Source organism: Pelomonas sp. CA6, assembly GCF_022549225.1.
In the GTDB taxonomy this organism is placed as follows: domain Bacteria; phylum Pseudomonadota; class Gammaproteobacteria; order Burkholderiales; family Burkholderiaceae_C; genus Roseateles.
Window position 1 is genome coordinate 226,199 of sequence record NZ_JAKZFD010000009.1, and the last position, 41,385, is coordinate 267,583.

Annotated in this window: 36 protein-coding genes (1 of these 36 running past the window's edge); 24 read left to right on the forward strand and 12 right to left on the reverse strand. The window is 71.3% G+C overall.

What is annotated here, in order from left to right; genetic code table 11:
* The 9 genes from LZ017_RS16190 to LZ017_RS16230 all read left to right on the forward strand — a co-directional run.
* Nucleotides 1–614, forward strand: partial view of a TolC family protein gene (locus tag LZ017_RS16190; RefSeq protein ID WP_241397925.1) — the final stretch only. Its footprint begins 703 nt before the window's first position; 614 of the gene's 1,317 nt are visible here — the last part of the coding sequence; its start codon lies beyond the left edge, outside the window; it ends in the stop codon at nucleotides 612–614.
* Nucleotides 611–1,858, forward strand: coding sequence for an efflux RND transporter periplasmic adaptor subunit (locus tag LZ017_RS16195; RefSeq protein ID WP_241397926.1), 1,248 nt, complete (start codon nucleotides 611–613; stop codon nucleotides 1,856–1,858). The genes LZ017_RS16190 and LZ017_RS16195 overlap by 4 nt, the downstream gene beginning before the upstream one ends.
* Nucleotides 1,855–4,956 (forward strand): efflux RND transporter permease subunit, encoded by a 3,102-nt coding sequence (locus tag LZ017_RS16200; protein WP_241397927.1) that lies wholly within the window; start codon nucleotides 1,855–1,857, stop codon nucleotides 4,954–4,956. Before LZ017_RS16195 ends, LZ017_RS16200 begins: the two co-directional genes overlap by 4 nt.
* Entirely contained in the window at nucleotides 4,949–6,526 is a 1,578-nt protein-coding gene (locus LZ017_RS16205) for a glycosyltransferase family 39 protein (protein ID WP_241397928.1), read from the forward strand. Before LZ017_RS16200 ends, LZ017_RS16205 begins: the two co-directional genes overlap by 8 nt.
* 23 nt (nucleotides 6,527–6,549) lie before the next feature.
* Nucleotides 6,550–6,921: a GtrA family protein gene (locus LZ017_RS16210; RefSeq protein WP_241397929.1), complete on the forward strand. Its 372-nt coding sequence runs from the start codon at nucleotides 6,550–6,552 to the stop codon at nucleotides 6,919–6,921.
* A complete protein-coding gene (locus tag LZ017_RS16215) occupies nucleotides 6,918–7,946 on the forward strand; it encodes a glycosyltransferase family 2 protein (RefSeq protein ID WP_241397930.1) in 1,029 nt (342 codons plus the stop codon). The genes LZ017_RS16210 and LZ017_RS16215 overlap by 4 nt, the downstream gene beginning before the upstream one ends.
* Nucleotides 7,943–9,463, forward strand: coding sequence for a glycosyltransferase family 39 protein (locus LZ017_RS16220; protein WP_241397931.1), 1,521 nt, complete (start codon nucleotides 7,943–7,945; stop codon nucleotides 9,461–9,463). The genes LZ017_RS16215 and LZ017_RS16220 overlap by 4 nt, the downstream gene beginning before the upstream one ends.
* Nucleotides 9,460–10,311 carry a ChbG/HpnK family deacetylase gene (locus tag LZ017_RS16225; protein ID WP_241397932.1) on the forward strand — a complete coding sequence of 284 codons (852 nt, stop codon included), beginning with the start codon at nucleotides 9,460–9,462 and terminating at the stop codon, nucleotides 10,309–10,311. The genes LZ017_RS16220 and LZ017_RS16225 overlap by 4 nt, the downstream gene beginning before the upstream one ends.
* Before the next feature lie 81 nt (nucleotides 10,312–10,392).
* A complete protein-coding gene (locus LZ017_RS16230) occupies nucleotides 10,393–12,114 on the forward strand; it encodes a bifunctional UDP-sugar hydrolase/5'-nucleotidase (RefSeq protein ID WP_241397933.1) in 1,722 nt (573 codons plus the stop codon).
* Between the two features lie 9 nt (nucleotides 12,115–12,123).
* Here LZ017_RS16230 and LZ017_RS16235 read toward each other — a convergent pair whose 3' ends face one another.
* Nucleotides 12,124–13,074, reverse strand: a complete 951-nt coding sequence (locus LZ017_RS16235; protein WP_241397934.1) for an Hsp33 family molecular chaperone HslO — start codon at nucleotides 13,072–13,074, stop codon at nucleotides 12,124–12,126.
* 27 nt (nucleotides 13,075–13,101) lie between these two features.
* The gene (locus tag LZ017_RS16240) at nucleotides 13,102–13,638 is read right to left on the reverse strand and encodes a gamma carbonic anhydrase family protein (protein ID WP_241397935.1); all 537 of its coding nucleotides are present in this window, start codon (nucleotides 13,636–13,638) and stop codon (nucleotides 13,102–13,104) included.
* A 325-nt stretch (nucleotides 13,639–13,963) separates the two neighbouring features.
* Here LZ017_RS16240 and LZ017_RS16245 point away from each other — a divergent pair, with 325 nt between their 5' ends.
* The 4 genes from LZ017_RS16245 (at nucleotide 13,964) to LZ017_RS16260 (ending at nucleotide 17,009) form a co-directional block, all read left to right on the forward strand.
* Nucleotides 13,964–14,929, forward strand: a complete 966-nt coding sequence (locus LZ017_RS16245) for a PEP-CTERM sorting domain-containing protein (protein WP_241397936.1) — start codon at nucleotides 13,964–13,966, stop codon at nucleotides 14,927–14,929.
* 111 nt (nucleotides 14,930–15,040) lie between these two features.
* Complete coding sequence (locus LZ017_RS16250) at nucleotides 15,041–15,838, forward strand: ferritin-like domain-containing protein (RefSeq protein WP_241397937.1); 798 nt, start codon at nucleotides 15,041–15,043, stop codon at nucleotides 15,836–15,838.
* Nucleotides 15,835–16,746 carry a DMT family transporter gene (locus tag LZ017_RS16255; RefSeq protein ID WP_241397938.1) on the forward strand — a complete coding sequence of 304 codons (912 nt, stop codon included), beginning with the start codon at nucleotides 15,835–15,837 and terminating at the stop codon, nucleotides 16,744–16,746. Before LZ017_RS16250 ends, LZ017_RS16255 begins: the two co-directional genes overlap by 4 nt.
* Nucleotides 16,747–16,847: 101 nt before the next feature.
* A complete protein-coding gene (locus LZ017_RS16260; RefSeq protein WP_241397939.1) occupies nucleotides 16,848–17,009 on the forward strand; it encodes a hypothetical protein in 162 nt (53 codons plus the stop codon).
* A gap of 23 nt (nucleotides 17,010–17,032) precedes the next feature.
* Here LZ017_RS16260 and LZ017_RS16265 read toward each other — a convergent pair whose 3' ends face one another.
* Entirely contained in the window at nucleotides 17,033–17,509 is a 477-nt protein-coding gene (locus tag LZ017_RS16265; RefSeq protein ID WP_241397940.1) for an Lrp/AsnC family transcriptional regulator, read from the reverse strand.
* Between the two features lie 137 nt (nucleotides 17,510–17,646).
* Here LZ017_RS16265 and LZ017_RS16270 point away from each other — a divergent pair, with 137 nt between their 5' ends.
* The 5 genes from LZ017_RS16270 to LZ017_RS16290 all read left to right on the forward strand — a co-directional run bounded on the left by LZ017_RS16270 (nucleotide 17,647) and on the right by LZ017_RS16290 (nucleotide 22,981).
* On the forward strand, nucleotides 17,647–18,966 hold the full coding sequence (locus LZ017_RS16270; RefSeq protein WP_241397941.1) for an aspartate aminotransferase family protein: 1,320 nt from the start codon (nucleotides 17,647–17,649) through the stop codon (nucleotides 18,964–18,966).
* 73 nt (nucleotides 18,967–19,039) lie between these two features.
* Complete coding sequence (locus tag LZ017_RS16275) at nucleotides 19,040–19,987, forward strand: DMT family transporter (protein WP_241397942.1); 948 nt, start codon at nucleotides 19,040–19,042, stop codon at nucleotides 19,985–19,987.
* Nucleotides 19,988–20,055: 68 nt separating this feature from the next.
* Entirely contained in the window at nucleotides 20,056–21,048 is a 993-nt protein-coding gene (locus LZ017_RS16280) for a succinylglutamate desuccinylase/aspartoacylase family protein (RefSeq protein ID WP_241397943.1), read from the forward strand.
* A gap of 22 nt (nucleotides 21,049–21,070) precedes the next feature.
* The gene (locus tag LZ017_RS16285; protein ID WP_241397944.1) at nucleotides 21,071–21,745 is read left to right on the forward strand and encodes a DsbA family protein; all 675 of its coding nucleotides are present in this window, start codon (nucleotides 21,071–21,073) and stop codon (nucleotides 21,743–21,745) included.
* A 198-nt stretch (nucleotides 21,746–21,943) separates the two neighbouring features.
* Nucleotides 21,944–22,981 (forward strand): recombination-associated protein RdgC, encoded by a 1,038-nt coding sequence (locus LZ017_RS16290; protein ID WP_241397945.1) that lies wholly within the window; start codon nucleotides 21,944–21,946, stop codon nucleotides 22,979–22,981.
* Between the two features lie 27 nt (nucleotides 22,982–23,008).
* Here the strand turns inward: LZ017_RS16290 and LZ017_RS16295 are convergent, their stop codons facing one another.
* Together LZ017_RS16295 and dusA are read right to left on the reverse strand one after the other, a co-directional pair.
* Entirely contained in the window at nucleotides 23,009–23,656 is a 648-nt protein-coding gene (locus LZ017_RS16295; protein ID WP_241397946.1) for a methylated-DNA--[protein]-cysteine S-methyltransferase, read from the reverse strand.
* Nucleotides 23,653–24,675: a tRNA dihydrouridine(20/20a) synthase DusA gene (gene dusA / locus LZ017_RS16300; RefSeq protein WP_308194081.1), complete on the reverse strand. Its 1,023-nt coding sequence runs from the start codon at nucleotides 24,673–24,675 to the stop codon at nucleotides 23,653–23,655. The genes LZ017_RS16295 and dusA overlap by 4 nt, the downstream gene beginning before the upstream one ends.
* A gap of 274 nt (nucleotides 24,676–24,949) precedes the next feature.
* Between dusA and LZ017_RS16305 the strand changes: the two genes are divergently transcribed.
* From LZ017_RS16305 to LZ017_RS16330, 6 genes are all read left to right on the forward strand, one after another.
* Complete coding sequence (locus tag LZ017_RS16305; protein WP_241397947.1) at nucleotides 24,950–26,242, forward strand: cytochrome-c peroxidase; 1,293 nt, start codon at nucleotides 24,950–24,952, stop codon at nucleotides 26,240–26,242.
* Between the two features lie 34 nt (nucleotides 26,243–26,276).
* Nucleotides 26,277–27,590 carry a porin gene (locus LZ017_RS16310; RefSeq protein WP_241397948.1) on the forward strand — a complete coding sequence of 438 codons (1,314 nt, stop codon included), beginning with the start codon at nucleotides 26,277–26,279 and terminating at the stop codon, nucleotides 27,588–27,590.
* Nucleotides 27,590–28,132: an FMN-binding protein gene (locus LZ017_RS16315; RefSeq protein ID WP_241397949.1), complete on the forward strand. Its 543-nt coding sequence runs from the start codon at nucleotides 27,590–27,592 to the stop codon at nucleotides 28,130–28,132. Before LZ017_RS16310 ends, LZ017_RS16315 begins: the two co-directional genes overlap by 1 nt.
* A 4-nt stretch (nucleotides 28,133–28,136) precedes the next feature.
* A complete protein-coding gene (locus LZ017_RS16320; protein WP_241397950.1) occupies nucleotides 28,137–28,901 on the forward strand; it encodes an FAD:protein FMN transferase in 765 nt (254 codons plus the stop codon).
* Nucleotides 28,902–28,917: 16 nt separating this feature from the next.
* On the forward strand, nucleotides 28,918–29,349 hold the full coding sequence (locus LZ017_RS16325) for a hypothetical protein (protein ID WP_241397951.1): 432 nt from the start codon (nucleotides 28,918–28,920) through the stop codon (nucleotides 29,347–29,349).
* A gap of 101 nt (nucleotides 29,350–29,450) precedes the next feature.
* On the forward strand, nucleotides 29,451–30,407 hold the full coding sequence (locus LZ017_RS16330) for a S9 family peptidase (RefSeq protein ID WP_241397952.1): 957 nt from the start codon (nucleotides 29,451–29,453) through the stop codon (nucleotides 30,405–30,407).
* Nucleotides 30,408–30,466: 59 nt separating this feature from the next.
* Here LZ017_RS16330 and LZ017_RS16335 read toward each other — a convergent pair whose 3' ends face one another.
* From LZ017_RS16335 to LZ017_RS16365, 7 genes are all read right to left on the reverse strand, one after another.
* Nucleotides 30,467–31,795 carry an ABC transporter permease gene (locus LZ017_RS16335; protein ID WP_241397953.1) on the reverse strand — a complete coding sequence of 443 codons (1,329 nt, stop codon included), beginning with the start codon at nucleotides 31,793–31,795 and terminating at the stop codon, nucleotides 30,467–30,469.
* A complete protein-coding gene (locus tag LZ017_RS16340) occupies nucleotides 31,792–32,532 on the reverse strand; it encodes an ABC transporter ATP-binding protein (protein WP_241397954.1) in 741 nt (246 codons plus the stop codon). The genes LZ017_RS16335 and LZ017_RS16340 overlap by 4 nt, the downstream gene beginning before the upstream one ends.
* A complete protein-coding gene (locus LZ017_RS16345) occupies nucleotides 32,529–33,740 on the reverse strand; it encodes an efflux RND transporter periplasmic adaptor subunit (RefSeq protein WP_241397955.1) in 1,212 nt (403 codons plus the stop codon). Before LZ017_RS16345 ends, LZ017_RS16340 begins: the two co-directional genes overlap by 4 nt.
* Before the next feature lies 1 nt (nucleotide 33,741).
* Entirely contained in the window at nucleotides 33,742–34,416 is a 675-nt protein-coding gene (locus LZ017_RS16350) for a YIP1 family protein (RefSeq protein WP_241397956.1), read from the reverse strand.
* A gap of 34 nt (nucleotides 34,417–34,450) precedes the next feature.
* Nucleotides 34,451–35,755: an MFS transporter gene (locus LZ017_RS16355; protein ID WP_241397957.1), complete on the reverse strand. Its 1,305-nt coding sequence runs from the start codon at nucleotides 35,753–35,755 to the stop codon at nucleotides 34,451–34,453.
* Nucleotides 35,752–37,251 (reverse strand): thioesterase domain-containing protein, encoded by a 1,500-nt coding sequence (locus LZ017_RS16360; RefSeq protein WP_241397958.1) that lies wholly within the window; start codon nucleotides 37,249–37,251, stop codon nucleotides 35,752–35,754. The genes LZ017_RS16355 and LZ017_RS16360 overlap by 4 nt, the downstream gene beginning before the upstream one ends.
* The coding region (locus LZ017_RS16365) for an amino acid adenylation domain-containing protein (RefSeq protein WP_241397959.1) at nucleotides 37,248–41,385 on the reverse strand (4,138 nt) is incomplete at its 5' end. The genes LZ017_RS16360 and LZ017_RS16365, both read right to left, overlap by 4 nt.

Here is a 41,385-nt window from a genome sequence, read left to right on the forward strand (position 1 = left end):
CCGAGGAGGACTGGCCTCGGGCCCACGCGCCGGCCGAGCTGCAGCCAACGCTGCAGCCCTGGATCGACGCCCGCCCCGAGGTGCGCGCCGCGCAGGCCCGCGAGGACGCGGCGCAGGCGGCGTTGGACCTGGCCCGGGCCGGCCGCAAGAGCGATGTGACCTGGGGCGTCTCGCTGGATCACTTCCCCGGCACCTCCACGCGCCAGCTGGAGCTGCGCCTGCAGATGCCGCTGCAGCTGGGCTACCAGCAGCAGGGCGAGATCGGCCGCGCGCAGGCTCAGCTGAATCAGGCCCGCGAGCTGAACGCCAAGGCCCGCGCCGACGCCGAGCTGGACCTGCAGCAGGCCTGGACGACCCTGCAGACCCAGGCCGCGCTGCTGCATGCGCAGCAGGACGAATTGCTGCCGCGCGCACGCGCACTGATGGCCCAGGCCGAGCTGGCCTACCGCAAGGGTGCCAGCAGTCTGACCGATCTGATCGAAGCCCGCCGCACCTTGCGCGCCGCTGTGCTGGACGCGCTGGACGCGCGCCGCAACCATGCCAGCGCCCTCGTGCAATGGCGATTGCTCACCGAAACCAACGGCGCCGCCCCCGAGGCCGCCGCGCAGCCATGATGTCCGATCTCCTCGTCCACCGCCCGGCGCGGCCGCCGCGCCGCCACCGCCTCGCCCTGCTGGGCCTGTGCCTCAGTCTGCCGCTGCTGCTTGCCGGCTGCGGCCGCAACGAATCCAGCGCGCAGGCGGCCGAGCCCTCGGCGGCCGAACCCGTGCTGCAGGGCCAGCAGTTGCGCTACCCCGAGCGCCATCCGCAGCTGCAGCTGCTCAAGACCGCGCCCGCGCGCGCCGGCCAGGCCGTGGACCAAACCCTGCCGGCCAAGCTGGTGTGGGACGAGTCGCGCACCCAGCGCATCGTGCCGCCTCTGGCCGGGCGCGTGGAGCAGTTGGTCGCCGACATCGGCCAGACCGTGCGCCCCGGCAGCCTGCTGGCTCGCATCAGCTCGCCCGACCTGGGCCAGGCCCAGGCCGACGCGGCACGCGCGCTGGCCGACCAGCGCCAGGCCCAGCAGCAACTGCGCCGCCAGCGCGAGCTGGCCGAGGCCGGCATCACGGCGCGCCGTGACCTGGAGCAGGCCGAGGGCGATGCCGCCCGCGCCGACGCCGAGGCCGCCCGCGCGCAAAGCCGGCTGCGCCTGTACGGCGGCGGCCAGGGCGTGGACCAGCAGCTGGGCCTGCGCGCCGGCATTGCCGGCCGCATCGTCGAGCGCAACCTGAACCCGGGCGCCGAACTGCGCCTCGACCAGTCCGGCCCCGGCACGCCGGCGCTGTTCGTCATCAGCGACCCCAGCCGCCTGTGGGTGCTGATCGATGCGCGCGAAGCGGACCTGGCCACGCTGCGCCCGGGCACCGAGTTCGAACTCTCGGTGCCGGCCTGGCCCGAACGGCGCTTCAGCGCCCGCGTGACCGCCAGCGCCGACGCGATCGACCCGGCGACGCGAACGATCAAGGTGCGCGCCGAGGTCGACAACCGCGAGGGCCTGCTCAAGGCCGAAATGCTGGGCACGGCCCACCTCAAGCGCCAGCTGGGCAGCGGCGTCGTGGTGCCGGCCGCGGCCGTGCTGCTGAACAAGGACCGCCACCGCGTCTTCGTGCAGAGCGCGCCGGGCGTGTTCGAGCCGCGCGACGTGGAGCTGGGCCACATGGGTTCGCAGGAGATCGTCGTCACGCGCGGGCTGGAGGTCGGCGAGCAGGTCGTCGTCGAGAACAGCCTGCTGCTGGCGCGCCAGTTCCGCATCGCCGAGGATGACGCGGCGCCAGCCGGCGCGGCGTCCGGCGCGGCCAGCGGAGCGCGCCGCCCATGAAGCGCCTGATCGCATTCGCGCTGCGCCAGCCCGTGCTCATCGTGCTGGCGGTGGCGCTGTTCGCCGGCGCCGGCCTGATCGCGTTCCAGAACCTGTCGGTCGAGGCCTTCCCCGACGTCACCGACACCCAGGTCACGGTGATCGCGCTCTATCCCGGCCATGCCGCCGAGGAAGTCGAGAAGCAGGTCACGCTGCCCATCGAGGTCGCGCTGTCGGGGCTGCCGCATTCCATCCGCGTGTTCTCGCACACACAGTTCGGCCTCTCCTACACCGTGGTCACCTATGACGACGCGGCCACCGTGGCGCAGGTGCGCCAGGAGGTCAACGAGCGGCTGCGTGGCGTGGACCTGCCGCCCGGCGTGGAAGCCGACGTGGCACCCAACGCCACGCCGGTCGGCGAGATCCTGCGCTACCGGCTGCGCGGCGACGGCAAGAACACGACCGAGCTGCGCGCCATCGAGGACTGGACCGTCGAGCGCGCGTTGCGCCAGGTGCCCGGCGTGGCCGATGTTGTCGCGATGGGCGGCTACATCAAACAGTACGAGGTGCAGCCCGACCTGGACAAGCTGCGCGCCTTCGGCCTGAGCTTCCAGAACCTGCTCGACGCGCTGGGCCGCGGCAACGCCAACGCCGGCGGTTCCTATGTCGCGCAGGGCGCGCAGCAGTACGCCATCCGCGGGCTGGGACTGCTGCGCTCGGCGGACGACATCGGCCAGATCGTGGTCACCGCGCGCAACGGCACGCCCATCCTGATCCGCGACGTCGCGCAGGTGGTGGTCGGCGCGGTACCGCGGCTGGGCGTGGTCGGCCAGGACGACGACGACGATGTGGTCACCGGCATCGTGGTGATGCGCAAGGGCGAGAACGCGGCGCAGGTGCTGGCCGGCGTGAAGGAGCGCATCGCGCAGCTCAACGCCCGCGGCCTGCCGCCGGGCGTGCGCATCGTGCCCTTCTACGACCGCACCTGGCTGATGGGCAAGACCCTGTCCACCGTGTTCCGCAACCTGGTCGAAGGCGCGCTGCTCGTGTCGCTGGTGCTCTACCTCTTCCTGAGCAACCTGCGCGCCAGCCTGGCGGTGGTGGCGGTGATTCCGCTGGCCCTGCTGTCGACCTTCCTCGGACTGAAGATCCTGGGCGTGCCGGCCAACCTGCTGTCGCTGGGCGCGATGGACTTCGGCATCATCGTCGACGGCGCGGTGATCGTGGTGGAGAACATCATGCACCGGCTGGCCGAACGCGGCGAGAACCTGGACGGCCGCAAGCGCCTGCAGCTGATCACCGAGGCCACCGACGAGGTGGGGCGGCCGACGCTGTTCTCCATGCTCATCATCATCGCGGCGCATGTGCCCATCTTCGCGCTGCAGCGCCACGAGGGCCGCATCTTCCAGCCCATGGCGCTGTCGGTGAGCATGGCGCTGGTCGGCTCGCTGGTGTTTTCGCTGACCCTGGTGCCGCTGCTGGCCTACTGGATGCTGCGCCACCGGCTGCCGCATGGCGACAACCGCGTCGTCTCGCTGGCCAAGCGCGTCTATGCCCCCGTGCTGGAATGGGCGCTGACCCACCGGCGCCGGCTCTTCGTCATCGCCGGGCTGTGCTTCGCGCTCGCGCTGGGCGTGCTCACGCGGCTGGGCTCGGAGTTCCTGCCCGAGCTGGACGAAGGCAGCCTGTGGGTCAACCTGCGCCTGCCCTCGTCCACCTCCACCGACGAGGCCTCGCGCGTGCTGCGCACCGTGCGCCAGGCGCTGCACACCGTGCCCGAGGTCAACACCGTGGTGTCCAAGACCGGCCAGCCCGAGGACGGCACCGACCCCAAGACCATCAGCATGGCCGAGATCTACGTGGACCTGAAGCCGGCCGAGCAATGGCGCGCGGGCCAAACCAAGGAGGCGCTGATCCAGCAGATGGAGCGCGCGGTCGAGGCGGTGCCCGGCATGGAGCCCAACTTCTCGCAGCCCATCCGCGACAACGTGCTGGAGTCCATCTCCCAGGTCGACGGGCAGATCGTGCTCAAGATCTCCGGCGAGGACCTGGTCGAGCTGCGCCGGCTGGCCGAGGCGCTGGAACGCCAGGTCAAGCAGGTGAGCGGCGTCTACCGCGCCGAGATCGACCGCCTGGGCGACCTGCCGCAACTGCAGATCGAGATCGACCGCGACCGCGCGGCGCGCCTGGGCCTCAACGTCAGCGATGTGCAGGATGTGATCGAGGCGGCCTTGGGCGGCAAGGTCGCGACCTCGCTGTGGGAAGGCGAGCGCAAGTTCGCCGTCGCCGTGCGCCTGCCCGAGGCGCGCCGCGCGCTGGACGCGCTGAGCGCCACGCCCGTCTCGCTGCCCGGTGGCGGCACGGTGGCGCTGGGCGCGGTCAGCCGCATGCGCGAAACCAGCGGCGCGATGGACATCGCGCGCGAGAACGGTCGCCGCACCATGGCCATCGGCGTCTTCATTCGCGACCGCGACATGGGCTCCATCGTGGCCGACATGAAGGCCGCGGTCGCCGCCCATGTGAGCATCCCGGCCGGCTATGAGCTGACCTGGTCGGGCGAGTTCGAAAACCAGGAACGCGCAATGCGTCGGCTGACCATCGTCGTGCCGATCTCGCTGCTGCTGATCTTCGTGCTGCTGTTCAACGCCTTCAACTCCTTCAAGCTCGCGGCGCTGATCCTGATCAACGTGCCGCTGGCGCTGATCGGCGGCATCGTCGCGCTGTGGGTCTGCGGCATCCCGCTGTCGGTGTCGGCCGCGATCGGCTTCATCGCGCTGTCCGGCCAGGCGGTGCTCAACGGCGTCGTGATGCTCAGCGTGTTCGAGCAGCTGCGCCAGCGCGGCATGCAGGTACTGGAAGCTGTACGCGAAGGCTCGATGCAGCGCCTGCGCACCGTGCTGATGACGGCGCTGCTGGCCGCGCTGGGCATGCTGCCGATGGCGCTGTCGCACGAGATCGGCGCCGAGACGCAGCGCCCGCTGGCGATCGTCATCATCGGCGGCCTGGTCAGCGCCACGGTGCTGACGCTGCTGGTGCTGCCGGCGCTGTACGCCGCCTGGTGCTCCCCGCCCGGGCCGGCGCCCGCGGAGCTGCCGCCCACCAAGGACGGCCATGACTGACGGGACCGCGCTGACGCTGCCGACGCCACCCCATCTGCCGCCGTCGGCCAGACTCGCGCGCCAGGTCGGCCTCGCGCTGCTGGGCCTGGTGCTGCTGTGGACCCTGGCCATGGGTCTGCTGCACACCACGCCGCCGTGGGACAACGTGGAAGAGCTGGTCTGGTCGGGCAGCTTCGAGTGGGGCTACTACAAGCACCCGCCGCTGCCCACCTGGCTGCTCGGCGTGCTGACGCGGCTGCTGGGCCGCCAGGCCTGGGTCACCTATGCGGCCGGCATCGGCTGCGCGGCGCTGGCGCTGTACTTCGTCTGGCGCTGGGCGTTGGACATCGTCTCGCCGCAGCGCGCAGCGGTGGCCGTGCTGTTGGGCACGGCGGTGGCCTACCACTCGCTGCGCGCCGTCATCTACAACCACAACAGCGTGCAGCTGGCCCCGCTGGCGGCCTACTGGTGGCTGCTGTACCGCGTGCTGCGGCCGCAGGCCCAGGCGCCCCGGCTGTGGGAAAGCCTGGGGCTGGGGCTGGCGGTGGGCCTGGCGGTGCTGACCAAGTACAGCGCCGTGTTCCAGCTCCTCGCGGGCCTGGGCGTGCTGGTCTACAGCCAGGCCTGGCGGCGTGCCCAGGTCCGCCAGGCCCTGCTGCTGGCCGCGCTGGTGGCGGCCGTGCTGCTGGCACCGCACCTGTGGTGGGTCTGGCAGCACCCGGAGCAGAGCCTGGGCTATGCGCGCCATTCGATGCACAAGTTCGGCAACGGGCGCTCGCCGGAGCTCAAGCTGGTGCAGGTGATGCTGGTGCAACTGGTCCGCGTGCTGCCGCTGCTGGCCCTGTGGGGATTGGTGGCCTGGTGGCGCCGCCGCGAGGCACGGCCGGAGATGGCCACCCCGCCCGCGCGCGACGGCGCCGACTTCGCCTCGCTCTTTCTGAGCTGGGCTCTGTGGGCGCCGCTGGCGCTGCTGTTCGGGTTGTCCGCGCTGATGCGCTGGCCGCTGTCCTCGTCGTGGCCGACCACCTTCTTCCTGCCGCTGAGCCTGTGGCTGGTCATGCACCGGCCCGCGCTCGCGGCCGAACGCTGGACAGCGCGCACCTGGCGCGTCTTCGTCGCCGCGGCGGTCGCGCTGCAGCTGGTGGCGGCGCTGGGCCAGGGCGTGGGCGGCGGCTGGCTGGCCCAGCGGGCCCGCCATGCGCACCGCGCCAGCTTCCCGGCGCCGCAGGTGGCCGAGCAGCTGCAGGCGATCTGGCAGCAGCACAGCAGCCGTCCGCTGACGCTCATCGCCGGCGAAACCTGGCTGAGCGGCGCGGTCGCGCTGGCCACCGGGCCGCAGGTGCAGGTGCTGATCGACGGCAATCCGGCCTACTCGCCCTGGGTGGGCGCCGACGCGCTGCACGAGGATGGCGTGCTGGTGCTCAAACTGGAAGATCCGCGGCAGCCGCTGGAGCCGGCCGCCGACCCGATGCTGGACGCGCTGATGGCGCGCGCCAGCGCCCGCGGCCTGCTCACGCTGCCCTGGACCCAGCACCGCTCGGCGCCGCAGGTGCGCCTGCACTGGGCCATCGTGCCGCCTCACGCGCCATGACGACCCTGGGCAGCAGGCCGGCCGTGCCCGGATCGAACCGTTGGTGGCGCTATGTCGCGGTGGGCGGCGCGGCCACCGCGGTGCACTACGCCTGGCTGATGGGCTGGGTGCAGCTGGCGCACGGCGAAGCCGCCTGGGGCGCCGCCACCGGGGCCGCATTGGGCGCTGCCGTGGCCTATCTGGCCAACCGCCGCTACACCTTCGCGGCGCGCGCGGCGCATCGCCGCGCGCTGCCGCGCTTCGCCAGCGTCGCGCTGCTCACCACCGGGCTCAGCGCGGCCCTGGTCGCCGGCGCGCAGCAGCTGGGGCTGCACTACCTGATCGGGCAGATCCTCGCCACCGGCAGCGGGCTGGTGCTGGGCTATCTGCTGAACCGCCATTGGAGTTTCCAATGATCGAACCCGTCGTCCCCGCGGCCAGCGCCACGGCACCGTCCGGCGCCACGCAGCCCTGCGGCGCCTGCGCCCTCAGCGTCGTCGTGCCGGTGTTCAACGAGGAGCAGGCGCTGCCGCTGATGCACCAGCGCCTGCTGGCCGCGCTGCGGGCCCTGCCCGCCCCCTTCGGCGAGCGCTTCGAGATCGTCTATGTGGACGATGGCAGCCGCGACGGCTCGGCCGCGCTGATCGCCGCGCTGCAGCGCGGCTGCCGCTGGGTCAGCCGGCTGCATTTCAGCCGCAACTTCGGCAAGGAGGTCGCGCTGACCGCGGGCCTGGCCCACGCGCGGGGCCAGGTGGTCATCGTGATGGACGCCGACCTGCAGCACCCGCCCGAAAGCATCGCCGAGATGCTGCACGCCTACGAGGCCGGGGCGGACGTGGTCAACATGCGCCGCCGCAGCCGCGCCGACGAGACCTGGCTCAAGCGCCGTGCCGCCGGCGGCTTCTACCGCCTGATCAACCGGCTCAGCGACGTGCCCATCCCGGCCGACGTCGGGGATTTCCGCCTGCTCAGCCGCCGCGCGGTGGACACGCTGAACCAGATGCCCGAGCGCAACCGCTTCATGAAGGGGCTGTTCGCCTGGATCGGCTTCCGCCAGGTGACGCTGGAATACGACTGCGCCGAGCGCGTGGCCGGCGAGACCAAATGGCATTTCCGCCAGCTCTGGCGCTTCGCGATCGAGGGCATCACCGCGTTCTCGGTGGCGCCGCTGCGCCTGGCCTCCAAGCTGGGCATGATCAGCGCCGTGCTGGCCTTCGCCGCCGGCGCCTACTTCATCGCCCGCACGCTGGTGTTCGGCGACCCGGTGCAGGGCTTTCCGACGCTGATCGTCGCGATGCTGATGCTGGGCGGCCTGCAGCTGATGGCCATCGGGCTGCTGGGGGAATACCTCGGCCGGCTCAGCGTCGAGAGCAAGGCGCGCCCGCTGTTCATCATCGACACCTACGAGCCGGCCCACGCCGTGCAGGTGCCCGGCCGATGAGCCCGCCCCCGCCGCCCGTGGTCCCCCTGCCGCAGACAAGACCTGGCACCCGGTCGCGCGCGGCGCGCACCCTGCTGCCGCTGTTGCTGTTGTTGCTGGTGTTGCGCCTGGTGCTGGCCGGCACGCTGCCGCTAATGGACACCACCGAGGCCCGCTACGCCGAGATCGCGCGCAAGATGGCCGAGATGTGTGACTGGATCACGCCCTGGCACGAGCCGGGCGTGCCCTTCTGGGCCAAGCCGCCGCTGTCCTTCTGGCTCACCGCCTGGAGCTTCAAGCTCTTCGGGGTCAGCGAATTCAGCGCCCGGCTGCCGCATCTACTGTGCTCGCTGGCGGTGGCCGCGCTGACCGGCGATCTCGCCCGCCGCGTGCTCGGTGCGACGGCGGCGCGGCGCGCGCTGGCGCTGCTGGGCGGCTCGCTGATGTTCGTCGTCGCCTCGGGCGCGGTGATGACGGACGAGGTGCTGCTGCTGTGCATCACGGCGGCCCTGCATGCCTTCTGGTGCGCGTTGCATGCCCCGGGCCGCGCCGCGACGTATGGCCGCTGGGGCTTCTTCGTGGCGCTGGGCTTGGGCCTTCTGGCCAAGGGGCCGCTGGCGCCGGTGCTGGTGCTGATCCAGGTCTTGCCCTGGGCGGCGCTGAGCGGCCGGCTGCGGGACGCCGTCGCGCGCCTGCCCTGGCTGCGCGGGCTGGCGCTGATGCTGCTGCTGGCCGCGCCCTGGTACCTGGCCGCGGAGGCGCGCACGCCGGGCTTTCTGCAGTACTTCATCGTCGGCGAACACTGGCATCGTTTCGTCACGCCGGGCTGGGGTGGCGACCGCTACGGCCGCGCGCACCAGATGGCGGTGGGCACGATCTGGTTGTTCGCAGGGCTGGCCTGCCTGCCCTGGCCGCTGCTGCTGCCCTGGGCACGCCGGCGTGGCACCGGATCGCGGTCCGGCCCGCCCGCGGCGCGGGGTTGGACGGCCTTCGTCGTGCTCTGGTCGCTGGCGCCACTGCTGTTCTTCACGCCGGCGCGCAACATCATCGCGCCCTATGTGCTGCCGGCGCTGCCCGGGCTGGCGCTGTGGGGCGCCACCTGGCTGCAGCGCCAGCCGCCCGCGCGCGCCGACGCGTTGCTGGCCGGGGGGCTAGGACTGATGGCGCTGGTGCTGGCCGCGGCCTGCCTGCTGCCGACCGCGCGCTGGACCGATGCGCACAGCGCACGGCAGTTGATCCGCGCCGACCAGCAGGCCCGGCGCGCCGACCCCATGGATGCAACGGCCGCGGCGCCGCTGGTCTTTGTCGGCGAACGGCCCTTCTCCGCGTCGTTCTACAGCGGCGGCCAAGCGCGCGAGATGGCCTCGCTGGACGCCCTCGCGGCCGTCGCGGCGGCGCCGACGCGGGTGGCCCTGCCGGCGGACGAGGTGCAGGCGCTGCCCGCCCACGGCCTGCGCGTCGTGCGCGACCTGGGCCGCCACGGCCGCTGGGCGCTGTTGCTGGTACAAGCCGGGGACCGAGAATCCATGCGTCCATGAACCCGGCCATCTCCCCCCCGACCTCGACCCTGACCCCGAGCTTGACCCTGTGTGCCGACGACTTCGGCATGAGCGACGGGGTCGACGACGCCATCCTGCGCCTGGTCGAGCGCGGCCTGCTGACGGCCGTGTCCTGCATGAGCCTGGGCCCGTGCTGGGCCCGCGATGCGCGCGCGCTGGCCGATTTGGCGCGGGGCCGCTGCGACCTGGGCCTGCACCTGGACCTGACCGAGTTCGCCGCCGACACGGTGCGCCACCCGCTGGGGCGGCTGATCGCGCGCGCCTATCTGGGCCGGCTCGACCGCGCGGCGCTGGCCGCCAGCATCGAACAGCAGCTGGACGCCTTCGAGGCCGCGGCCGGACTGCCGCCCGCCTTCGTCGACGGGCATCAGCATGTCCACCAACTGCCCGGGGTGCGCGAACTGCTGCTGCAGGCGCTGGCGCGCCGCGGCGGATCGGCGCCGGGCCCCTGGATACGCAACACCCGCCCGGCGCTGGGCGGGCGCTGGAACGACAGCGACGACCGCAAGCACCGCGTCATCGCCGCGCTGGGCAGCCGGGCGCTGCAGCGCGCCTGCGCGCGCCAGGGATTGCGCCAGAACGCCGACATGCTCGGCGTCTACCCCTTCGACGGCAGCGCCGCCGACTACGAGGCCCGGCTGCAGCGCTGGCTGGACCGTGTCGGCCCCGCCACGCTGCTGATGTGCCACCCGGCCTCGCGACCCGCCCCCGGCGATGCGATCGCCGCGGCACGGCTGCGCGAGTACGGCGTGCTGTCCGACCCCGGCCTGCTGCGCCGGCTCGAGGCCCGCGGTCTGGTGCCCCGCCCGCTGAGCGCGTTGCGCTAGGGCGTTTATATTCATGGGCTGCCCCCGTCCAGGGTTTCCGTTGACCACCCCCGAGGCCCCGCATGCGGGGCCGGCGACCCCATGATCCATCCCGGTTTCCGCCGCGCGCTGCCGCGGCTGCCTCGTGCCCTGCCAGCGCTCGCGCTGGCCACCGCCCTGCTCGCCGGCTGCGCAACGCCCGGCCAGGCACCCAGTTCGCCAACGAACGAAGCGCCGGTGCGCGTCAAGGTGCTGGCCATCAACGACTTCCACGGCAATCTGCTGCCGCCCGCCGGCGGCATCCGCATCGCCGACCCCGCGCGGCCGGGCGAGACGCTGCAGGTGCAGGCCGGGGGCGCGGAATACCTGGCCAGCGCGGTGCAATCGCTGCGTGCCAAGAATCCCCACCATGTGTTCGTCGCCGCGGGCGACCTGGTCGGCGCCAGCCCGCTGCTGTCGGCGCTCTTCCATGACGAGCCGACCATCGAGGCCCTGGGGCTGATGGGCCTGGAGCTGAGCGCGGTGGGCAACCACGAGTTCGACGAAGGCCTGGCCGAGCTGCAGCGCAAGCAGAACGGCGGCTGCCATCCTGGCGATGGCTGCAAGGGCCCCAAGCCCTTCGAGGGAGCCCGCTACCGCTACCTGGCGGCCAGCACGGTGGACGAACGCAACGGCCAGACCGTTTTCCCCGCCTATGCGATCAAGCGCTTCGACGGCGTGCCCATGGCCTTCATCGGGCTGACGCTCAAGGGCACGCCGGGCCTGGTCAGCCCCAGCGGCGTGCGCGGCCTGCGCTTCGAGGACGAGGTCCAGACCGTCAACCGCCTCGTTCCCGAGCTGCAGCGCCAGGGCGTGCAGGCGATCGCGGTGCTGATCCACGAGGGTGGCTACCCCACCGGCGGCCACAATGAATGCCCCGGCATCTCCGGCCCCATCGTCGACATCGTCGAGCGCCTGGACCCGGCGGTGGACCTGGTGATCTCCGGTCACACCCACCGCGCCTATGTCTGCCGCATCGCCGGCCGGCTGGTGACCAGCGGCGACAAGTTCGGCACCCTGGTCAGCGAGATCGACGTCGAGCTGGACCGCCGCAGCGGCGACGTGCGCAGCGTCAGCGCCGGCAATGTGATCGTGCAGCACGACCGCTTCGCCAAGGATGCGCAGCAGACCGCACTGATCGCCGGGTACCAGCAGGTCGCCGGGCCGCTGATCCACCGCCATGTGGGCCGCATCGCGGCCAGCTTCGACCGCGACGAGACGCGCAGCCCCGGAGGCGGCACGGCCATGGGCCAGCTGGTGGCCGACGCCATGCTGGCCGCCACCGCGCCCGCCGACCAGGGCGCTGCCGAGCTGGCCCTGACCAACATCGGCGGCGTGCGCACCGGCCTCGTGCTGCAGGGCGATGGCTCGGTGAGCTATGGCGACCTGTTCGCCGCGCTGCCCTTTGGCAATGCGCTGGTCACGGTGGAACTCAGCGGCGCGCAGCTGCTGCAGGTGCTCGAGGAGCAATGGCGGGGGCAGCCCAAGTTCCGTCCGCTGCAGGTGTCGCGCGGCTTCGCCTACACCTGGGACCCGGCGCGCCCGGTGGGCCAGCGCGTACTGCCCGACAGTGTCACGCTGAACGGCGAGCCGCTGCGCGCCGAGCGCCGCTACCGGGTCGCGATCAACGCCTTCCTGCAGGCCGGAGGCGACGGCTACGCCACCCTGACCCAGGGCCAGGCCGCGGTGATCGGCCCGCGCGACGTGGACGCGCTGGAAGCCTTCGTGAAGGCCCAGCCCGGGCCGCTGCAGCCCAGCAGCCTGGACCGCGTGCGGCGCCGCTGAGCGCCCGCCCTACTGCAGGCTGCCGCTGCCCGGCGTCTGCTGCGCCGGCGCGGTGAACAGCTCGCCGACGTCCACCGCGTCGAAGTGATACAGGGTGCCGCAGAACTCGCAGCCGATCTCCACGCCGCCGAGTTCGGCCACCACTTCGTCCACCTCGGCGCGGCCCAGCCCCAGCAGCATGTTGCCCACGCGCTCGCGCGAGCAGGTGCAGGCAAAGCGCGGACGCAGCGGCTCGAAGCGCTGCAGCGACTCCTGCCAGAACAGGCGGCGCAGCACGGTTTCCGCGTCCAGGCTGAGCAGCTCCTCGGGCTTGAGCGTGGACGCCAGCATGCTGATGCGGTGGTAGGCGTCCTCCAGTTCCTCGCGCCGTGCGCTGGACTGCCCTTCCAGATTGGCCTCGCCCTCCAGCGGCAGGCGCTGGATCAGCAGCCCCGCGGCCAGCTGTTCGTTGGCCGCCAGCACCAGCGTGGTCTCCAGCTGCTCGGACTGGCGCATGTAGTGCTGCAGCACCTCGGCCAGCGTCGGCAGGCCCTGGCCCTGCGCGTCCTGCAGCGGCACCACGCCCTGGTAGGGCTGCTGGCCGGGCAGCCGGTCCTTGGGGTCCAGCGTGATCGCGCAACGGCCCTGGCCGTGCGCGTTCATCAGCGCCTGCAGGTCGCCCTCGGCGGGCAGCTCGCCGCGCGCCTTCAGCGTGGCGCGGAAGCTCAGATCGTGCTGCACCTCGGCCACGGCCAGCTTCAGCGGACCGTCGCCCAGCACCTGGAAGACCAGCGCGCCATTGAACTTGATGTTGGACTGCATCAGCACCGCGGCCGCGGTCATCTCGCCCAACAGCGACTGCAGGGCCGGGGGCAGCGCCTCCTGGCGGCGGCTCAGCAGCTCGCGCCAGCCTTCTTCCAGCCGCACCAGCATGCCGCGCACCGGCAAGCCCTGGAACAGGAACTTGTGCAGTTCACTCATGGACATTCTTCCTCGTACTCAAATCACTCATTCGTTGTCGCCGTCGATACGTTCCAGGTCGGCGGCATAGCGCCGGCCATTGCTCACATAGTGGGCGGCACTGGCGGCCAGGCCGGCGATCTGTTCGGGCGTCAGCGGGCGCACCACCTTGGCCGGGCTGCCCATGATCAGGCTGCCGTCCGGAAACTCCTTGCCCTCGGTCACCAGCGAACCGGCACCGACCAGGCAGTTTGCCCCGATGCGCGCACCATTGAGCACGACCGCGCCGATGCCGATCAGCGCGTTGTCGCCCACGGTACAGCCGTGCAACATCACCTGGTGGCCCACGGTCACGTGGCGGCCCAGCCTCAGCGGGAAGCCGGTGTCGGCATGCAGCACACTGCCGTCCTGGATGTTGCTTCCGGCGCCGATGTGGAGGTGGTCGCTGTCGCCGCGCAGCACGGCGTTGAACCAGATGCTGACATCCTCCTCCAGCGTGACCCGGCCCACGACCTGGGCGCTCTCGGCCACCCAGACGCCGTCCGCCAGCTCGGGCACATGCTCGCCCAGTTTGTAGATCGCCATCCCGTCCGTCCTTTCGACTGCGCGGATTGAAAGGGCCGCATTCTCCGCGATGCCGCCGCCCCGCGCCGTGGGGTCGGCGGCGAATGTCCCACCGCCGACAAGGCAAGGGCCAACCCGCTGTCGGGAAACTTGACAAAAATACGGTGGACCGGGCCCCAAGGCGGCATCGCTCCTCCTCGCTGGTCCACGGCCTCCCCTCTAAAGATGTGCGCCAAACGATCAAGAAACTCGAATTAGGCACGGGTATTGCTTGACATCAAGCACGAGCCCCCAAGCTTGGTTGTCCGCCAGGAAGGCTCGCAAGGAGAATGTCGTGAAGACCCGCATGCTGTCCGCTCTGGCCCTGGCCGTGAGCGCTCTTTCCGCCCAGGCCGCCCCGGTGATCGATCTGGCCAACACCGGCTACTTCACCTACGGCAACACCAACTCCTACTCGCTGCCGCTGGCGGGCATCGACTATGCGTCGACGCCCGGACAGATCAAGGATTCCGTGGTGATCTACACCGGTGCGGGTGGCCAGGACGTCAACACCAACGCCGCGGGCTTCGACAACGCCTATGGCGCGCCCGGCCCCAATGTCCTGTACTCCAGCATCAATGGCTCGGTGAACCTCGGCAATCCGGGCAACAAGTCCGGCATTGCCAACAACGATGCCAACAGCTGGGATGCCAACCTGCTGTCGCTGAAGTCCTATCTGAACGGCGGCACCGCGCTGTTCATGTTCAACAACAACGACACGGGTGCGGACCAGAGCCTGGCCATCTGGGGCAAGGTCTGGCTGACCGACCCCAACGGCGGCGTCTACAACAACCGCTACCTCTACCTGAGCAACCAGGGCGCCGCCTATGGCGCCGGCGGCACGCCGCTGGGCGATGCGACGATCTACAACCCCGGCAATGTCACGACGCCCAGCACCGGCTTCGCGAGCACCGATTACGTGCTGTCGGGTGGCAACGTGAACGGCGTCAACCACAACCTGGGCGCCGACCATGTGGCCTACGCCGCCGATTTGCCACTGCTGAACCAGTGGCTGGACACCCTGTTCGCCCAGTCGGACAACGTGCTGTCCAACTACACGCTGCACATGGACCTGCGGCTGGGCTGCATCAGCGCCACGGCCTGGGGCGGCACCTGCGACAGCGTGATGATCGACAACGGCTACGAGCAGCTGTTCCTGATCTCCAATGAGCGCACGCCGCCCAACCAGGTGCCCGAGCCGGCGACGCTGGGCCTGGCGGGCCTGGCCCTGCTGGGCGCCGGCCTGGCACGGCGCCGCCGCAGCGGCCGCTGAACCCACGCGGCGTCCACCGCCTCCAGCAAGGCCCGCCTCCGCGCGGGCCTTCTTCATGGGCGCGACCGTGGGTCGGAGAACGTCGGCCGGCGCAAGGCACAATGCGGCCCGATGGAAGCCCGCCAACGCGCGCTGGCCATTCTGCGAGTCACAGCCCCCGCCGAGAAGGCCGCGCAGGCGCGCGAGCTGCAGGCAGCGCTGATGCAGGGCCTGCGCCTCGACCCCACGATCCGCCTCGATGAACCGGATGGCCTGCCGGGCCGGCCTGCCCTGCCGCGCCTGGTGACGGCGGTGCAGGTGCCGTCGCGCTCGCCCTTCACGACCGAGGGCCGCGCCGCGCTGCTGCATGCCATCGCGCACATTGAGTTCAACGCGATCAACCTGGCGCTGGACGCCGTCTGGCGCTTCCCCGGCATGCCGGAGGACTTCTACCGCGACTGGCTGCAAGTGGCCGCCGAGGAAGCGCTGCACTTCGGCCTGCTCACCGAACACCTGGCCCTGCTGGGCAAGCACTATGGCGATTACGACGCGCACGACGGCCTGTGGGCCATGGCGCGCCGCACCGAAGGCGACGTGCTGGCGCGCATGGCGCTGGTGCCGCGCACGCTGGAGGCGCGCGGCCTGGACGCCACGCCGCCGCTGCAGGCCAAGCTGGCGCGCGCCGGCGACGCACGCGCCGTCGAAATCCTGGACGTGATCTTGCGCGACGAGGTCGGCCACGTGCGCATCGGCAATCGCTGGTACCGCCACCTGTGCCGCGAGCGCGGGCTGGACCCGCTGGCGCTTTACCCGGAGCTGGTGCGGCGCTATGAAGCGCCACGCCTGCGCGCCCCCTTCAACCTCGAGGCCCGCGAAGCGGCCGGCTTCAGCCCCGAGGAAATCGCCTACCTGTCCGCCGAGTTCCGATGACCCGCATCCAAGCCAACCTGCTGCTGACCGTGATCGCGATGATCTGGGGCTCCGCCTTCGTGGCGCAGAGCCACGGCATGGCCGACGTCGGCCCCATGATGTTCACCGGCGTGCGCTTCCTCATCGGCGCGCTGGTCGTGCTGCCCTTGATCGTGCTCGAACGACGCCGTCCGGACGCGCGCCCGCTGCGCCGCGCCGACGGTGGAAAGATCGCCGGGCTGGGCCTGCTGCTGCTGCTGGGCGCCGCGCTGCAGCAGGTCGGCATCAAGTACACGACCGTGACCAACGCCGGCTTCCTGACCGCGCTGTACGTGCCGCTGGTGCCGGTGCTGGGCTGGCTGCTGCTGCGCCATGTGCCGCACTGGTCGGTCTGGCCCGGCGCGCTCGCCTGCCTGGTGGGCGCCTTCCTGCTGTCGGGGGCGCACGAGCTTCAGGTGGGGCTGGGCGATGCCTGGGTAATTGCATCCGCGCTGCCGTGGGCGGTCCATGTGCTGCTGGTCGGCCGCGTCGCCGACCGCCTGGCCTCGCCCTTCGCGGTGGCGGGCGGACAGTTCCTGGTCTGCGGCCTGGTCGCGCTGCTGTGGGCCCTGGCCTTCGAACCTTGGAGCCTGGCGGGTCTGCGCGCCGCGGCCTGGCCGCTGCTGTACACCGGTGTGATGTCGGTGGGCGTGGCCTTCACGGCCCAGGTCGTGGCGCAGCGCCATGCGCATGCGGCCGACGCCGCCATCATCCTCAGCTCCGAAACCCTGTTCAGCGCACTGTTCGGCTACTTCCTGATGGGCGACCGCCTGGCGCCGCTGGGCCTGCTGGGCTGCGGCCTGATCCTGGGCAGCATGCTGCTGGTGCAGTTGCTGCCCATGTGGCAGGCCCTGCGCCCCGCCCGCGCCACGTCGCACGCGCAAACCTAGGGTTTGCCCTATGTCATAGGGTTTTCACTTAGTCCTGGCACAGTCCATCGCAACGCAGCACCGACTGCCCGCGATAACAACACGTCAGGAAAGGAAACCCCATGAGCCAACTGCCCCACTTCATCGCCACCTCGCAGCGCTACCTGCAGCTGAACAGCGTGGCGGCCCAGCCGCCGCGTGCCACCCGGGTCGAGCCGGTGGCCTTCGCGCTGATCATCGCCGGCTTCGGGCTGACCGCGCTGCTGGCCGTGCTGGGTGCCTGAGCGCCCCGGGGCCGAACCGGGCCTCAGTCTTCCAGCGGAAACGCGCTGGTTTTCTTCACGGTGCGCAGCACCAGCATGGAATTGGCCCGGGCCACGCCCGGCAGCTGCATCAGGACCTGGCTGTGGAAGCGCTCCAGGTCCTCGGCGTCGCGGTAGGCAAAGCGCAGCAGGTAGTCGTTGCTGCCGGCCACGTAGAAGCAGTCCAGGATCTCCGGCGCGTCCTTCACCGCCTGCTCGAAGGCCGCCAGCGCCGCGGGCGTCATGCGTTCCACGTTGACGATGGTGTAGCTGGTACCGGGCCGTCCGATGGCCTTGGGGTTGAGCAGCGCCACCACGCGGTCCACCACCCCCGACTCCTCCAGCCGCTTGACGCGGCGCAGGCAGGCCGACGGCGACAGGTGCACACGCTGGGCCAGGTCCTGGTTGGCGATGCGGGCGTCCTGCTGCAAATGGGTCAGGATGGCGCGGTCAATCGCATCCAGTTGCACGGCGTTCGTCATGGGCGCAATTCTGCGTCAGATCGATTCGGGTTGGCGCGCCTGGATTGCAAATCGACCGCCTCCGCCCTGGCACAACGCCGCCCGATTGCGCGCCGCTTTGCCTAGACTTCAGCGCACTCATCGCCGCTGGAGCTCCCATGACCACCCCCCATGACGCCGCGCTGGACGCCTACTGGATGCCGTTCACGGCCAACCGCCAGTTCAAGAAATCGCCGCGCCTGCTGACCCGTGCCGATGGCATGTACTTCACCGACGACCGCGGCCGCCAGGTGCTGGACGGGATCGCCGGCCTGTGGTGCGTCAACGCCGGCCACAACCGGCCGCGCATCGTGCAGGCCATCCAGCAGCAGGCCGCGGAGCTGGACTTCGCGCCGCCCTTCCAGATGGGCCATCCCAAAGCCTTCGAGCTGGCCACGCGCCTGGCCGACATCAGCCCGGCGGGCATGAACAAGGTCTTCTTCACGAATTCCGGCTCGGAGTCGGTGGAGACGGCGCTGAAGATCGCGCTGGCCTACCACCGCGCGCGCGGCGACGGCCAGCGCACCCGGTTGATCGGCCGCGAGCGCGGCTACCACGGTGTCAACTTCGGCGGCATCTCGGTGGGCGGCATGGTGGCCAACCGCAAGATGTTCGGCGCGCTGCTGGCCGGTGTGGACCACATCCGCCACACCCACGATCCGGCCCGCAACGCTTTCAGCCAGGGGCAGCCGGCGCATGGCGCCGAGTTCGCCGACGAGCTGGAGCGCCTGGTCACGCTGCACGACGCCTCCACCATCGCCGCAGTGATCGTCGAACCGGTGGCCGGCTCCACTGGCGTGCTGGTGCCGCCGCAGGGCTATCTGCAGCGCCTGCGCGAGATCTGCGACCGCCACGGCATCCTGCTGATCTTCGACGAGGTCATCACCGGCTTCGGCCGCACCGGCCAGGCCTTCGCAGCCCAGACCTTCGGCGTCACGCCCGACCTGATGACGGTGGCCAAGGGCCTGACCAATGGCTGCGTGCCCATGGGCGCGGTCATCGCCAGTGAACACGTGCACGCGGCCTTCATGCAGGGCCCCGAGCATCTGATCGAGTTCTTCCACGGCTACACCTACTCGGCCCATCCGCTGGCCTGCGCGGCCGGCCTGGCGACGCTGGACACCTATGCCGAGGAGGGGCTGCTGACGCGCGCCAGCGAACTGCAGCCGGCCTTCGCCGAGATGCTGCATTCGCTGCGCGGCGAGCCGCATGTGATCGACGTGCGCAACATCGGCCTGGTCGGCGGCGTCGAGCTCAGCCCGAGACCCGGCGAGCCGACCAAGCGCGCCTTCGATGTCTTCCTGGACTGCTGGGAACAGGGCGTGCTGATCCGCACCACGGGCGACACCATCGCGCTGTCGCCACCGCTGATCGCCAGCGCCGACGAGCTGCAGCGCATGGTCGAGTCCCTGCGCACGGCACTGCGCCGCCTGGCCTGAGTTCCCCTACCCGCCCGGCCGGGGCGGCCCTCCCGGGCGGGAGGCGGCCGGGGCTGAGGCATGATGCGCGCCCATGACGTCGTCCCACCCCACCCCGACCATCCCCTGGCTGGCCTATGGCTGCCTGGCCGCCAGCACCAGCCTGGTGGGCAGCTACGTCGGCCTGTCCAAGCTGCTGGTGGCGGTGTTCCCGGTCTTTCTGCTGGCCTGGCTGCGCTTTGGCATCGCCGCGGTGCTGATGGCCGGCTGGCTGCGCGCGCCGCGCGGCGCCACGCCGCTGGCGCCGCGCACGCGCGGGCTGCTGTTCCTGGAATCCTTCATCGGTAACTTCCTCTTCTCCATCTGCCTGCTCTTCGGACTGCGCCAGAGCTCCGCCGTGGTCGCCGGCGTGGTGATGGCGGGTATCCCGGCGGCCGTGGCGCTGCTGAGCTGGCTGCTGCTGCGCGAGCGCATCGCCGGGCGCGTGCTGGCCGGCATCGCGCTGGCGGTGGGCGGCATCGGGCTGGTGGCGCTGCAGCGCCACGACGGCAGCGCCACCGGCGGCAGCCCCTGGGGGCTGGCGCTGCTGCTGGCCGCGGTGTTCTGCGAGGCGAGCTACGTGGTCATCGGCAAGAAGCTGACGCAAGACCTGACCCCGCGACGCATCAGTGCGCTGATCAACCTGTGGGGGCTGGTGCTGGTCACGCCACTGGGCCTGTGGCAGGCGCTGCAATTCGACTTCGGCGCGGTGCGCCCTGGCCTCTGGGGCTTGCTGGGCTTCTACGCCGCGGCGGCCAGCATGGTCACGGTCTGGCTGTGGATGCGCGGGCTGCAGCAGGTCGCCGCGTCGCGGGCCGGGGTCTTCATGGTGTTCCTGCCACTGGCCACCGCGCTGGTGGGGCTGGTGTTTCTGGGCGAGCGCATCACGCCGGTGCAGGCCCTGGCCTATGCGTTGGCGCTGGCCGGCGTGCTGCTGGCCACCTGGCCCGATCGGCGCGGCGCGCCCCAGGCGATGGGCGGCCACGCAAAAGTGATGGGCTGAGCGGGGCGGCGACGGCCGCCATGCCCTAGCATCGCGGTTTCGCCTCCCACGAACCGCAAGAACCGACCATGTCCGCGACGACCGACCACCCCACCCATCTGCGCATCCACCAGTTCGCCGGCCTGAAGCCCGGCCCGCGCCTGCTGGTGACGGGCGCCGTGCATGGCAACGAGGTGGCCGGCGTCGGCGCGATCCAGCGCGTGATGGATCTGCTGGACCGCGGCGAGCTGACCCTGCTCAAGGGCACGCTGACGATGATTCCCATCGTCAACCCGCTGGCCCACCGCCTGCAGCGCCGCGAGGGCGAGCGCAACCTGAACCGCAATCTGCGCGTGAACCCCATCCCGCAGGACTTCGAGGACCGCGTCGCCAACCAGCTCTGCCCCTGGCTGGCGGCCAGCGACGTGCTGCTGGACTTGCACAGTTTCAACAACCCCGGCCCCGCGTTCGCGATGCTGGGCCCGCGCGACAACGACGGCGATCTGGAACCCTTCCGCCACGAGAAGGCCGAGGGCCAGCTGGCGCTGGCGGTGGGCACGCAGCGCATCGTCGAGGGCTGGCTCTCCACCTATGCGCTGGGACTCAAGCGCCGCGCCGAGAAAAGCGGCGACGGCTCGCGCCGCCAGGCGCTGCAGCAGGACCCGCACTACGGCGTGGGCACGACCGAGTACATGCGCGCCCAGGGCGGCTACTGCATCACGCTGGAATGTGGCCAGCATGCCGACCCGGCGGCCCCCGAGGTCGCCTTCCGGGCCATCCTGCGCACCCTGGTGCTGCTGGGCCTGGTGGCGCCCGGCTGCGTGGAGCCGGCCGACCCGGCGCGGCCGGTGGAGCTGCTGCAGCTGTACGAGGTGATCGACCGCGACCATGCCGACGACCGCTTCGAGCGCCAATGGGCCAGCTTCGACCCCGTGGTCCAGGGCCAGCGCATCGGCACGCGCGCGGACGGCAGCCCGGTGCTGGCGCCGGCCGATGGCCGCATCGTCTTCCCCAACGACAAGGCGCAACCCGGCCACGAGTGGTTCTACCTGGCAAAGCCCAGCGACCGCCAACTGGGTTGAGCGACGCGCTACAGTGCCCCGCATGACGACCCCCGCCCCCCTGCGAATCGACTTCGTCTCCGACGTGGTCTGCCCCTGGTGCGCGATCGGCCTGAAGTCTCTGGAACAGGCGCTGGCGCGCCTGCCCGAGCTGAAGGTCGAGCTGCATTTCCAGCCCTTCGAACTGAACCCGCAAATGCCGCCCGAAGGCGAGGAGATCGAGGAGCACCTGACGCGCAAATACGGCTCCACGCCGGCCCAGCGCGAGCAGATCCGCGAAACCATACGCCAGCGCGGCGAGGCGCTGGGCTTCGTGTTCACCAAGGGCGCGCGCGACCGCATCTACAACACCTTCGACGCCCACCGGCTGCTGCACTGGGCCGGCCTGCAGGGCTCGCAGGCCCAGCGCGACCTGAAGATGGCGCTGCTGACCTGCTATTTCACCGAAGGCCGCAACCCCGGCGACCGCGCCGTGATCCTGGACGCGGTGCAGCGCGCCGGGCTGGACGTGCAGGCCGCGGCCCAGGTGTTCGACCAGCGCCAGTTCGCCGACGAGGTGCTGGACGCCGAGTCCGACTGGCATGCCAAGGGCATCAGCTCGGTGCCCGCCATCGTGATCGACGGGCGCTACCTGATCCAGGGCGGGCAGCCGCCCGAGGCTTTCGAGCAGGCGCTGCGCCAGATCGCGCAGGAAGCCGCCGGCACGGCGCAGGGCTGAATTTCCGCGCTGATCCGGCAAGGCCGGGATTGCCCGTGCCCTGCTTGAGAGACAATCCTTCCCGTTGATCCGGGGCCCACGCATGGCGTGCCGGCCCCGTTTTCTTTTGGCCAGAGCGCGCCCCCCGGCCCCGCCGTTTGCATCCGCCTCCGGGTGGGCAGGAACGCCGGGGCGACCCTTTGTTTTCTTGAGAGCACGATGTTCAAGAACCTGATCGTCTATCGCATCGCTGCCGATTGGCAGCCTTCCCCCGAGGCCCTGGAAGATGCGCTGGAGGCCGAGCGCTTCCAGTCCTGCGGCGCCACCCAGGCGCTGTCGCTGGGCTGGGTGCCGCCGCGCGGCGAACCCGGCGCCGCGCTGCTGGAGCAGGTGGACACGCACTGGCTGCTGACCCTGCGCCAGGAGCGCCGCGTGCTGCCCGGCGCGGTGCTGCGCCGCCACGTCGAGGAGATGGCCCAGCGCATCGAGCAGGAAACCGGCCGCAAGCCCGGCAAGAAGCAGATGAAGGACCTGAAGGAGGAGGCGGCGCTGGAGCTGCTGCCGCGCGCCTTCACCCAGCAGTCGCACCAGCGCGTGTGGATCTCGCCGCGCCAGGGCCTGCTGATGGTCGATGCCGGCTCCATCAGCAAGGCCGACGAGCTGATCAGCCTGCTGATCAAGGCCGACCCCGGGCTGAACCTGCACCTGCTGCAGTCGGCCGAATCCCCGGCCGCCTGCATGGCCGCCTGGCTGATGGACAGCGTGCCGCCCGAGCATCTGGTGATCGACCGCGAATGCGAGCTCAAGAGCGCGGACGAAATGAAATCCGCGGTGCGCTACGCCCGCCACAACCTGGACATCGACGAGGTGCGCGCCCACCTGACCAGCGGCAAGATGCCGACGCGGCTGGCACTGACCTGGCGCGAGCGGGTCTCGTTCACGCTGACCGACACGCTGCAGATCAAGAAGATCAGCTTCCTGGACATCGTCTTCGAGGGCCGCGACAAGCCGGCCAAGGACGAGGCCTTCGATGTCGACGCGGCGCTGGCCACCGGCGAGCTGAGCCGGCTGATCCCGGACCTGATCGAGGGGCTGGGCGGCGAGCTGAACTTCGCCGAGGCCGCGCTGCAGGGCAGCCATCCGCAGCAGACGCGCGACGGCGAACGCGGCGGCGGCGCGGATGCGGCCACCACCACCGGCCCGGGCACCGAGGCCGCGCTGGCCCAGGCCGCCGACGAACTGCCGCCCTGGGCCTGAGCTCCGACGCCGGAACGGCCCGGGGTCTCAGTCCAGGTCCAGCTCCCCCTGCTGGCCCGCCCACTGCCCGGTGGCGCGGGCCTCCAGGCGCAACAGCTTTTCCTTGGTGATCGCGCCGCCATGGGCCGAGAAGCCGCCCAGCCCGGCCCGCGACCCACGCCCCGGCAGCACGCGATGGCAGGGCACGATGGGCGCGAAGGGATTCAGCCCCATGGCCTGGCCCACCGCGCGCGCGGCGTGGGGACTCTTCAGCAAGGCCGCCAGTTCGCCATAGCTGCGCGTCTGGCCCTGCGGGATCTGGCGCGCCAGCAGGTACAGCGCGGTCTGGAAGGGCGACAGCCCGCGCTCGTCCAGCGGCAGCGTGGCCAGGCCGGGCGCCGGCTCGCCGGCCATCAAGGCCTTCAGCTGGACCATGGCGTCGGCGACGAAGGCCGGCACCGCGTCGCCCTCGGCGCAGCGCTGCGCGCTGGGAAAGCGCTGACGCATGCGATCGCGAGTCTCGCCGCGCGTGGCCTCGGGCAGCTGCGACCCCACCAGCCCCTGCGCCGACCAGGCCAGCCCGCACAGCCCCAGCCGGGTCTCGACGCAGAGCCAGTACAGCGGACCGCGCGGATCGGCCGAGGCCGGATCACCCATCATCCCGCCCGCCCCCGGATAGGCCGCTGCGGCGGTCACGCGACATGCCGCGCCTGCGCGAGGACCTGGGCCTCCTGGCGCGCCGCGCTGGCCCGGGCCCGCACCTCGGCCGGCGGCAGCGCCTTCAGATGGTGGTCGCTCCACACCTGGCGCCAGCGGCGCGCGCCGGGCAGGCCGTTGTACAGCCCCAGCGCATGGCGCATGGCCTGCGGCCAAGGCCGACCGGCGGCCTGCTGGGCCTCCAGGTAGCGCACCCAGCGCGCCTCGACCGCCTCGCGCCCGTCGGCCGGGCCGGGCTCGCCGAAGAAGCGCCCGTCCCAGCCGGCCATCTGCCAGGGCTCGTGATAGGCCTGCCGGCCCACCATCACGCCGTCCACCTGCTGCAGCTGTTCGGCGATCTCGTCGTCGCTCTTCAGTCCACCGTTGATCACGATGGTGAGATGCGGAAACTCGCGCTTGAGCCGGTGCACCAGCGCGTAGCGCAGCGGCGGGATGTCGCGGTTCTCCTTGGGGCTCAGCCCCTGCAGCCAGGCGTTGCGGGCATGGACGATGAAGACCTCGCAGCCAGCCTCGGCCACCTGGCCGACGAAATCGCGCACGAACTCGTAACGCTCGATCTTGTCGATGCCGATGCGGTGCTTGACCGTCACCGGGATGTCCACCGCATCGCGCATGGCCTTCACGCCATCGGCCACCAGCTGCGGCTCGGCCATCAGGCAGGCGCCGAAGGCGCCGCGCTGCACCCGCTCGCTGGGGCAGCCGCAGTTCAGGTTCACCTCGTCATAGCCCCAGCGCTGTGCCAGCCGCGCGCAGGCCGCCAGATCCTGTGGCTCCGAACCGCCCAGCTGCAGCGCAACCGGATGCTCCTCGGGATTGAAGTCCAGGTGGCGGGGCTGATCGCCGTGCAGCAGCGCGCCGGTGGTCACCATCTCCGTATACAGCCGCGTGCGGCGGGTCAGCAGCCGGTGGAAGTAGCGGCAATGCCGGTCGGTCCAGTCCAGCATGGGCGCCACACTCAGGCGCCAGGGCGAGGGGCTGGAAGTTTCTTGAGGGTTCACAACGCTGTGCAGGGTCCAAATCGATGGGGAGCGGCGAGCTTGCCCCGGCACGCATCGCGCGGCCGCGTCACAGGCTCCCCGCCCGCTTCCACCCCGGCGGGGTGAGAACGGACGAAAGCGCGATTTTCTCAGAGTCCGGAATCCCCGGCCGCCCGCGGGCACGGTGGCGCGCGCACGACAGGCCTGTCCCGGATCTGCCCGATTTTTTGATCTGGATGAAGGTGGAGATATTGCGAATCGTTACCATTCGCACAATCAAATCACAAGCACAACCATGGTCCTCACAGCCCGTTCGTGGGGCGGCGCGGCCCTGCGCGTCGTCCGCGCCGTCGTCCGTCCCCGCCCTCACCCACACCTCGCCCCACATCGTCCCCATGCCCGCCCGCCGGGCGCGCTGCTGGCCCTGCTGCTGAGCGCCACGCTCGCGGCCTGCGGCGGTGGCGGAAGCTCGGCCGGGGAAGCGCCGACCCAGGCTCAGGCCCTCAGCTCACGCGCCCAGCTCGGCGAGAAGCTCTTCAAGGACCCCAGCCTCTCCGGATCGGGCCGCCAGGCCTGCATCAGCTGCCATGTGCCCGAGACCGGCCATGCGGGCGCGCTCAACGGCAAGCCCACCGAGCCCGGCGGGACCGCGCTGGAACTGGAGGGCGGACGCACCGCCCCCAGCCTGCGCTACCTCGCCACCAACACCCCCTTCGGCTACGACAAGGAGGGCACGCCCACCGGCGGCTTCTTCTGGGACGGACGCGCCACCAGCCTGATGGACCAGGCCGGCAAGCCATTCTTCAATCCCAAGGAGATGGCCAACGCCAGCGTGGAAGAGCTGATCGGCCGCGTCGCCCGCGCCAGCTATGCCGCCGAGTTCCAGAAGGAGTTCGGCGCCGACATCTTCAAGAAGCCGGCCGATGCACTGCAGCGCGTGCAGCTGGCGCTGCAGGCTTACCAGCTGGAGGACATCCAGTTCCGCCCCTATAGCAGCAAGTACGACGAGTTCCTGCGCGGCCGCGCGGCGCTGAGCGATCAGGAGTTGCGCGGGCTGGCCTTGTTCAACGCCGTGGACAAAGGCAACTGCGCGGCCTGCCACCCCTCCGCCAAAGGCGCGGACGGCAGCTTCCCGCTGTTCACCGACTTCACCTACGACGCCCTGGGCGTGCCGCGCAACCCGGCCTTGAGTCAGAACGCCGATCCCGCGTTCTACGACCTCGGCCTGTGCGCGCGCGACGGCGGCGATCTGCTGGCGCGCCAGGATCTCTGCGGCGCCTTCAAGGTGCCCTCGCTGCGCAACGTGGCGCTGCGCAAGGCCTTCTTCCACAACGGCAGGTTCAGCAGCCTGCGCGACGTGGTGGCCTTCTACGTGGAGCGCGACGTCTACCCCGAGAAGTGGTATCCGCGCCTGAGCGACGGCAGCGTCGACAAGTTCAACGACCTGCCACCCGCGCTGCGCGCCAACGTCAACACCACCGAAGGTCCGTACAACCGCGTGCCCGGCCAGGCGCCGGCGCTCAACGATCGCGAGATCGACGACGTGGTGGCCTTCCTGCGCACCCTCAGCGACGGCTACGCCCGCTGACACCCCCGCCATTCCGACTCTGGATTCCCCGACCATGAAGAAAACCACCCTCCCCCTGCTCAGCACGCTGGGCCTTGGCCTGTTGCTGGCCTTTTCGCCCGCGCAGGCCGAGACCGCGACCGAGCAGGAACTGCTGCGCCGTGTCGACCAGCTGGCCGCCGAGCTGAACAAGCTGCGCGCCGAGCTGGCCCAGGTCCAGCAGCAACGGGCCGCCGAAGCGGCCCGGCCCGCTGCGGCCACTGCGCCCGCGGTGGCCACGGCCGCCGCACCCGCCGCGGCCGAGGAGCCGCGCCCCGCCGCCGCGCCGGCCACGGTGCTCAGCGGCTATGCGGAACTGAACTACAACCGCCCCACCAAGAAGAGCCAGGACGCCCAGGCCGACCTGCGCCGGCTGGTGCTGGGCTACCAGCACCGCTTCGACGAGAAGACCAAGGTCGTCGCCGAAATCGAGATCGAGCACGCCGTGGCCTCGTCCAGCGACGCCGGCGAGGTGGCGATCGAACAGGCCTATGTCGAACATCAGTTCCATCCCAACATGGCGTTGCGCGGCGGGCTCTTCCTGGTGCCCATGGGCCTGATCAACGAGAACCACGAGCCGACCGCCTATCTCGGGGTGGAGCGCAACTTCGTCGAGACGGCCATCATCCCCAGCACCTGGCGCGAAGGCGGCCTGCAGCTGGTCGGCCAGCTGGACAGCGGCTGGACCCTGCAGGCCGGGCTGTCCACCGGCTTCGACCTGAACAAATGGGATGCCGGCAGCCGCGAAGGCCGCGAATCCCCGCTGGGCGCCATCCACCAGGAAATGGCGCTCGCACGCTCGCGCGACCTGTCCGTCTTCACGGCGGCCAACTACCGCGGCATTCCGGGCCTGCTGCTGGGCGCCTCGCTCTTCACCGGCAAGGCCACGCACAAGCAGACGGCCATCGAATCGCGCATCACGCTGTGGGACCTGCATGCGCGCTGGACGCCCGGCGCCTGGGACCTGTCGGCGGTCTACAGCCGCGGCAGCATCTCCAACACCGCGGGGCTGAACCTGCCGCTGGTGGGCAAGGACAGCCTCATCCCCTCGCGCTTCGACGGTGCCTACCTGCAGGCCGGCTACAAGCTCTGGGAGCGCGGCAGCTATGTGCTCAAGCCCTTCGCGCGCTGGGAGCGCTTCAACACCGCCGCCGCCTTCGCCGACCTGGGCGCGGGCCTGACGCCGACGGCGCAGGACGCGGAGCAGGTCTGGACCGTCGGCGCCAACTTCGAGTTCGCGCCCGGCGTGGTACTGAAGGCCGACCTGCAGCGCTTCAAGCTGAACAAGGACATGAACCGGGTCAACCTGGGCCTGGGCTGGAGCTTCTGATGCGCCTGAGCCTGGTCGTCCCCGCACTGGTGGCGCTGGCGCCCGCGGGCGCGCTGGCGGTCGACTACATGAGCGCCGAGGCCGCCGCCAAGCTGCTGTTCGCCGAGGCCGACCGCTTCGAGGCGCGCGACTGGCGCCTGGACGCCGCGCAGGCCCAGGCCCTGGCCGCGCAGGGCCTGAAGCCGCGCAGCGGGCCCTGGCGCCTGCGCCTGGCCTACAGGGGCAGCGAGCTGCTGGGCGTAGTGGTCGTCGACGACGTGCTGGGCAAGTTCGAGCTGATCAGCTATGCCGTCGGCGTGGGCATGGACGGCCTGGTGCGCGGCGTGGAGATCCTCGCCTACCGCGAGAGCCATGGCCACGAGGTGCGCATGCCGGCCTGGCGCAAGCAGTTCGTCGGCAAGACCGTCGGCGCGCCGCTGAAGCTGGGGGAGGACATCGCCAACATCTCCGGCGCCACGCTGTCCTGCGGCCATGTGACCGAGGGCGTCAAACGCGTCGTGGCGGTGGTCGATCAGGCGCGGCGCAGCGGTGCGCTGCACTGAGCCCGTGCTGCTGCGACGGGCCCGGCCGGGGCTGGGCACGCTGGTCGAGCTGGCGATCCACCACCCCGAGCGCGCGCGGGGCGAACAGGCCCTGGTCGACGCCTTCGCCCAACTCGACGGCCTGGAGCGCCGGCTGAGCCGCTTCGTCCCGGACAGCGACATCGCCCGCTTCAACGCGCTGCCCGCGGGCCGCGCCATGGCACTGTCGCCCCCGACGCAGCGGGTGCTGGCGGCGGCGGACTGGCTGCGGACCCACAGCCAGGGGCGCTTCGACCTGAGCATGGGCAGCGGCTGCTGGGACTGGCGGCTGCAGGGCGGCCGCCTGTGCAAGCGGGCCGACGGCGTGCAGCTCGACCTGGGCGGCATCGCCAAGGGCTATGTCGTGGACCGGCTGGCCGCGCTGCTGCGCCGGGCCGGCGCGACGGCGGGCAGCGTGAACGCCGGAGGCGACCTGCGCGTCTTCGGCCCCGACCCCGTGCCGCTGCTGCTGCGCGACGAGCAGGCCGGCGGCCTGCGCGAGTTCGGGCATCTGGCCGACGGCGCCTTTGCCAGCAGCCACTACGCCCCGGGCAGCCGCAGCCGCCTGCAGGGGCTGGCCGACGGCGCCGCGGTGCAGGTCGCCGTGGCCGCGCCTTCGGCGCTGTGGGCCGACGCCTTGTGCAAGCTGGCTGGCCTGGGCGTGCTCGACCCCGCGGACGGCGAGCGAGAATCGGCGCTGCTGCAACGCCTGCACGCCCAGGTCTGGACCTGGCGGCGGCGAGCTCCCTGACCCGTCACGCTTCCCGATGCGACCTTCCCTGCTCAAACTGCCCGGATGGCAGAAACGCTGGCTGTACGGCAGCTTTGGCGTCCTCCTGGCCACCGGCACCGCCTGGCTGCTGCTGCACTACGGCCGCGAGGCCGACGCACTGCCTTCCGCGTCCGAGGCCTGGCTGCTGCGCACCCATGGCCTGGCCAGCCTGCTGGGTCTGCTGAGCCTGGGCATGGTCATCGGCAGCCATGTGCCCGCCGGCTGGCGGCTCAGCGCGCATGCGGCGCGGCGCCGCCAGCGCCGCAGCGGGCTGTGGCTCGGCGGCTTCGCGGCCGTGGCGGTGCTGTCCGCCTATGCGTTGCTCTACCTGCTGCCCGAGTCCTGGCACGAGGGCACGGGCTGGCTGCATGCGGGCCTGGCCGCCGGCCTGCCGCTGCTCTGGCTCTGGCATCGCCCGCGCCGCTGACCCCGCGCTCCTTGCCCCTTTCAGGGCACGGGTCTCTCTTCGGATCGCCTTCAGCCGCCGTCGCTAGACTGCGCTGCCATCCGCACCCTGCAGCCTTGTCCATGAGCGTCACCGAGAAAGATTGGAACGTGGAGCGCCCCGGCTTCACGCTCACGGGCACCCTGTGCCTGCCGCGGCCCGAGGGCCGCTTCCCCATGGTGCTCTTCCTCGAAGGCAGCGGTCCGGTGGACCGCGACGGCAACGTGCGCGGACAGGGCGCCAGCCTCTACGCCAAGCTGGCCCATGCGCTGGCCGGGTACGGTGTGGCCAGCTACCGCTACGACAAGCGTGGCACCGGTGCCAGCGGCGGCGAATTCCTCGCCACCGGCTACCACGACCTGGTCGACGACGCGCAAGCCTGCTGGGAGGCGCTCGCCCAGCGGCCCGAGTGCGACGGCGAGCACATGTACATGCTGGGTCACAGCGAGGGCACGGCCATCGCCGCGCAGCTGTCCTCCCGCGTCGCGCAGCGGCCGCGTGCGCTGGTGCTGCTCTGCCCTTTTGCCGAGAGCGCCGAAGCCATGCTGATGCACCAGGCCCGGGGCATCGAGAGAGAGTTGCCCGGCGCGCCGGGTCTGCTGGGCTTCGTGCTGCGTCTGGTGGGACGCTTCATCGGCCCCTACGAGGAACACCAGCGCAAGACCCTGGCGCGGGCGCGCACGCTGGACGGCGGCACCATGCGGCTGGGCCTGATGCGGGTCAGCGCGCGCTGGCTGCGCGAGTTGATCGAGCTGGACATCGACGCCCTCTACCGGTCCGTTCCCTGCCCCATGCTGCTGATCGCAGGCGAGAAGGACATGCAATGCACGCCCGCCAGCGCCGAACAGCTGGCCCGGCTGGCCCGGGTGCCGACGGAATTCCACGTGGTGCCCGACATGATCCACCACCTGTCGACCTGGGAAGGCCCCGCCGTGGTGCTGGACTTCCGCAACATCGACGCGCTGCCGCTCGCGCCGCAGATGCTGGCCCTTCTCGAGGACTGGTTCGCCCGCGAGAGAGGCGCGGCCGCGGAGGTCTGACCCGGGCCGCCGTGCCGCGCCCGCCCCGCCCCCGACGGCGGGCCGGCGGCGGCGCCGAATCACTCGTGGCGCAAGGCCTCGATCGGCGTCAGGTTGGCCGCGTTGCTGGCCGGCAGGATGCCGAACACCACGCCGATCAGCACCGAGAAGCCGCAGGCGCCCAGCGCGGCCCACCAGGGCACGGAGGGCGACGGGAAGTTGGGAATCAGCGCCGCCACCGCATGACCCAGCCCCATGCCGATCAGCAGCCCGATCAGGCCGCCCATCAGCGCCAGCAGCATCGCCTCGATCAGGAACTGCAGCAGGATGTAGGCGCGCGGCGCCCCCAGGGCCTTGGCGATGCCGATCTCGCGCGTGCGCTCGGTCACCGACACCAGCATGATGTTCATGATGCCCACGCCGCCGACGATCAGCGAGATGCCCACCACCGCGCCGACCACGATGGTGATGGTGGTGCTGATCTCGCTGAAGGACTTGCGCAGCGAGTCGGCCGACTCCAGCACGAAGTCGTTGGGCTGGCCCGGCTTCAGCTCGTGCGTGACGCGCATCAGTTCCACCACGCGGGCCTGGATGGCCTGCGCCTGGTCCGGGTCGGCAATGGTGAAGCTGATCGACAGGTCGGGCTCCTGCAGCACGCCGTTGACCGCCAGGGCCGTCTGGAAGGGCATCAGCAGATAGGCATCCTGGCTGATGCCGAACATTTCGCCGCGCGGCTCCATCACGCCCAGCACCTTGAACCACTCGCCGGCGATCTGGATGTGCTTGCCGGCGGGGTTGGGCGGCAGCTTCAGGTCGCGCCTCAGCTTGTCGCCCAGCACCACCACGCGCCGCCGCGTCGCATCGTCGCTGTCGGTCAGGAAGCGGCCATGCAGCGGGAACAGCGCCTGCACGTCCTGGTAGCGGGAGGTCGTGCCGTACATCGTGGCATAGGCGACATGGGAGCCGTTGCGGATGTCCGCACCGACCCGGCCACCCGCGACCACCGTCGGCGTGATGTCCTGGATGCCGTCGATGCGGTGGCGCAGCTGTTCCAGGTCGCTGAGCTTCAGGCGGTTGACCTTGCCGCGCAGCGCGTCCTCCAGCGGCGTGTCCGCGCGCAGGGTGAACACATTGCCGCCCAGGCCCTGGAACTGCCGGCTGATGGACTGGGACAGCCCCTGCACCAGGGAAATCACCGCGATCACCGAGGCCACGCCGATGATGATGCCCAGCATGGTCAGGAAGCTGCGCATCGCATGCGCCCGGATGCTGGCCTGCGCCGAACGCAGGCATTCCTGCACCAGGTAGACGCGCGCGCTCCAGCGGTTCATCGCGCTCGCGCGGTCGGGATCGCCCAGCGGGGCGGCGGTGGCCGGAGCCGCCAGCGAGGAAGATGAGGAAGGGCTCATGACAGCACCCCCGCCTCGGCCCGCTCGTCGCGCCGCTCTTCGGCGGGCTTCGCGCCGCCCCCGGTCGCGGCGGAGTCTTCGGCGATCCGCCCGTCGTGCAGGCGCACGATGCGGCGGCACTGCGCCGCGATGCTGGGCTCATGGGTCACCAGCAGCACCGTCAGCCCGCCTCCATGCAACTCGTGGAACAGCGCCATGACCTCCTGCGCGGTGCGACTGTCCAGGTTGCCGGTCGGCTCGTCGGCCAGCAGCAGCCGGGGCGCGCCGACCAGCGCGCGCGCGATCGCGACGCGCTGGCGCTGGCCGCCCGACAGTTCGTTGGGCTTGTGCTCCGCGCGGTGCTCCAGCCCGACGCGGCGCAGCGCCTCCAGCGCGGCCTCGCGCCGCTTCGCCGGCGAGCAGCCGCGGTAGATCAGCGGCTGCGCCACCGTCACCCAGGCCGGCATGCGCGGCAGCAGGTAGAAGCTCTGGAACACAAAGCCGATGCGCAGGTTGCGCTCGCGCGCCAGCGCCGCTTCGCTGAGCGAGGACACGTCGCGCCCGTCGAGCAGATAGCGCCCGCGGGTCGGCGTGTCCAGGCAGCCCAGGATGTTCATCAGCGTGGACTTGCCGGAGCCGGAGCTACCGGTCAGCGCGACGAACTCGCCAGCGGCCACGCGCAGCGAGATGCCGTGCAGCACCGGGCATTCCTGCCCGTCCAGCTGGTAGGCCTTGTGGATGTCCTGCAACTCGATCATGGGGTCCCCCCGCCGGGCAGGGCTTGCGCGGCCGCCGCCGTCTTCACCGCGGCGGGCCTGGCCTGCACGCGTTCGCCCTCGCGCAGAAAGCGCAGGGTCTTGGCCGGCCCCACGACCACCACGTCCTCCGCGCTCAAGCCCTTGAGCACCTCCAAATGGCTGTCGTCCGACACCCCGGATTCGATCGCGCGCTTGAGCACGCGGCCGTTCTGCACGACGAAGACATGGGCCTTGCTCGCGCCGCCGGCCGCTCCCTCGTACTGCACCGCCTGCAGCGGCACCGCCAGGCGCTGCGCGGTGGCGGCCGTCGCGATGTCGGCGCGCACGCTCATGCCGGGATGGAACTTCAGCCCGGCCACCGGCTCCAGCCTCACCCGCACCGGGTAGGTGCGGCTCTGGCCCGGCAGCTGACGCGGCGTCAGCGCGATGGTCTCCACCTTGCCCTTGAGCGAACGGTCGGGGAAGGCCACCGGCACGATGCTCGCCGCATGCTCGGCCACCACGCGCGCGATGTCCGACTCGTCCACCTGAATCTCGGCATAGAGCTGGCGTGTGTCCGCCACCACCATGAGGCTGCCTCCGGCGATGCTCATCGCGCTGGGCACCGCGGTCTCGCCCTGCTTGATGGACACCGAGGTCACGATGCCGTCGATGGGCGCGCGCACCTCGGTCTTGGTCAGGCGCTGCTGCGCCTGCGCCAGCGACGCGGTGGACTGGCGCACCGCCTCGCGGCTGTTGCGCAGCTCCACCTCGCCCAGCTGCACCTCCGAGGCCAGATCGTCGTAGCGCAGCGCATCCACCATGCCGTGGCGACGCAGCTCCTCATAGCGCCTGAACTTGGCCACCGCCGCCTCCTGGCGGATGCGCTGGCGGTCCACTGTCAGCTCGGCCTGGCGGCGCGCCGCGCTGAGCTGGTCGATCTCCGCCTTCAGCGCCACGTTCTCCAGCCGCAGCAGCAGTTGACCACGGCGCACCAGATGCCCCTCCTCCACCAGCACCTCGTCGACGCGGGCCAGCACCTCCGACACCAGCGTGACCTGGCTGCCGAAGGCCAGCACGCCGGACGCGAGGATCGACGGCGTGATCGAGCGCTGGCCGACCACGCTCACGTCCACCGGCTTCTGTTCCGAGCTGCGCAGCGCCTTCAGTCCCAGCGGCAGCAGCACCAGCAGCGCCAGCGCGCCGCCCAAGATCCATTGACGACGCATCTCAGAGCCCCACCACCAAGGCCCACAGGCCATACACCACCACCCAGGGCGCCAGCGCAAACGCCAGGCTGAACCCCCAGCCGCGGCCGCTCCAGGTCTTCACGCCCACCGCGCTCAGCCACCAGCTCCAGGGATGGAGCACGCTCAGCGAGCTCAACAGCCCGAACCAGGGGCTTTGCGGCGGCAGCTGGAACAGCAGCTCGTTCAGCGACAGCGCATTGAGCTGCTCCTGCAGCAGCTGCCCGTCCGGCGACAGCAGCATCAGGCCTGCCGACAGCAATGGCAGCAGCAACAGGGGCAGGCTGGCCCAGCAGGCCAGCGCCAGCCATTGGCTGAACGGGAACTCCATGCGCGTGACCCGCCCGGCCAGGAAGTAGTAGCCGCTCTCGAGCAGCCGCCCGCCAAGCACCGCGATCAGCGTGCTGAGCACCGAGGTCACGACCAGCATCTTCAGCGACAGCACCGGCATGGCGTCCTGCGGCCGGCCGTCCGGGGGCGCCATCAGCTGCGATTGCAGCCACGGCAGGTCTACCTGGCTGAAATACAGCCCGATCGCGGCCAGCGTCAGGCCCAGCATCAGCAGCAAGGGAAAGGCGTAGCGCGGCTGGGCGCGCAAGGATGCGAACGCCTGCTCGGGCTGCAACAGCAAGGACCAGGTCAGTTGAGTTGTATTCATCGAGAGTTCTCCCACATGGAAACGGTGTGTCGGGTCAGCGCATGTCGCGCAGCGGGCGCATCGCGATGCCGGCCATCGAGACCGACAGGCCCAGCAGCCCGCACATCACGAACATCGCCGCGACGGCCTGGCCTTCGCCCGGGCTGACCATGCGCCCCAGCGCCTCGGCGATCCAGTGCTCCGTCCGGAAGGCCGGCTTGAGCACCCGCTCGACCAGCAGGCCGCCAAAGACAACGGTGGACGCGGTGGCCAGCATGGTGCTGGTGCTGGTCAGCACCAGGATGCCGCCGCGTTGAGATTCGGGGACGCGCGTCATCCACAGCGCGAAGACGCAGCTGGACGCGACCGCCGCCGACAGGCCGGCCAGGAACTCGACCGCGCACAACCCTGGCACGCCGTCCACCAGCCCCACCATCAGCACACAGGCGGCCACGATGGCATCGCAGACCAGCACGATGCGCATGCGGCGCTCCGGCATGTCCAGCCACACCATGGCCATGCTGCCGGCCAGCGCGCCCAGGGCCTCGAAGCTCAGCACCATGCCCAGCGTCTGGGCGTCGTACTTCTCCAGGATCAGCGGCACCACCAGGCTGACGGAGACCGCGATCAGCCCGGCCTGCATCATCGAATAGAGCAGCAGCGCCAGCATGAGGGTGTCGCGCTTGAAGAAGCCCAGCGCCGACACGAAGTTCTTGCGCGAGTCGCGCAGCGCCTCGGTCAGCGTGCCGGTCTTGAGCTTCTCGCTGCTGCTCTTCGCGAGGCTGAAGGCGTACCAGACGAACATCGTGCCGGAGACGAAGGTGAGCAGGTCGATGGCGATGATGCCCGGCAGTCCGATCACCGCGATCAGCGCGCCGGCGACCGAGGGCGCGACCACGCCCAGCGCGGTGGCGCTGACGCCGAAGGCGCCCGCCGCGCGCGTCAGCAGCCCTTTGTTGACGATGCTGGCCACCGAGGCCTCGAAGGCCGGCCCCTGGAAGGCTGAGACCACCGAGGCGATGGCGGTGAAGACATACAGATGCACGACCTCCAGCCGTTCGCGCCACAGGAGAATCAGCAGCATCAGCGTCATCAGCGCCGCGATGGAGTCGGCCGCGATCATCACGTTGCGGCGCTTCAGCCGGTCCACCACGCTGACCGCAACCGGCGACACCAGCACCGCGGGCAGCAGGCTGGCCACGATGGCCCCCGCGAAGCTGAGCGCCGAGTTGGTGCGCTCGTAGATCCACACGCTCATCGCGAACTGGACCATCTGCGTCCCCACCATCGAGATGGTCTGGCCCGTCCACAACAGCCAGAACGGACGGCCCAGCGCCCTCAGGCGAGACAGTGCTTTCATTCGGTCACTCCCATGTCTTTCGTTTGATGTCGAGGCGGCGTCGCGATCGCCGCGGCGTCCGGGTGCGGCCCCGCGGCCAGCCACCGGTCCACGCAGGCCTGCACATGCGGCGGCTTGAGCATGCTCATGTGATTGCCCGGCCCCTTCCAGCACCGCAGCCGCGGCGCCCACAGCCGCCACGCCTCGTGGTCGCGCTGCTGGTCTTGCTCATTGCGCGCCGCCGAACGGCGCGGGTCGTCCGCCTGGATCAGGCAGACCGGCCCCTCCCACACGCCGCCGGGCCGGTAGCTGGCGCGCAGCGCCGCGCCAAAGGCCTGCAGCGGCCCTTCCATCACCTCGGGCCGGGTGCGCGCCGGCAGCAGGCCGTGCCGGGTCATCGCCGCGTGCAGCAGCGTCAGTCGCTGCGCGGGCGTCAGCGGCGCCAGCTGGTGGCGGAACACGCCCAGCGGCCGGCCCGCGGCCAGTTCCAGGCTGCCGGCCAGCTGGTCGCAGATGTCCAGATGGCTGCGCTCGCGGTCCAGCACGCCGGCGGCGTCCGGGGCCTCGCTGTCCAGCAGCGTCAGCGACAGCACCGGGCGCCCCAGCGCCTGCCAGCGCAGCGCGATCTCGAACGCCACCCAGCCGCCGAAGGAGTGCCCGGCCAGGTGCACCCCGCCGGCGCCAACGATGGATTCCATCGCCCGCAGCGCCATCGCGGCCGTGGCCTCCACCGTGGTGTGCGGCAGCAGCAGTGCATCGCTGCCGCGCGGCTGCAGGCCATAGACCGGCCAGTCCGCGCCCAGCGCGGCGCCCCAGTCGCGCAGCCCCATCACGCTGTCGCCAGCGCCGGGCACGCAGAACAGCGGCGCGCGGCCCGCGCGGCCGCCCTGCAGCTTGATCAGCGGCTGGTAGTCCAGCTCGGGTGCGCGGGGCCGGCCCTCGGTGCGCGCCTGCTCCAGCGCCTCGGCCCACAGGGCCTGCAGACCTTCGGGGCTGGGTGTGCGGCCCGCCACCGCCGGAGCCCGCGGCACCGCGCCGCCGGCATACAGGTCCAGCCGCTGGGCCTGGCCGCCGACCGGATCGATCAGCCAGCCGGGCAAGGCGCGCGAACGCGGCGCGCCGCCGCCCGACACCAGCGCCAGCGGCGCCGTGCCGAGCAGGCCCAGGAAGGCGATCTCCTGGTCCTGCCCCAGCAGCTGCAGCCCGACGGCATGCATCAGCGCGGCGTGCCGCGCCTCGGCGGCGAGCCAGTAGGGGCCCTCGGCCTGCGCGGCGCGCAGGCCTTGCACGATCCACGCGGCCGCGCCTTCCAGCGTGCGCGGCCGGCCCGCCGCACCCCAGACGGGCGCGAAGCGGCGCAGCGGCATCGTCCCGATCCGCCCCTCCACGCTGCCGGGCCCGCCAGCCTCCGGGGCGGAGCCGGCGGCGTCGCTGTCGTCGTCGATCCAGTGCAGCACCGCGTCCTGGCGCGGCCGGGCGGTTCGCCCGTCGCGCATCTGCGTCAGTCCGATGTTCATGTCCATTCCCCTTCGGTGGTGGCAGGCGTGGTGGAAGCCTCGGTGGCCGGGCCGGCGGCACCGGCTCCGGATCGGGTCTGCTGCAGCGAGGCCTCCAGCGCCGCAGAGATCGCCTGGCCCAGTTCGGGGATGTCCTCGCTCATCATGCTGGCGTGGTCCCCGGGCACAGGGACCACCCGCAGCAGCGGCTCCGGCACATGAGCCAGCCAGCCGGTGCGCGGGTCCGAGTGACGCGCCAGGACCTCCGGCGGCACCTGGTCGTCGAACTCGGTGCTCGTATCCTGGGCCGCGAACAGGTGGATGGGCAGCTCCGCATCACGCGGCACATAGCCGTCCAGCGCGTCCTCGTGGGCATGCAGGCGCAGGATGAAGTCGCGCACCTCGGCTTCGTCGAACTGCTCCAGGTAGTCCGGCAGCACGCGGACCTTGCGGCATTCCGCCAGCAGCTCGCCAAAGCCCAGCTGGTCGGCGCGCTGGGCCAGCTTGCGGATGGCACGGGCCTTGAGCTTCATCTTGACCAGGTTCTGCAGCCAGCTCAGCGTCGGCTCCGGCCTCTCGTGGCAGAGCAGCAGCAGATTGCGCTGCGGCGACAGCTCGTGACGCAGGCGCACGGTGGCGCGCAGCTCGCGCAGCGCCGCGGGCGCGAAGCTGTCCAGCAGGCCGACGAAGCCCACCTCGGCGCCCAGGTCCTTCAGCTGCGCCGCGACCTCGTAGGCCAGCACGCCGCCGAAGGACCAGCCCGCCACGCGGTACGGGCCTTCCGGCTGCACCGCGCGGATCAGCTTGACCAGCCGGCGCGCCAGGCCCGCCATGCTGCGCGCGCTGTCGGCGCCGGGCTTGCAGCCCGGCAGGCCGAAGACCGGCACCTCGGTGTCGATGCGCGGGCCCAGGCGATGGAAGTAGGCCTCCAGCCCCAGGTATTCGTGCACCAGGAACAGCGGCGGCTTGCTGCCCTGGGCCCGGATCACGGTGACCGCGTCGCCCAGGGGCGCCGGGCGCTGGCGCAGATAGGCCGCCAGGTCATGAAGCACCGGATGCCCGAACAGCTCCGCGACGCTGAGCGTGATGCCGCGCGCCTCGAAGCGGTTGACCAGCAAGGGCAGCAGCAGCGAATGGCCGCCGAGCTGGAAGAAGTCGTCGCCGCGCAGGATGCGCTCGAACCCCAGCACCTCGCGCCAGACCTCGGCGATGGTCTGCTCCAGATCGCCGCGGACCGCATCGCCGACGCCCGCGGTGCCGCCCTCGTCGGAGGGCGCCGGCAGCGCGGCGCGGTCGATCTTGCCGTTGCGGTTCAGCGGCATGCGCTCCAGCGGCACGATGGCCGCCGGCACCATGTAGCTGGGCAGCGCCGCCGCCAGCCCCGCGCGCAGCGCCTCGGCGTCCAGCGCGGTCCGTTCGCCGGCCGCATAGGCCACCAGCCGCTGCTGCGGCGTGCCGGCCTGCTGCACCAGCACCAGCGCCTCGCGCACCCCGGGCTGCTGTAGCAGGGCCGCCTCGATCTCGCCCAGCTCGATGCGGAATCCGCGCATCTTGATCTGGAAGTCGCGGCGTCCGACGAAGACGAACTGGCCGTCGGGCCGCTGCAGCGCCAGGTCGCCGCTGCGGTAGAGCTTGGCGCCGGGCACGAAGGGGTCGTCGACGAAGCAGGCCTCGGTCAGCTCGGGCCGGTTCAGATAGCCCAGCGCCAGGCCCTCGCCGCCGATGTGGATCTCGCCAATGGCGCCGGTGGGCACCAGGCGCCGCTGCGCGTCCAGCAGGTAGACCCGGGTGTTGCAGATGGGACGGCCCAGCGGCAGCGTCTGCGCCTCGGGCTCCACCTCGGTGATGTGGGCGGCGAGCGCGAAGGTGGTCGTCTCCGTCGGCCCGTAGCAATGGACCAGGCGCACCGGCCCGCGCTCGGCCAGCACGCGCGCGAAGGCCTGCGGATCGCAGCGCTCCCCGCCCGTCATCAGGTGGCGCAACCGGGCCAGCGACTGCGGGATCGCCGCGGCCAGCTGGTTGAACACCGCGGTGGTCAGGAAGATCGCCGTGATGCCCTGCTGGGTTAGCGCCTCGGCCATGCGCGGCGCATCCAGCACCGTGTCGGTGGCCAGCGTCACCAGCGTGCCGCCATTGAGCAGCGCCGCCCAGACCTCCATGGTGCTGGCGTCGAAGGCCGGGTTGGACAGAAAGGCCACCCGGTCCGAGGACAGGAACTCGGCATAGCCGTTGTCGATCGCGATGCGGCCGATCGCGCGATGCGGCACGCGCACGCCCTTGGGCCGCCCGGTGGAGCCGGAGGTGTACATCAGGTAGGCCAGATCCTCCAGCTGGCTGTCCACATCGGCGAGGTTCTCCGCATCCCCGGACAGGCCTTCGTCCAGGTCCACGACCAGGCCGTGCACCGGCGGCAGCTCGCGCTCCTCGTCGCCCGGCAGCACCAGCAGCAAGGCGGCGCCACTGTCCTCGACCAGCTCGGCCCAGCGCCGCGCCGGCGCCTGTTCGTCCAGCGGCACGTAGAAGGCTCCGCATTTGAGCACCGCCAGCTGGGCGGCCACCAGCTCGATGGAGCGCTTCATCAGCAGCGCCACCGGATCGCCGGGGCGCACGCCCGCGCGCTGCAGCCGGCGCGCCAGCCGGTTGGCGCTGGCGTTGAGCGCCGCATAGCCGATGCGGCGCTCGCCATCGACCATCGCCGTGGCCTCCGGCGTGCGCTCGGCCTGCCGCTCGAACAGCTCGTGCACGCACAGCGACTGCTCGTAGCGCGGCGCCGGCTGCCGGCCGACCAGCAACGCCTGACGCTCGTCCTCGTCGAGCAGATCCAGCGAGGCCAGCGCCACGGCCTCGTCGCGTTGCAGCGCGTCGCACAGCGCCTCCAGCGTGCGCGCCATGTAGGCGCAGCTCAAACTGGCGCTGAGGCTGTCGTGCACCTGGGCCGTCACGCTCAGCGCCTCGCCATCGTCGTCGATGCTCAGCGTGTAGGGATAGTTGCTGCGCTCGGCCCCGGCCTCGCTGGTCACGCCGGTGGCGAAATCCATCAGCGCCGGATCCGATTCGAGCTCCGCCTCCCTGGGGTTGTGGCGATAGTTCAGCAGCGCGGCGAAGACCGGCACCCCCGCCTCCAGCCCGCTGCAGCGCTGCGCCAGCGCCAGCGGCGCATGCTCATGGCGCAGCAGCCCCGCGAGTTCCTGCTGCACGCGCCGCGCCGCGTCGCGCACGCTGCCGTCCAGCCGGACGCGCAGCGGCAGCGTGTTGATGTACAGCCCCAGCGCGCGGTCCGCGCCGGCACCCGACTGCATGCGCCCGAACAACACGGTGCCGAAGACCACGTCGTCGCGGCCGCTGACGCGCCCCAGCAGCTGCGCGTAGGCCAGGTGGCACAGGCTGGCGACGCTGACGCCCAGCCGGCGCGCCTGCGCCCGCAGCGTGGCACTCAACGTGTCAGGCAGCGTCAGATGGGCTTCTTCGATCCGGCTGCCATTGCCCTGCACATCCGACAGGCCATAGGGCAGTGTCGGTTCGTCCACCGTGCCCAGCCGCTCGCGGAAATAGGCCTCGTGCTGTTCGTCCGACAGGCCCAGCCGCGCCTGCGCCACATAGTTACGGAAGGGCTGGGCCGGTGGCAGCTCGGCCATGCGGCCGGCGAGCAGCAGCGCGATTTCCTGCTGCATCATGTCCATCGCCTGGTGGTCGGCGGCCAGATGGTGGACCAGCAGCAACAGCAGCCAGCGCTGGTTCGCCGCGTCCGGCATCAGCTGGGCGCGCATCAGCGGCGCCTGCGTCAGATCGATGCGAACCTGGCGCGGATCCCAGCGCTGGCGCAGCTGGGTCGCCGCGTCCAGCGCGCTGTCGGGGTCGGGCGTCTGCTCCTGCAAGACCAGCGGCGCGTCGCGCCACACCACCTGGACCGGTGCGTCCAGGCCGTCCCAGTACAGCCCGGTGCGCAGCACATCGTGACGCTGCACGACCTGGCCCAGCGCCTGCACGAAGCGCTCCAGCTTGTCACGCTGGTCAAAGCTGAACAGCAGATCCTGCAGATAGACGTCGCCCTGCTCCGCCATCAAGTGGTGGAACAGCATGCCTTCCTGCAGCGGTGCCAGCGGGTAGATGTCCTGCACGTTGGCGGCGCCACCGGGCACCCGGGCCACGATCCCA

Bases quoted from the DNA above. Each gene is read 5' to 3' on its own strand.
- LZ017_RS16195 (WP_241397926.1), top strand. From the start codon at position 611: ATGATGTCCGATCTCCTCGTCCACCGCCCGGCGCGGCCGCCGCGCCGC.
- LZ017_RS16200 (WP_241397927.1), top strand. From the start codon at position 1,855: ATGAAGCGCCTGATCGCATTCGCGCTGCGCCAGCCCGTGCTCATCGTG.
- LZ017_RS16205 (WP_241397928.1), top strand. From the start codon at position 4,949: ATGACTGACGGGACCGCGCTGACGCTGCCGACGCCACCCCATCTGCCG.
- LZ017_RS16215 (WP_241397930.1), top strand. From the start codon at position 6,918: ATGATCGAACCCGTCGTCCCCGCGGCCAGCGCCACGGCACCGTCCGGC.
- LZ017_RS16220 (WP_241397931.1), top strand. From the start codon at position 7,943: ATGAGCCCGCCCCCGCCGCCCGTGGTCCCCCTGCCGCAGACAAGACCT.
- LZ017_RS16225 (WP_241397932.1), top strand. From the start codon at position 9,460: ATGAACCCGGCCATCTCCCCCCCGACCTCGACCCTGACCCCGAGCTTG.
- LZ017_RS16230 (WP_241397933.1), top strand. From the start codon at position 10,393: ATGATCCATCCCGGTTTCCGCCGCGCGCTGCCGCGGCTGCCTCGTGCC.
- LZ017_RS16235 (WP_241397934.1), bottom strand. From the start codon at position 13,074: ATGAGTGAACTGCACAAGTTCCTGTTCCAGGGCTTGCCGGTGCGCGGC.
- LZ017_RS16240 (WP_241397935.1), bottom strand. From the start codon at position 13,638: ATGGCGATCTACAAACTGGGCGAGCATGTGCCCGAGCTGGCGGACGGC.
- LZ017_RS16245 (WP_241397936.1), top strand. From the start codon at position 13,964: ATGCTGTCCGCTCTGGCCCTGGCCGTGAGCGCTCTTTCCGCCCAGGCC.
- LZ017_RS16250 (WP_241397937.1), top strand. From the start codon at position 15,041: ATGGAAGCCCGCCAACGCGCGCTGGCCATTCTGCGAGTCACAGCCCCC.
- LZ017_RS16255 (WP_241397938.1), top strand. From the start codon at position 15,835: ATGACCCGCATCCAAGCCAACCTGCTGCTGACCGTGATCGCGATGATC.
- LZ017_RS16260 (WP_241397939.1), top strand. From the start codon at position 16,848: ATGAGCCAACTGCCCCACTTCATCGCCACCTCGCAGCGCTACCTGCAG.
- LZ017_RS16265 (WP_241397940.1), bottom strand. From the start codon at position 17,509: ATGACGAACGCCGTGCAACTGGATGCGATTGACCGCGCCATCCTGACC.
- LZ017_RS16270 (WP_241397941.1), top strand. From the start codon at position 17,647: ATGACCACCCCCCATGACGCCGCGCTGGACGCCTACTGGATGCCGTTC.
- LZ017_RS16275 (WP_241397942.1), top strand. From the start codon at position 19,040: ATGACGTCGTCCCACCCCACCCCGACCATCCCCTGGCTGGCCTATGGC.
- LZ017_RS16280 (WP_241397943.1), top strand. From the start codon at position 20,056: ATGTCCGCGACGACCGACCACCCCACCCATCTGCGCATCCACCAGTTC.
- LZ017_RS16285 (WP_241397944.1), top strand. From the start codon at position 21,071: ATGACGACCCCCGCCCCCCTGCGAATCGACTTCGTCTCCGACGTGGTC.
- LZ017_RS16290 (WP_241397945.1), top strand. From the start codon at position 21,944: ATGTTCAAGAACCTGATCGTCTATCGCATCGCTGCCGATTGGCAGCCT.
- LZ017_RS16305 (WP_241397947.1), top strand. From the start codon at position 24,950: ATGGTCCTCACAGCCCGTTCGTGGGGCGGCGCGGCCCTGCGCGTCGTC.
- LZ017_RS16310 (WP_241397948.1), top strand. From the start codon at position 26,277: ATGAAGAAAACCACCCTCCCCCTGCTCAGCACGCTGGGCCTTGGCCTG.
- LZ017_RS16315 (WP_241397949.1), top strand. From the start codon at position 27,590: ATGCGCCTGAGCCTGGTCGTCCCCGCACTGGTGGCGCTGGCGCCCGCG.
- LZ017_RS16325 (WP_241397951.1), top strand. From the start codon at position 28,918: ATGCGACCTTCCCTGCTCAAACTGCCCGGATGGCAGAAACGCTGGCTG.
- LZ017_RS16330 (WP_241397952.1), top strand. From the start codon at position 29,451: ATGAGCGTCACCGAGAAAGATTGGAACGTGGAGCGCCCCGGCTTCACG.
- LZ017_RS16335 (WP_241397953.1), bottom strand. From the start codon at position 31,795: ATGAGCCCTTCCTCATCTTCCTCGCTGGCGGCTCCGGCCACCGCCGCC.
- LZ017_RS16340 (WP_241397954.1), bottom strand. From the start codon at position 32,532: ATGATCGAGTTGCAGGACATCCACAAGGCCTACCAGCTGGACGGGCAG.
- LZ017_RS16345 (WP_241397955.1), bottom strand. From the start codon at position 33,740: ATGCGTCGTCAATGGATCTTGGGCGGCGCGCTGGCGCTGCTGGTGCTG.
- LZ017_RS16350 (WP_241397956.1), bottom strand. From the start codon at position 34,416: ATGAATACAACTCAACTGACCTGGTCCTTGCTGTTGCAGCCCGAGCAG.
- LZ017_RS16355 (WP_241397957.1), bottom strand. From the start codon at position 35,755: ATGAAAGCACTGTCTCGCCTGAGGGCGCTGGGCCGTCCGTTCTGGCTG.
- LZ017_RS16360 (WP_241397958.1), bottom strand. From the start codon at position 37,251: ATGAACATCGGACTGACGCAGATGCGCGACGGGCGAACCGCCCGGCCG.